Here is a 57,671-nt window from a genome sequence, read left to right as displayed (position 1 = left end):
GCTGGTGGGCGTTGCTGGTGCTGGTGCCGCTGGCCATCTGGGGCCTGTGGCGTACGCGCCATTACTGGCTGAGCCGCCGAGCGACGACCGACGGCGAACAACCGCTGGACCCGGTGCGTGTCGCCGCGCTGGAAGAGTTGGCGCAACTGCCCAAACCTTATGACGGCGCACCCGCCGGTGCCTGGCTGCAACAGATCAATGCGTTGCTCAAACGCCTGTGCCGCAACCACTATCCCAACAGCCACAGCCATACCCTGAATGGACGCAAATGGCTGGCGTTTCTCGACAACCGCTGCCCCGCTGCCGGCCTGACGCGCTGGATGGTGTTGGTCGAAGGCGTGTACAAACCGGAATGCAAACTCGATGACAAAGCCATCGCCGGCTTGAACCAGGCCGTCGCTACCTGGATTCGCAAGCATGTTTGAATTCGCCTGGCCGTGGCTCTTCGCGCTGTTGCCGCTGCCTTGGCTGCTGCGCATTGTCCTGCCTGTGGCCGACAGCGGCGAAGCGGCGCTGAAGGTCAGTTTTCTCAGCGAGCTAGAAGGTCTTGCCGGACGCAGGGCCCGGGCCAACCTGCCCGCCTGGCGACAGATGGCGCCGTTCCTTCTGCTGTGGCTGTTGTTGCTGACCGCAGCGGCACGCCCGCAATGGCTGGGCAATCCGCTGCCGATCGCCGCCAGTGGCCGCGACCTGTTGCTGGCGGTGGATGTCTCCGGTTCCATGGACTATCCCGACATGCAATGGGAGGACGACGATGTCAGCCGCCTGACGCTGGTCAAGCACCTGCTGGGCGACTTTATCGTCAGCCGCGAGGGTGATCGTGTCGGCCTGATCCTGTTCGGCAGCCGCGCCTATGTGCAAGCACCGCTGACCTTCGACCGCCACACCGTGCGTGTCTGGCTGGACGAGGCGAGGATCGGCATCGCAGGCAAGAACACCGCCATCGGCGACGCCATCGGCCTGGCGCTGAAACGCCTGCGCCAGCGTCCCGCGCAAAGCCGGGTACTGATCCTGGTCACCGACGGCGCTAACAACGCAGGGGAAATCGATCCGCGAACGGCGGCACGTCTGGCGGCCGGCGAAGGGGTGAAGATCTACACCATCGGCCTCGGTGCCGACCCCAATGCCAACGGTGCGCTGGGCATGCTGGGCCTGAGCCCGAGCCTCGATCTGGACGAGCCCGGCCTCAAGGAAATCGCCGACCTCACCGGCGGCAAATACTTCCGTGCCCGGGACGGCCAGCAATTGCAGAAGATCAAACAGACGTTGGACAAACTGGAACCGGTGGCGCAACAGCCGACCCAGGCGCGTCCGGCGCAACCGTTGTACCCATGGCCGCTGGCCGGCTCGGTGCTGCTGAGTCTGTTGCTGGTGGTGCGCGAGCGCTGGCCGAACACGCTGGTGCAGCGTTTCTTCAAGCAGAAGACCTTTTTGCCGTCGAATCAGCAATGGCGCCAGCGCCTGAAACGCCTGCGGAGGCGCCGATGATCGCGCTCTGGCCACACTGGCAGCGCCCCGGGTGGGTGTTATTGGTACCGCTGCTGGGCTGGTTGCTGTGGCAACTCTGGCATCGGCAAAAACGCGTCGGGCGCTGGCAGATGATCCTGCCGCAAGCCTTCCATGCCGTGCTGCTGGGCGGCAGCACCGGGCGTGACAGCAAATTGCCGTGGGTTGCGCTGGGTCTGGCCTGGGCCCTGACCGTGCTGGCGTTGATGGGGCCAAGCTGGCAACGGGTCGAGCAAAGCAGCCAAAAACCTGCCGATCCGCTGGTGGTGTTGCTGGAGCTGACCCCGGAAATGCTCGCCACCGATACCCCGCCGACGCGCCTGGAACAAGCCCGGCGCAAGCTGCTGGACCTGTTGCAGAAGCGCGTCGATTCGCAAACCGCAATCATCGTCTACGCCGGCAGCGCCCACACCCTGGTGCCGCTGTCTGATGACCTGGGCACCAGCCGCAACCTGCTGGACGCGCTGAAGCCGTCGATCATGCCCGAGGCCGGTCATCGCGCCGACCTCGCGGTGATCAAAGCCCTCGCCCTGCTCCATCAAGGCGCTCAGGGTCAGGGACGTTTGCTGCTGATCGGCTCGTCACTGAGCGAACAAGAACGCCAAGGCATTCGCCAGGCCCTGGGTCGCGACGCGCCACCGCTGTTGATCCTCGGCATCGGCACCACCGACGGCGTACCGGTGGCTCAAGAGAGCGGCGGCTTCCTCAAGGACGAACAAGGCGCGATTCTGCTGCCGCGCCTGGACAATGCCAGCCTGAAAGATTTCGCCAGCGAACTCGATGGGCTCTATCGTCAGGCGCGCCTGGATGATTCCGATCTGCGTGGCCTGGGCTTGATGGACAGCCCGCAAAAACTGCGCGGTAACGGCCAGACGGTGAAGCTCGACAGCTGGGACGATCAAGGCCCGTGGCTGCTGCTGCCATTGTTGCTACTGGCGGCCTGTGCCGGGCGTCGTGGCTGGTTGTTCTGCCTGCCGCTGCTGTTCATCGTGCCGCAGACCAGCTACGCCTTCGAGTTCAACGACCTGTGGCTGCGCCCCGATCAACAGGGCCAGCGTCTGCTCGAGGAAAGCCGCCCCGCCGAGGCCGCACGGCACTTCGCCGACAACCAGTGGCAAGGCATCGCGCTGTACGAAGCCGGTGATTACGCCAGCGCCGCTCAGCGATTTGCTGAAGGCGACAGCGCCGCCGAGCACTACAATCGAGGCAACGCCCTGGCCAAGATCGGCGACCTGGACGCGGCGCTGGACGCCTATGAACAGGCACTGGAACGCCAGCCCGACCTGCAAGCGGCGCTGACCAACAAAGCCTTGGTTGAACAGATCATCCAGCAGCGAAAACAGCAGCAACAACCGCAAGCCGAGGCCAGCAAGCCCGCCGAGAGCAAAAGCGAAGAGCCGGGCCAGACTCAACAGCCCGGCGGCTTGACCGCTCCGCAAGGCCAGGAGCAGACCACGCCGCCCTCGGCTCACGACAGCACGGCCCAGGACAGTAACACCAGCAACCCGACGGCAGCGGCGGGCGGCAACGAGGTTCCGGGTTCGCAATTGGGCGATGAAAGCACCACCCGCCCCCCGATCAAGCCAGCCGACAGCACTGCCCTCAACGGCGAGCGGCGACAGGCTTTGGAGCAATGGTTGCGGCAGATCCCGGACGATCCCGGCGAGTTGCTGCGACGTAAATTCTGGTATGAACAGCAACAACATCAGGAACAGATTCGATGAGTCGCGCCCACACCTTATTCATCAGCCTCATGCTCTGTTGCGTGGCCTTGTCCGCGCAGGCAGCGCAACTGGTGGCCAGTGTCGATCGCGCGCGGGTGAACGCTGGCGAAACCGTTGAACTGACCCTGGAATCCGACGACCCGACGCTGTTCGGCAAGCCCGATCTGAGCAGCCTGAACACCGATTTCACCGTGCAGGACACCCGCCAGGTCAACCAACTGACGACCCTCAACGGTAACGCGCAGGCCACCACGCGCTGGATCATCACCCTGCTGCCGAAGCAAAACGGCACCGTGGTGATTCCGTCGTTGCAACTGGGCGAGCTGAAAAGCCAGCCAATGACCGTGCAGATCGTGCAGGGTGACACCCAGGACGTGGCGGCCAAACTGGCCCCGGTTTTCATTGACGCCAGCCTCGATCAGGACAGCGTCTACGTCCAGGCCCAGGCGGTGCTGACCTTGCGCGTTTACCATTCGGTGTCGCTGTTTGACGACAGCAACCTGACGCCGCTGTTGATCCCGGATGCGCGCATCGAAAAGCTCGGCGACGCGCGCACCTATGAAAAGCTGATCAACGGCGTGCGCCACGGCGTGATCGAAATCCGCTACGCAATTTATCCACAACACAGCGGCGTGATTCAGGTTCCTTCGCTGGTGTTCAGCGCGACCATGGTCCAGGACGTCCACTCGTCAGCGGCTGCCGAAGTGCCAGGCGCCGAGGCCCAAGCACAGACTAGCGCGTCGTCGACGCCAAAGCCCGGCAAGCTGGTGCACGTCAGTTCGGCCGAGCTGCCGCTGAACGTCAAAGCCAAACCCGCCGAATACCCGATCGACGTACCGTGGCTGCCCGCGCGTAGCCTGAGCCTGAGCGAAAGCTGGAACCCGGAGCCGGACCACAGCCTGGTCGGCGACTCGTTGACCCGTAGCCTGACGGTCAAGGCCGAAGGCCTGTCCAGCGCACAATTACCGCCCTTGCCGGCCACCGAGGTCGCCGGTCTGCGGCGCTATCCCGATCAACCGAAACTGGCCAACAGCAACAGCGAGCGCGGCTTGATCGGCAGCCGTGAAGAGCGCGAAGCGCTGGTGCCGACCCGACCCGGCGCCATCGATTTGCCGACGGTGGACGTGGTCTGGTGGAACACCCATGAAAACCACCTGGAACACACCAGCCTGCCTGCGCGGACCTTGCAGGTGGCAAGCAATCCGAGCCTGGCGGTGGACACACCCGTCAGCACCAACAGCCTGAACGGCAGCGGCCCTTTGTTGTGGCCGTGGCAACTGAGCACGCTGATCCTCGCACTGACCACCCTGACCGGTTTCGGCTTGTGGTGGCGGGCGCGCTGGCAACCGGCGGTAGCGCGGGTGGCGCAGGTCGGACCGAGCCCGCGCACCGTGCTCGACGACTTGAAAAAGGCCAGCCTGGCCAACGACCCGCAAGCGACCCGTCAGGCGCTGGATGCCTGGGCGCGTCAGCAGCCGGAGACCCTGGCCGACATGGCAGCGCGTTTCGTGCCGCTGTCTGACGCCCTCGACGGTCTCAACGGCGCGTTGTACAGCGAAGCGGGGCACTCGTGGCAAGGCGCGGAACTGTGGAAAGCCGTGGGGTCGCTACCGACCGGCGAGCACAGACAAGACCCTACGGCCGATGCCAGCTTGCCGCCGCTCTATCCCAAATAACTTGCGTCTGACTGCAACAACCCTGTAGGAGCGAACTTGTTCGCGAGGCAGTTCCCCTGGCACACCGCGTCAGGCCTCTCGCCAACAAGTTGGCTCCTACAAACGATTGTGGTCAGGCGATACTTATTCATGACAAGGAAACCCGATGCGCCTGTTCCACACCTCTGACTGGCACCTTGGCCAGAACCTGCACGGTCAGGAGCGCGACTTCGAACACGGCTGCTTCCTGAGCTGGCTATTGGGTCGGCTGAACGCGCGCCAACCCGACGTGCTGCTGATCGCCGGCGACATCTTCGACACGGTCAATCCGCCGGTCAAAGCCCAGGAGCGCCTGTACGACTTCATCGTCAATGCCCACGAACAGCAGCCCTCGCTGACCATCGTGATGATCGCCGGCAACCATGACTCTGGCTCGCGCATCGAATTGCCCGCGCCATTGATGCGGCGCCTGCGCACCCACGCCCTCGGCCGCGTACTGTGGCTCGACGACGGGCAACTGGATGCCGAACGCTTGCTGTTGCCGTTGCCGGATAAACACGGCGACATCCGCGCCTGGTGCCTGGCCCTGCCCTTCCTGCGCCCGGCGGAGGTCACCGGTCCGATCCTCGGCGACAACTACCTGCGCGGCATTGGTCAGGTGCACGAGCAACTGATCGCCGCCGCCAACCGCAAACGTCAGCCCGGGCAAGCGCTGATCGCCATCAGCCACGCACACATGGCCGGTGGTTCGGTGTCGGAAGATTCCGAGCGCAGCCTGATCATCGGCAATGCCGAAGCCCTGCCCGCCAGCCTGTTCGATGCCAGCGTCACTTACGTCGCCCTTGGCCATCTGCACAAGCCGCAAAAGGTCAACAGCGAAGAGCGGATTCGCTACAGCGGTTCGCCGATTCCGCTGTCGTTCTCGGAAATCGCCTACCAGCACCAGATTCTCGAAATCAATTGCGCGGGCGAGGAGCTGATCAGTATCGAGCCGGCCTTGATTCCCCGCGCCGTCAATTTGCAACGTGTCGGCCCGGCGCCCTTGGCCGAACTGCTGCTGCAACTGAACGACTTGCCGAACATCGATCTGCTGGCCGACGTCGACCGCCAACCCTGGCTGGAAGTGCGCGTGCGCCTCGACGAACCGCAGCCGGACCTGCGTCAGCAAATCGAAACCGCACTGCAAGGTAAAGCCGTGCGCCTGGTACGAATCGGCACCGAATACGCCGGCAAAGGCGATGGCGAAGGTGGCGAGAACGACGACGGCCTGATCGACCTCGATCAACTCAGCCCGCAAGAATTGTTCAGCCGCGCCTGGCTGGACAACTATGGCAGCGAGGTCGACGAACAAACCCTCAAGGACTTCGCCACCCTGTTGCAAGACGTGCAACTGGAGGGCGAACAGCCATGAAAATCCTCGCCATCCGCCTGAAAAACCTCGCTTCGCTGGCCGGCCCGTTCGAGCTGGATTTCACCGCCGAACCCTTGGCCAGCGCAGGTCTGTTCGCGATCACCGGGCCGACCGGCGCCGGCAAAAGCACCTTGCTCGATGCCCTGTGTCTGGCGCTGTTTGGTGCTATTCCGCGGCTGAGCAATGTCGGTCAATCAAAAGTCCCGGAGATCGATGGCGACATCAGCACCAACGACCCACGCACCCTGTTGCGACGCGGCACCGGCAGCGGCTTTGCCGAGGTGGATTTTGTCGGCATCGACAAACGTCGTTATCGCGCCCGCTGGGAAACCAACCGCGCCCGCGATAACGCCAGCAAAAAGCTCCAGGCCAGCCGCCAGACCCTGACCGACCTGGACAGCGAACAGATCCTCAGCAGCCAGAACAAAACCGAATACAAGACGATGCTCGAAGCGCGTCTGGGCTTGAACTTCGAACAGTTCACCCGCGCCGTGATGCTCGCGCAAAGCGAGTTCAGCGCCTTCCTGCGTGCCGATGACAAAGAACGCAGCGAGCTGCTGGAAAAACTCACCGACACCGCAATCTACAGCCAGCTGGGCCGTCGCGCCTACAGCAAAAGCAAAGAAGCCGAGAAGGCCCACGACGACCTCAAGGCACAGGCCACGGGCGTCACGCCGCTGCAGCCAGAAGCGCGCGCCGAGCTGGATCAGCGCTTCAACGACGCCCAGCAATCGCTCAAGACCCAGCAAGCGCAACTCAAGCAACTTGAGTTTCAGCAGCAATGGCTAAAAATTCTGTTGCAGTTGCAGGACGAGCAACGCAGCGCCGCCGAGCAATTGCAGGCGGCACAGACTCATTGGCAAGGTCAGGCTGGCGAAAGGCGCAACCTGACGCTGCTGGAACAGCTGGCGCCGCAGCGTCATCAATTCGCGCGGCAGTTGGAGTTGAATGCGCAACTCAACCCACTGACGGCGCAGATCCAGCAACGCCTGCAACAACACACCGAGCTTGAAGCACAACAACAGCAACTGGAAAAAGCCCGTGTCGACGCGCATGCCGCGCTGAGCACGGCGCAACAGCAGCAGACCGACGCCGCGCCCCTGTTACAGCAGGCGTTCAAGGCACAGAACACCCAGTCGCACCTGCTTCAGGAGTTGAACCAGGCCAGCGAACGCCAACAGCAGGCCGAGCAACACTGCGCCGAAGGCCAACGGGCGTCGCAGGGGATGCTTGAGCAACAGCAACGGGTGGCCGAACGTCTGCAACAGATCGCCGCGCAACTTGAAAACAGTGCGGCACTGGCGCCACTCAGCGAAGCCTGGAGCGCCTGGCGCGATCGCCTCAAGCAACTGATGCTCACCGGCAATCGCCTGAAACAGGGCGAGAACGAACTGCCGCAGTTGGAGCAACGCGCCGCCAGCGCCAGCCAACAATTCAGCGAACAACGCAGTGCGCTGGAATTGCTGTACCGCGAAGCCGGGGCTGAAGCGGAAGCCGTCGCCGAACAGATCCAGATTCTCGGCAGCCTGCTGCAAGACAATCGCAAGCAGCAACGCGCCTTCGAAGACCTGACACGCCTGTGGGCCAGCCAGCAAGAGCTCGACAAACGCTCGCTGGAACTGACGCAAAAACTACAGGACGCGCAACAACAGCGGGATCTGCTCACCAGCGATGGCCTGCAAGCCAAGAACGCGCTGACCGTTGCTGAACAAACCCTCAGCGTCACCCAGCAACTGCTCGAACGCCAGCGTCTTGCGCGCAGTGCCAGTGTCGAAGAACTGCGCGCGCAATTGCAGGACGATCAGCCGTGCCCGGTCTGTGGCAGCAACGAACATCCTTATCATCAGCCCGAAGCACTGTTGAGCAGCCTCGGTCGCCACGATGAAAGCGAAGAAGCCAACGCGCGCAAGGCGGTGGACACGCTCAAGGAAAAACTGGTGGAGCTGCGGGCCAACGTCAGCGGCCTGATTGCCCAGCAAAAAGAATTCCTGCAACAACAGGAGCAGTTGGCGACTCAGCAACAGGCCTTGGCCCCGAGCCTCGACGCCCACCCGCTCAGCGCCCGCCTGCTGGAACAGGAGGCCGACAAGCGCAGCGCGTGGTTGAGCCAACAACTGAATCAGCTGACCCACAGCATTGGCCAGGACGAACAGCGGCAAACCGCGCTGCTGACTCTGCAAAAAGATGCCGGCCGCCTACAGCAACAACTGCACGCTGCCCAGGAAGCCAGCCAGCGTGCCGCGCAACACGTCGTCGATCAACAGCGACAACTGGCGGTCGACCGCGAACGTCTGGAAGAAGAACTGGCCGCATTCGCCCCGCTGCTGCCTGCCGAGCGGCTCGATGGCCTGCGCCACGAAGCCGCGACCACCGTCATACAGCTGGAGCAGCAGGTCAGCCAGCGCCTCGACCAGCTTGAGCAACAACGTGACGAGCAATCGGAACAGCGCGAGCGTCAGCAGAAAATCGAGTTGGAACAGGCGCAGCAACAGTCACGCCTCAAGGCGTTGGCAGACCTGCAACAACGCTGCGCCAGCCTGGCCGAGCAACAGCTCGCCAGCCAGCAGAGCCTCAGCCAATTACTCGGCGAACAACCCGGCGCCGAGGCCTGGCAACAGCACCTTGAACAGGCCGTGGAACAGGCGCGTCAGGCCGAAAACACGGCCGATCAGACGCTGCAAAACGCCCAACGGCAGTTGATTCAGCTCAGCGCCGAGCACACCGCCCTGCAGGAACGCTTGTCTGATCTGGAACGCGAACACAGCGAGCTAAGCACCAGGATCAGCGAATGGCGTCAGCGCCATCCCGAACTGGATGACACCGGTCTGGCCGAACTGCTGACAATCGATGATGAGCAAGTCAACCAACTGCGCCAGCAACTGCAGGCCAGCGAAAAAGCCGTCGAGCAGGCCAAGGTCTTGCTGCAAGAGCGCGAACAGCGCCTGGTCAGCCACCAAGCGCAACACAACGGCAACCTCGACGCCGAGCAATTGGACAGCGCCCTCATCGAGCTGCAAAACCAGTGCGCTACCAGCGAACAGCTCAGCGCCGACCTGCGCGCCCAACAAGCCGACGACCAGCGCCGACAAGATGCCAACCAGGCACTGGCGCAACAAATCGCCGGGGCTTATGCCGAGTATCAGCGCTGGGCACGCCTCGCGGCGTTGATCGGTTCGGCCGAAGGCGACAAGTTCCGCAAGATCGCCCAGGCGTACAATCTCGACCTGCTGGTGCATCACGCCAACGCCCAACTGAAGCAACTGGTGCGCCGTTACCGTCTGAAACGCGGCGGCAGCATGCTCGGATTACTGGTGATGGACACCGAAATGGGCGACGAACTGCGCTCGGTTCACTCGCTGTCCGGTGGCGAAACCTTCCTGGTGTCGCTAGCCTTGGCGCTGGGCTTGGCTTCCATGGCGTCCAGCACGCTGAAAATCGAGTCGCTGTTCATCGACGAAGGCTTCGGCAGCCTCGACCCGGAATCGCTGCAACTGGCGATGGATGCCCTCGACGGCCTGCAAGCCCAAGGGCGCAAGGTCGGGGTGATCTCCCACGTTCAGGAAATGCACGAACGGATTCCGGTGCAGATTCAGGTTCGGCGTCAAGGCAACGGTTTGAGCACCATTGAGGTCAGCAACTGACGAGATTTTTTGTCTCGCACACAAACTGTGCGACCCTACACACCCACGGTGCGCCCCGGTGCGCGCCACGTTCAATGAGAAGGTAACCCCCATGTCCAATCCAAAAGTATTTTTCGACATCACCGCCAACGACGAGCCAATGGGCCGTATCGTCATGGAACTGTTTGAAGACCAGGTGCCGAAAACCGCTGAAAACTTCCGTGCCCTGTGCACCGGCGAAAAAGGTGAAGGCCTGCACTACAAAGGTTCGTCCTTCCACCGCGTGATCACCGAATTCATGCTGCAAGGCGGCGACTTCACCAACCACAACGGCACTGGCGGCAAGTCGATCTACGGCGAGAAGTTCAAGGACGAAAACTTCACCCTGAAGCACACCAAGCCAGGTCTGCTGTCCATGGCCAACGCTGGCCCGAACACCAACGGCAGCCAATTCTTCATCACCACCATCGTCACCAGCTGGCTGGACGGCAAGCACGTGGTATTCGGTGAAGTCACTGAAGGCATGGACGTGGTCAAGGCAATCGAAGCCCTGGGCTCGCAGTCTGGCCGCACCAGCAAGAAAGTCGTGATCGCTGATTGCGGTCAGCTGGAAGCCTAAGGGGATTGTCGGTGAACGCGTTTACTCAGGCTTCGCCGACGCTCTACTCTTTCCGCCGCTGCCCCTACGCGATGCGTGCGCGCATGGCCGTGCTCTACGCGGGGTGTGCGGTGGAAATCATTGAAGTCAGCCTGAAAGCAAAACCCGCCGACATGCTCGCCCGTTCGCCAAAAGGCACGGTGCCCGTGTTGATGTGTGGCGATCAAGTGATCGACGAAAGCCTGGACGTCATGCGCTGGGCCTTGGCTCAAAACGACCCGGACGACTGGCTGCTGACGAACACTCCGTCAGCGCAACTGGATATGAAAGCGTTGATCGGGAAAAACGATCAGGGCTTCAAGCAGCACCTGGATCGCTACAAATATGCGGTCCGCCATCCCGAATACTCGCAGGAACACTACCGACAGTCAGGTGAGGTGTTTTTGCAAACGCTGGAAGATCGCTTGTCACAGCAGGACTTCCTGCTCGCTGGGCATCTGAGTCTGGCCGACATCGCCCTCGCGCCGTTCGTGCGCCAATTCTGCTATGTCGATCCCGAGTGGTTCTGGCAAAGCCCATACCCGCACTTGCAAGTATGGTTGCGGCGGTTTTTGGCGTCGGAGTTGTTTGTGGCAGTGATGGCTAAACGCTGACTCAGCAAACAACAGTAAACACTTCCGATTCAAACCACGGCGATCTGTTCGGTGGGTTTCCAGCCATCAAACCCTGGGTTCTGGCCATCTCGATGTTATGAGCAATTTCATGTTTGGCTTCAATACCCCGCGCCAAACCACCGGAAGAAGCTTGTCCCAAACCCACCAATGAAAAGCCATTGGTGATGATCGTCAAAAACGCAACGATCCATAATTGCGGGCCTTTCATCATGCACCTCCAGCCACACTGACCGCTGCGCCTTCAACGACGACAATCGGTGCGTGCTTGGAAGTTTGGGCATTGATCGATGCTGCATTCATGCTGGTAACAGTGATCACTGCGACGAAGGCAACATAGAGCGCAATGGCGGTGTATGCGCCGTTTTTGATGGAATGGATAATCGCAGTGTTCATGTCAGTCGCTCCGTGGCGTGTTTCAAGGCGCCCAGAATCGTTTAAAACCGAACTATCTCAAAGAGGCGGGTTTCCATAGTGCACATCGACTTGGTTAATGATTAAGCGAGGTAATCGACGTCATAGCGGGAACACATGAAGCAGGGGGAATATAAGGTTAAATGCAAAAACGCCCTCGCGAACAAGTTCGCTCCTACAGGAGAAAACTTATTCGCGAGGGCGTTGCAAGATTCTGGCGAAGGGACTAAACACGCTGACGAATCCATTCCCCGTTATCGATCCGTTCGTTAACGGGGAATGGATTCAGATCACGGCTGGATTCATGGTTGAATCTTGTGATCAAGGGCAGCGTAGAAGTTGGCGCTTTGTTGCAGGTATTTAGGGGTGTAGCTCTGGGTGATACTGGTTTTCTTCTGACTCACTTCAACGCTGGCACTGGCAGGCAAAGCTACGGTGGCAGAGATGGCGGATGCTGCGATTACTGAGAAGAGATTGAAGTTCATGTCGGTTGCCTCGAATGTTCTGTTTGATATCTGCCGTTGAAGGCCTTGGATCAAACTTACGCCCGGGACCCCGATCTCAGAAATGCTTTGTACCACTAGCCCTTATCATTTCAATTAATACAGGCCTAAATCCTTGTTTTAACGGGGTTTAAGCCTGCATTTCGAGCCTCAACGGGTGAGGAAACGGAAGTCGGAAGGTGAATCGAAGTCGATTTTTTGCACGGTATCGCCCAGCTTTCCGCTCTTGGGATCACGGCGAACGATGACGATCTGGTTGCTTTTCTGGTTGGCGATCAGCAGGAAATGGCCGCTGGGATCGATGCTGAATTCACGCGGTTCGGTGCCTTCCACCGAGCGCCGCTGCACTTCCTTGAGCTGGCCGTTGGCGGCATCGATGCTGAACACCACCAGTTGATTGGCCTCGCCACGGTTGGCAACGTAGAGGAATTTGCCATCTGCCGAGCTGTGCAGACCACCGCCGCCGTTTTTCTGTTGCACGCCTTTATTGGTCAGGTCGAGCAGTTGAGTCTGTTTGAACACGCCGTCGTGGTAGTCGAACACCGCGACCTTGGCGGCCATTTCCAGGGTCAGGTAGGCGTGTTTGCCGTTGTTGCTGAACAGCAGATGCCGGGGGCCGCTGCCGGCGGGAAGCTCAACTGCCGGGGTTTTCGCCGGTTGCAGCGGTTGTGGCTTTTTGCCGTCGTAGGCGAAAACGAATAGCTTGTCGGCCCCCAGGTCGCTGGCGATCAAGTAGTTGCCATCAGGTGAAGGCACGGCGGAGTGCACGTGGGAGGACGCCTGACGTTCAGGATCGACATGGCTGGCCGGATGCGTGGCGGTTTGCACCACCTCGGACAGTTTGCCCGACTTGTCCACCGGCACTACCGCCAGCACGCCACCCGGGTCAGGCTGCACCGCATAGTTGGCGACAAACAGGAAATGCCCGTCGGCGCTGAGGCTGGAATGGGTGGGCTCGTCGCCGTGGCTGACCACCTGATTGATCGGGGTCACTGCATGGGTTTTGCCGTCGATGGCAAAGCTGCTGACCTTACCCACGGTATCGCTCTGCCCCGGCCCATTCTCGTTGACCGCGAACAGCAAGCGCTGGTCTTTGGACAGGGTCAGCCAGGACGGGTTTTCGCTTTTGATCACCTGGCGCGGTTGCAGGTCGAGCTTGCCGCTTTGGGTATCGAAGCGGTAGCGATAGATGCCTTCGCTTTTGCCTTGGGTGTAGGAACCCACCAACAGGTCGTAATCCGTCATGTTTTGCGCCAGTACAGGGAAAGCAGTGAGGCCGCTGGCCATTAGTAGCCACGGCAGAACTTTACGTTTCATGGGCATCTCTCTGGTTATCGGAATTGTCGGGCGCCGCACGCGATGGGAGCGAAAACTCCCATCGCAGTGTATGACAGCGTCCCGATTGAAGTAGTTTTATGGCGACTTGGGTAAAGCGAAGGCCATCACGAAATCGCTTTGGCGCGTGCCAAGGGAACCGTGACCACCCGCCACTATCAGCACATATTGGCGACCGTCCTTGCCGGTGTAGGTCATGGGCGTGGCTTGACCACCCGCAGGCAAGCGCCCGGCCCACAGTTGTTTGCCATTGCTGATGTCGTAGGCCCGTAGGTATTGATCCAGCGTGCCGGCGAGGAACGCCACACCGCCGGCAGTGCTGATCGGGCCGCCCATGCTGGGTACGCCCATGTTGAACGGCAGCGGTATCGAGGTGTTGTCGCGGATCGAGCCGTTCTTGTGTTTCCAGATCACTTTATTGGTGGTCAGATCGACACCGGCGACATAACCCCAGGGCGGTGCCTGACACGGCAAGCCCAACTGCGACAGCAGCGGCTTGAGGATCACGCCATACGGCGCGCCTTTGTTCGGTTGTACCCCGTTGGTCTCACTGACGCGAATCGGGCCTGCCCCCACCGCAGTGGCAGGAACCAGGGTTGAAACGAAGGCCATGTAATTGGGCGACAGAAAGGCGATCTGCCGCATCGGGTCGACGGAGATCCCGCCCCAGTTGAACACTCCCATATTGCCCGGATACACCAGCGTGCCCTTGGTCGACGGTGGCGTGTAGATGCCGTCGTAACGCAACGAGCGATAGGTGATACGGCACAACATCTGATCAATCGGCGTCACCCCCCACATGTCCGACTCCTTGAGCTTGGCCGGAGTCATGTTCAGCGCCGACAGCGGCTGGGTTGGCGCAGTGAACTCGCCTTCCATTGCACCTTGCGGCGCCGGGTTCTCCTTGATCGGCACGATAGGCGTGCCGTTGCTGCGGTCGAGCACATAAATGCTGCCCTGTTTGGTCGATGCCAACAGCGCCGGCTTGATGCCAGTAGCGGTGTTGAGGTCCATCAAGGTCGGTTGGCCACCGACGTCCATGTCCCACAAATCGTGGTGAGTGAACTGATAGGTCCAGCGGACTTTTCCGGTAGCGATGTCCAGTGCGGTGACCCCGGCGCTGTACAGCTCGGGCTGTTTGCGCGCCGCGCCCCATTGATCCGGCGTCTGATTGCCCATGGGCAGGTAAAGCATGCCGAGCTTTTCGTCGACACTCATCACCGACCACATGTTGGGCGAATTGCGGGTGTACTCCAGTCCCGGCAGGATCGGCTCGGTGTTGGTCGGGTCGCCGCTGTCCCAGTTCCACACCAGCTTGCCGGTGCGCACGTCAAAAGCGCGGACTACGCCTGAAGGCTCGTCGGTGGATTCGTTGTCGGTAACGTGCGCACCGATGATCACCAGGTTGCGCGTGACGCCCGGCGGCGAGGTCGAGAAGTAACCGCCGGCGGTAAAGTCACCGATGTTGGCACCGAGAAAAATCGATCCTTCGTCACCGAAATTTTCGCAAGGCTTGCCGGTGTCGGCGTTCAAGGCGATCAGACGGGTGTCGGCAGTCGGTACGAAAATGCGTTTCGGGCATTCGTTGACCACGCCTTTCAGGGCCTTGTCGATGGGGTACGCGCCGACGTTGTGATAGGCCACGCCGCGACAGGTCATGTGCGCCCAGCCTTTGAAGTCGAGCGCGTTCTGGGTGCTGAGCTCCGGGTCGAAACGCCAGATTTCGGTGCCGGTGTCCGGGTCCAGGGCAATGACCTTGCTGTGGGGCGTGCACAGGTAAAGCATGCCGTTGGCTTTCAGCGGCGTGTTTTCGGCGGTGATTTCTTTTGGATCTTTAGGGCCGGGCAAGTCGCCGGTGCGGAACCTCCAGGCCGGCTTGAGCAGGTGTGCGTTTTGCGGGGTGATTTGCGCCAGTGGCGAATAGCGATCGCCGAACGGGGTGCGGCCGTAGGATTGCCAGTCACCTTCCGGTTGGCGCGCCGGTACCCGTGGCACACCTGCTTCGGTGCGGGTCTGTTCGCCTTGAATCTCGTCGTACTGAAAATATTGACTGCCCACCGCTGTCGCGCCTGCCAGCAGCACCGCAAAGAACAGTCCGACGGTGTGCAGCGGTTTTTTCAGTGGCAGCAATGGGCGACGCGCCGCTGGCAGCAACAACACGACGCCGATGACAAACCACAGCGCCAGGCGCGGCACCAGTTGCCACCAGTCGAGCCTGATCTCCCAAAACGCCCACACCGTGGTGGCGAACAGGAACAAGGCGTACACCCCGACCCCGGCACGCCGCCCGAAAATCAGCAAGATACCGCTCAGGGCAAAACCCGCCCCGGCGATCACGTAATAAAGCGACCCGCCCATCCTCATCAAGCTAATGCCGCCGGCCAGCAAGGCGAGGCCCAATATCAGTAGCACCACCCCGATCAGAGTAGGAAACAGGCGCGGACGACTCTTTCTTACGACCTCACTGCCCATGGTGGAGCCCCCCAACTAAAGGGCTCATATCCTTTGAACCCGTCTGAATCGCAGTATAGCTGCCGTAGGAAACTCGCCAGCCTACTGTGAGTCAGTCGTGCTCGGGCGCTTCTTCGACGTCGTCTTCGTCGTCGCTTGGGCTGAAGGCGTCGAGGCAAACCAGGCGGTGATCGCCCTTGTCATCGGACAGCACCCAGCTTTGCAACTGTGGGTCGAAGGTCGCGGCATCGACTTGCGCGGGGGTGAATTTCCACATTTTGCGATCGCGACCGTCGACCGCTTCGATCACCAGTCCGGCGTCGCCCACGGAAAATTCCCAGGCATGCAGCCCGTCGATTTCCAGCATGGTGGTGGTTTGCAGAGAGGCCAGCAGGGTTGGAGTGGTCATGGGGATCAGTCGCCTAGGGTAAAAGCGCGAATGATAGGCGAAATGTCCGGTACAGGCATAAATCTCTGTAGGAGCTGCCAACGGCTGCGATAAGGTCCGCAGGACCTTCAGGCGATTGAACACGGCGATCGGTTCCCGATCGATCGCAGCCTTCGGCAACTCCTACAGGAGATTTACAATACGCCTACTGCCCCCGGTTCAAACACTGACTCCGCCGACGCAATGCCATTCACCAGCGGCGCGCCAAACTCGGCCTGGCTGATTTCGAACTGGTCCCCAGGTTGCGCCTTCACGCCATCGGCAAACGACAGGGTCGCGGTGCCGAAGAAGTGGATGTGTACGTCACCCGGACGCAGGAACTGGCTGTATTTAAAGTGGTGGTACTCAAGGTTTTCGAAGCTGTGGCACATGTTGGCTTCGCCGCTGAGGAATTCTTTTTCCCACAGCACTTCACCATCACGGCGAATCCGACTGACGCCCGCCAAATGCGCAGGCAGATCGCCGACCCGCAGCTCGGGGCCGAACGAGCAGGCGCGCAGTTTCGAGTGCGCCAGGTACAGGTAGTTCTTGCGTTCCATCACGTGGTCGGAAAATTCGTTGCCGAGGGCGTAACCCAGGCGGTACGGCTTGCGGTCGTGACCAATCACGTACAGGCCGCTGAGTTCCGGTTCTTCGCCTGCATCTTCGGCAAACGGCGGCACCGGGAACGCACGACCCGGACGAACGATGATGCTGCCGTCCCCTTTATAGAACCACTCTGGCTGCACACCCGCTTCACCGGCAGCCGGTTTGCCGCCGGCCAGGCCCCACTGGAAGATACGCATGCTGTCGGTCAACGACCCATCGTCAGTCGTGTGCTGGTGCATTTTGTCCCGCGTCGCGGCGCTGCCCAGGTGAGTCAGGCCGGTGCCGCTGACCAGCACATGGGCCGGGTCCGGATGGTCCAGCGGCGGCAGAATGCGCAGGTCCTGGAGCAATTGCGCGTAATCGTGGTTGGCGCCCAGGCCGAGGCCGTCGACGTAATGCACCAGGCTGACCCCGCCCTCGATGGCGGCGAGTGCCAATTCACGGACGCTGCTGGCGCCCAGCACTTCGTGCACCCAATCACCGTCGACCACGCCAACCCGACGTTGGCCGTTGCTCAATTCGAACTGTACTAAACGCATGTTCATGCTCCTTTGTTGGCAGGCTTCAAGGATGACGGCCGATCAAGCCCGCTGATTGCGGGCGCTGGCGGAAAATTGTTCGGGGGCCAGAGCGTGCTTGCGCTCCAGCAGACGGTAGACCACGCCGGTCAGGATCAACCCAAAGACCATGACCGCCGAGAGGAAATACAGACCCGACGCGAGGCTGCCGGTGTACTCCTTCAACGCGCCGATCACGAACGGGCCGATGTAACCGCCGAGGTTGCCCACCGAGTTGATCAAGGCAATACCGGCCGCCGCGCTGGCGCCCGCGAAGAAACGGCCGGGCAAGGTCCAGAACACTGCCGTACAGGAAAACAGCGAAAACGCGACCAGACACAGCGCGGCCAGTTGTAGTACAGGAACGCTCAGCCAGGCGCTGAGAAACAGGCCGATGGCACCCAGCACGTACAAGCCCGCCAGATGCCCGTAGCGGTCGTTGAGACGATCGGAACTGCGCGGAATGATCAGCAAACCGACGATGCCGAAGACGTAAGGCACCGCCGAGACAAAACCGGTGACCACATCGCTGCCGCCGAATTGCTTGATCAGCGTCGGCAGCCACAAACCCAGACCGTAAATACTCAGGGTCACTGGCAAGTAGAACAGCGCCAGCAGCAACACGCGTTTGTCTTTCAGCGCATGCAGCGGGTTGCCGTGACGGGTCTGACCATAGGCTTCCAAGTCTTTTTTCAGCTCATCGGCCAGCCAGTCCTTCTCGACCTGGTCCATCCATTTCACCTGTTTCGGACCGTCCGGCAACCAGCGCAGCACCGGCCAGGTCAGCAGAATCGCCGGGGTGCCGATGACGATGAACAGCCACTGCCAGCCATGCAGACCCAGCACGCCGTCCATGCCCAACAGGCCGCCAGACACTGGGCCGGTGATCATCATGGCGATGGGTTGCGAGAGGATGAACAGGCCGAGGATCTTGCCGCGATGGCGCACCGGGAACCACTGGGTGATGTAGTACAACACGCCAGGAAAGAACCCCGCCTCCGCCGCGCCAAGCAACAGACGCATCACGTAGAAGCTGTGTGGTCCCTGGACGAAGGCCATGCCGATGGTGATCGCGCCCCAGGTGATCATGATCCGCGCGAACCAACGCCGCGCACCGAAGCGCTCGAGCATCAGGTTGCTGGGGATTTCCAGCAGGAAGTATCCGATGAAGAACAGGCCAGCACCCAGCCCGTAGGCCGCATCGCCGATGCCGAGGTCGGCGCCCATGTGCAGCTTGGCGAAACCGACGGCGGACCGGTCCACGTAGGCGATCAGGTACAGCAGGATCAGAAACGGGATCAGTTTCAGGGTGATGCGACGTATAAGCCTGAGTTCCTGGCTCATGAATGCGGTCTCCACTTTATTGTTGTTATGGAACCTCTGGGGCTCGCCTCTGCGTGTAAATGCCGGATGTGAAGCGGCATTGGCGGCAGGGTCGTCCCTCATTGAAAATCGACTATATAGTATTACTATTTGATCAACAACACTTCCAAACGCAGGCGATTAAGCTTACTTTATCCGCTGGAAACGCCATTAAGTCTTACAATAAGAGTGCTGATCATGTCTGATAAGAAACCTGTCCTGCGTTCTGCCCAATGGTTCGGTACGGCCGACAAAAACGGCTTTATGTACCGCAGTTGGATGAAGAACCAAGGCATCGCCGACCATCAATTCCATGGCAAGCCGATTATTGGCATCTGCAACACCTGGTCCGAGCTGACCCCGTGCAACGCGCATTTCCGGCAGATTGCCGAGCACGTCAAACGCGGCGTGATCGAGGCTGGCGGCTTTCCGGTGGAGTTTCCGGTGTTCTCCAACGGCGAATCCAACCTGCGCCCCACCGCCATGTTCACCCGCAACCTGACCAGCATGGATGTCGAAGAAGCGATTCGTGGCAATCCGATCGACGGCGTGGTGCTGCTGACCGGCTGCGATAAAACCACCCCTGCCCTGTTGATGGGCGCCGCCAGCTGCGACGTGCCGGCCATCGTCGTTACCGGCGGGCCGATGCTCAACGGCAAGCACAAAGGCAAGGACATCGGTTCCGGGACGGTGGTCTGGCAAATGCACGAAGCCTATAAAGGCGGGCAGATCAGCCTCGACGACTTCTTGTCCGCCGAGGGCGACATGTCGCGTTCGGCCGGCACCTGCAACACCATGGGCACGGCCTCGACCATGGCCTGCATGGCTGAAGCATTGGGTACTTCCCTGCCGCACAACGCGGCGATTCCGGCAGTCGATTCGCGACGCTATGTATTGGCGCACATGTCTGGCATGCGTGCCGTAGAGATGGTGCGTGAAGACTTGCGCCTGTCGAAGATCCTGACCAAAGCCGCGTTCGAAAACGCGATTCGGGTCAACGCTGCCATCGGTGGCTCGACCAACGCGGTGATTCACTTGAAGGCCATCGCCGGCCGCATCGGCGTCGAGCTGGACCTGGACGACTGGACCCGCATGGGTCGCGGCATGCCGACCATCGTCGACTTGCAGCCGTCCGGGCGTTTCCTGATGGAAGAGTTTTACTACGCGGGCGGCCTGCCTGCGGTGCTGCGTCGCCTCGGTGAAGCCAACTTGTTGCCGAACCCGGACGCGCTGACCGTCAATGGCAAAAGCCTGTGGGAAAACACCAAGAATTCGCCGATCTATGGCGAAGACGAAGTGATCCGCACCCTCGACAACCCGATCCGCGCCGACGGCGGAATCTGTGTGTTGCGCGGCAACCTGGCGCCGCTGGGTGCGGTGCTCAAGCCGTCCGCCGCCACCCCGGAACTGATGCAGCATCGCGGTCGTGCCGTGGTGTTCGAAAACTTCGACCACTACAAGGCACGCATCAACGACCCGGAACTGGACATCGACGCCACCTGCGTGATGGTCATGAAAAACTGCGGGCCGAAGGGTTATCCGGGCATGGCCGAAGTCGGCAATATGGGCTTGCCGGCCAAGCTGTTGGCGCAAGGCGTGACCGACATGGTGCGTATCTCTGATGCGCGCATGAGTGGCACCGCTTACGGCACCGTGGTGTTGCACGTGGCGCCGGAAGCGGCTGCGGGCGGGCCGTTGGCGGTGGTGCAGGAAGGTGATTTCATCGAGCTGGACTGCGCAACGGGGCGTCTGCACCTGGACATTTCCGACGCCGAACTCGCCGCACGTCTGGCCGACTGGCAAGCACCGCAGAAGCTATTGGTGGGCGGTTATCGTCAGCTGTACATCGATCACGTGATGCAGGCGGATCAGGGGTGTGACTTCGACTTCCTGGTCGGCTGCCGTGGCGCCGAGGTGCCGCGTCATTCGCATTGATCAGGCATAACAAAACCCTGTAGGAGCGGGCTTGCCCGCGATCCCTCTTGACCCGGTGTGTCATATACGCCGCCATCGCGGGCAGCCCGCTCCTACAGTTTTCCATGCGTCATGTTCACGTCCACCGATGTTATGATTCGCCGCACATATCGTTATGGATCGACCCCCGCGCCCATGGATTACCGTAAGCCTTCCGACCGTAAAAGCATGCATTCCCGTATTGTCCAGGAAATCGGCATGCAGATTGTCTCCGGCCGTTTCAAGCCCGATGACAAACTGCCCGCCGAAGCGACCCTGTGCGAAGAGTACGCCGTCAGCCGGCCGGTGCTGCGTGAAGCCACCCGAGTGTTGGTCGCCAAGGGTCTGGTGTATTCCCGGCCGCGGGTCGGCACTGTGGTCAAAGCGCGGCGCGAGTGGCATTTGCTGGATCCGGATGTGCTGCATTGGGTGATGCAGAGCACCCCGCAGAATGAATTTTTCAACCTGCTGACCAGTGTGCGCAGCATCATCGAGCCGGCTGCCGCGGCCCTCGCCGCCCAGTATGCGACCGATGAAGACATCGCCTCGATCGCCGAAGCCTACCAACGCATGGAGTCTGCGCCGACCCCGGAAGCCTTGTTGCAGCCCGACCTGGATTTCCACAGCCGCATCGCCGAAGCCACGCACAACGACTTGCTCGCGCACCTGTGCAACATGCTCGCGCTGGCCTTGCGCGAAGCGTTGAAGCACTCCAACCAACGCCCGAACCTGCACGAGTTGGCGATGCCTCGGCACAAGGCGATCCTCACCGCCATCGAAAACCGCGACGCCCTCAGCGCGCGTCATGCGACGCTGGTGCAACTGGACGACGCGCGTACCGCGTTGAGCGTGGTGTTGGGCCAGGAATTGCCGCTCTGATCCTGAGTGACTGATCTACCTGATTCGTAGGCTTGCGCCCATGAACCCGTGGGACTAAACCTGATCAGACAGAGGACGCCAGCCATTTCCCGGGAAGGAATGATCATGAGCTCGCTTTTTCGCAAAACCACACAGGGTCTATGCCTGCTGCTGATCGCCAGCCTTGCCAGCGCCGGCGACGAGACCGCCGCGCAAATCGACTACAGCGCCAACAAAGTGCTGCTGATCGGCGTCGACGGCATGCAGTACGAAAAACTGCTGGAGGCGATCAAGGACGGGGACGCGCCGACACTGGCGCGGTTTTTCACGGCCAAGAGCTATACCGGCGGCATAGTGGGCACCTCGACTCAACAAACCACCTTCAGCGGTCCCGGCTGGGCGACCATCCTGACGGGTGCCTGGATCGACCGCCATCAAGTCCACGGCAACGACAGCCTGCTGCGCAACAAGGCCGACAGCCTGTTCAAGCTGATCAAGAGCAGCGCCCCCACCCGCCAGACGGCCAGCATCGTCAGTTGGGACACGATCAACGACAACCTCGCCGACGACATCCACAACGGCTACATCAACCGCGCGCTGCAATGTCATGACGATGACCGTTGCGTCGCCAACGCGGTCGGCCAGTTGCTGAAAACCAGTGGCTCGGATTTTATCTTTGCCCACTTCGACGAGCCGGACATGACCGGTCACGCAAAAGGGTTTTCACCGGAGTATCAGGCAGCGATCCAACAGGTTGATGGCTATATCTCCGGCATCATGAGCGCCCTGGCCACCCGTCCGGTGGAAGAAGACTGGCTGGTGATCGTGGCGCCGGATCATGGCCGGCTGTTGCCGTCGGGCCAGACCCATGGCGGCCAGACCTTGAGTGAAAAAACCACCTTCATCGCCCTCAACAAACCCGCCAACCCACAACTCAGCCAGCCGATTGTCGACCCGATGAATCCGGGGTTTGACGGCTTGTACGGTGACGCCTCGCAAGCCGACATCGCGCCTACCGCGCTGCATCACCTGGGTATCACCCATGCCCCGGCGGCGTATCGAATCGACGGCCAGCCGTTGCTCGGGCCGACGGGCGTGCGCCAACTGACCGTTTACGCCAACAATCAGGAACGTCGGGTGACCTTGCAATGGCGCAATGAAGCACCTTCGGGCAAACCCATCACGATCTACCGCGACGGCCAGAAACTGGTGGAGCTGACTGACCGCCAGGCTGAATATGTCGACACCGAATTGCAATCATTTGGGACAGGGCCGAAGGACATCAATTATGTGGTGGAGATGGACGATGTGCCGATCGCCAGGTTAGTCCGGATAGACCTACCCCCCTTGTAGGAGGTGCCGAAGGCTGCGATCCAGTGCGAAGCGCTGGCAAAAGTGGTGGGTTGTAAATACCCGGTTCGCAGCCTTCGGCAGCTCCTACAGAGGATTTCGCCAGACATAAAAAAACCGCAGCCCTCACAGGCTGCGGTTTTTTATTGCGCCACCGATCAGTGCGAGAACAACGAATGCCCCACTTGTCCGGCCATTTTCTCCGGTTTGATCAGGAACCGCGCCAGTGCTGGCAATAGCCACAGCGCACCGAACATGTTCCACAGCAGCATGAAGGTCAGCATCAGGCCCATGTCGGCCTGGAACTTGATCGCCGAGAAGATCCAGGTGCACACGCCGATGGCCAGGCACAGACCGGTGAACAGCACCGCTTTACCGGTGGACTTCAGGGTTTCGTAGTACGCCTCTTGCAACGGCAGGCCAGCACGCAGGAAGCTTTCCAGACGGCTGTAAATGTAGATGCCGTAGTCGACACCGATGCCCACGCCCAGCGCCACCACTGGCAAGGTCGCGACCTTGACGCCGATGCCCATGAACGCCATCAGCGCGTTACCCAGCACCGAGGTCAGCACCAGCGGCAAGACGATGCACAGGGTCGCCGCCCATGAGCGGAAGGTGATCATGCACATGGTCGCCACGCAGACGTAGACCAGGATCAGAATCGTCAGCTCCGACTCCTTGATCACTTCGTTGGTGGCGGCTTCGATCCCGGCGTTACCCGCAGCCAGCAGGAATTCCAGGCCATCGTGGTTGTTGGCCTTGGCGAAGTCCTTGACCGCATTCACCGCACGGTCGAGGGTTTCGGCCTTGTGGTCATTGAGGAACACCAACAGCGGTGCCAGCGAGCAATCGTTGTTGTACAGGCCATCGGCGCGGGAAATGGAGTTGTTCAGCACGTCCTTGTTACGCGACAGCGATTCCCATTTCAGGTTGCCCTCGTTCATGCCCTTGATCATCTGCTTGGACACAGTGACCAGCGACACCGCCGATTGCACGCCTGGGGTGTTCTCCATTTTCCAGGTCAATTCGTTGATCGCCGACATCGTCGGGTAGGCCGAGCAGCCTTCCGGCGGGGTCTTGACCATCACCACCAACACGTCGGAACTGGTGGAGTAGTTCTTGATAATGAAGCTGTTGTCTTTGTTGTAACGCGAGTCCGGACGCAGTTCCGGCGCGCCCTGATCGAGGTCACCGATTTTCAGGTTTTCGCTGTACCAAAGACCGCCACCGAAGGCGAGCAACGCGAGGACGATCGATACCGGCGCGACCTTGGCGCTGGCAAAGTTGGACAGGAAACGCCAGAACGGGTGTTCACGTACCGAGTCTTTCTTGCTGCGGGTGACTGCACGCTTGCTGATACCAACGTAGGAAATCGCGACCGGCAACAGGATCAGGTTGGTGAACACGATGACCGCCACACCAATCGACGCGCCAATCGCCAGTTCACGAATCACCCCGATGTTGATGATCAACAAGGTGATGAAACCCACGGCGTCGGCGAGGATCGCGATCATCCCCGGCAAGAACAGTTGGCGGAAGGTGCGGCGAGCGGCGGTCAGGGCGTTCTCGGCGTCGCTGGATTGCAGGGCGATACCGTTGATCTTCTGAACGCCGTGGGAGATACCGATGGCGAAAATCAGGAACGGCACCAACATTGAATACGGGTCAAGACCGAAGCCCACCACATGCATCAAGCCCAGTTGCCAAACCACCGCGATCAGCGTGGTGCTGAGTACCGCAATGGTGCTACGCAAACACCGGGTGAACCACAGCAACAGCACCAGCGTGATCACGAAGGCGACGCCGAAGAACATCACCACCATGATCAGGCCATCGATCAGGTCGCCGACTTTCTTGGCGAAACCGACGATGTGGATCTTCACGTTAGGGTTCTGTGCTTCGAACTTGTCGCGGATTTTCTCTTCCAGTTGGTGCGAGAACTGGCGGTAGTCGAGGGCGAGCAATTTGCCCTGGTCTTTCGGGTCCGGGTACGACTCCAGCAGCGGGATGTCGACGATGCTCGATTTGAAATCGTTGGCCACCAGACGGCCGACCTGACCGGATTTCAGTACGTTGTTGCGCAGCAGTTCGAGGCTGTCTTCCGAACCGTTGTAGCTTTGCGGGATGACTTCACCACCGGCAAACCCTTCTTCGGTCACTTCGGTCCAGCGCACGCTCGGGCTCCACAACGACTTCAAACCGGAACGGTCGACGCCGGAGATGTAGAACACTTCATCGTTGATCTGGCGCAGGGTCTCCATGTAGTCCTTGGAGAAGATGTCGCCATTCTTCGCTTCCACCGAGATCCGCACGGTGTTGCCGAGGTTGGCCAGATCGTTACGGTGCTCGAGCATCTTTTGAATGAAGGGATGCTCAAGCGGAATCATTTTTTCAAAGCTGGTGGACGGACGCACCAGGGTCGCCTGCCAGAACAGGAACACGCTGACCATCAGGCAGATGAAAATCACCACCGGACGGTTGTTGAAGATCAGGCGTTCGAGGAGCGTCGCCTTGTCCTGGTGATGAAGCGGTTGAAGATTGCTCATGCGAAAACTTCCTCGCCTTAATAGGTCTTATTGTTGGACCAGCTCAGCGCCAGTGGGCGAGGTCACGTGCACGCCGCCTTGTCCTACCAGAATCAGGTCGCCTTTCTCGTCGGACGTTACTCCGGCAAGCGCAATGCGATCTGGACGGTTGGAGACCGTGAAGGTTTCGCCATCGTCAGTGCTGCGCATCACGCTACCGCCGTTTCCGACCAGCACCAGCGAACCGTCCGGCAACAGACGGGCGCTCGACAGGCCGAACTCCAGCGGACCGCGTGCGCCTTTCAGCTCGATCTGGGTCCAGGTGTCGCCGAAATCGGTGGAGCGAAACAGGTTACCGCGCAGCCCAAAGGCCAGCAGCGTGTTGGACTTCGCAGTGCCCACCACGCCGAACAGCGAGCCTTGATACGGGCCTTTCACCGCTTCCCAGGTTTGCCCTTCATCATGGGAGCGGAACATGCTGCCCTGCTCGCCGACGATGAACAGACCCGCATCCTTGATCTGGGCGATGCCGTTGTAGTGGGTCTGATCCTGGTTATCGATGCGGTCACTGACGTCTTGCCAGTGCGCGCCACCATCCGTGGTGGTCAGCAGCGCGCCGTAGGCACCCACGGCAAACCCGGTGCTAGCGTCCTTGAACCACAGATCGAGCAACGGTGCTTCACGTTTAAGGTCTTCGAACTGCTTGGTCCAGGTCACGCCGCCGTCAGTGCTGGCGAGGATCTGCGCGTCGTGGCCGACCGCCCAACCGTGCTGGTCGTCAGCGAAGTACACGGCGGTCAGCAACTGGCGGCTCGGCACTTTGGCCTGGGTCCAGGTTTTGCCTTGATCATCGGAATAGAGGATGTGGCCACGGTCGCCCACGGTCACCAGACGCGCGCCGGCGTGGGTTACGCCAAGCAGCAGAGCATGGGAGGATCTGGGCGATTCGATGGAGTAAAGGCTGTCGTCGGCGGGGCTCTGTGCTGCCTGTGCAGGCGCGATGCAGGCCATGGCCGAAAGCAGACTGAACAACGACAGTGCCGTCGCCAGGGACGCGCCTTTACGTAATGCCAGTGGGCGACTGTGCGTCAGGTTCCCACCGAACTGGGTGCGCCGGTTTACAGGCTCACTCATAGACCTCTCCCGCTTTATTGTTATTAGATCGACCTTCGGAGGTGTCCAGCGCAAACAAGCGCTCTAGACACACCCTTTTAGACGTTGATCTATCCTAGTCAGCTTTAGAAACGTATGACAATCGACATGACGTTATCTTTTGTTAAGCCGCAGGGTTATTCGCTTGAGTGATGAACAGGCATAAAAAAAGCACTACCCGGTTTGGGGGGTAGTGCTTGTTTTTTGTCTGAAAAACCGTGTGAAACGGATCGCGGGCAAGCCCGCTCCTACAGTTGAACGCATGTAGGAGCGGGCTTGCCCGCGATAGCAAAAGGTCAGGCATCACGCCAAACTTTTGCTCACCACCTCAAACACATCGCTCGACAACTCACCCGACGCACGAATGCGTTCCAGCTCGCCCTTCATCAACGCCTGGCGGGCGCTGTCGTATTTGCGCCAGCGAGTCAGCGGCGCCAGTTGGCGCGAAGCGATCTGTGGGTTGAAGCCGTTCAACTGGATCACCAGATCCGCCAGGAAGCGGTAACCCGAACCATCGGCGGCGTGGAAGTTGATCAGGTTCTGGCCGGCAAACGCACCGACCAACGCACGCACCTTGTTCGGGTTCTTCAGGTTGAAAGCGGGGTGCTCCATCAACGCTTTGGTCCGCTGCAAGCCACCTGGCAAGGTGCTGCCCGCCTGCACGCTGAACCACTGATCCATGACCAGTGGGTTGTCCTTGAAGTTCTCGGCAAACACTGCCAGCGCCTTGGCCTTCTCGTCGCTGAACGGCGAGTTGACCAGCACCGCCAGCGCGGTCATGCGTTCGGTCATGTTGTCGGCCGCGTCGAACTGCTCGATTGCAGCTGCCAATACTTGCGGCTTGCCACTGAGCATCAGGTACGACAGCGCAATGTTCTGCAGGCTACGACGGGCGAAGTGTTGGTCTTCGGCCACGTACGCGGTGGTTTTAGACAGCGCACGGTTGCCTTCATAACGCGCCCACAGGCCGTCGAACAGTTGATCCGCCAGTTGCTTGCGCGCAAAGTCGCGCGCGGCGTGGATGGCGTCGACGTCAGCCACTTCGCTGATTTCGGTCAGGTAGGCTTCGCCCGGCAACGAGAGCATTTCGGCGACCATCGCCTGATCCAGCGTCTCGTCAGCCAGCACGCTGCCCAGCGCTGTCACCAGACGCTGATCCATGACCAAGGCTTCGCCCCGCTGATGCTGGCCGATCATTTCCTGCAACACCTGCACCGACAGTTGCTGACCCGCTTCCCAGCGATTGAAGCCATCGCTGTCGTGCTGCATCAGGAACATCAGTTGATCGCGGTTGTACGGGAAGCTCAGTTTCACCGGCGCCGAGAAACCACGCAGCAACGAAGGCAGTGGCTGTTCAGCGATGTCGACGAAAGTGAAAGTCTGCTCGGCTTCGGTCACCGAAATCACCCGGGTGGTGCCCGCAGCAGCCGCTTCGCCCGCCAGACGCAGGGCAATTTCCCCGCCCTGGGCATTCAACAGGCCCAATTCGACCGGGATCACGAACGGTTGTTTTTCCTGCTTGTCCGGGGTCGCCGGGTAGCTTTGGCGGAAGGTCAGGCTGTAGGTTTTCGCAGCGGCATCGTAAGCCTCGCTGACTGCCAAACGCGGCGTGCCGGCCTGGCTGTACCAGCGTTTGAACTGAGTCAGCTCGACACCGTTGGCGTCTTCCATGGCCTTGATGAAGTCATCGCAGGTCACGGCCTGGCCGTCGTGGCGTTCAAAGTACAGGTCGCTGCCTTTGCGGAAACCATCGGCTCCGAGCAAGGTACGAATCATCCGCACCACTTCCGAGCCCTTTTCGTACACGGTCAGGGTGTAGAAGTTGGAGATCTCGATGAAGCTGTCCGGGCGCACGGCGTGGGCCATCGGGCCGGCGTCTTCGGCGAATTGATGCGTGCGCAGGTAGGCAACGTCCTCAATGCGCTTGACCGTGCGCGAGTTCATGTCGGCCGAGAACTCGGCGTCGCGGAACACGGTGAAGCCTTCCTTGAGCGACAGCTGGAACCAGTCGCGGCAGGTCACGCGGTTGCCGGACCAGTTGTGGAAGTACTCGTGGGCGACCACAGCTTCGACACGCTGGTGCGCAGCGTCGGTCGCGGTTTCGGCACGGGCCAGCACGCAGCTGGAGTTGAAGATGTTGAGGCCCTTGTTCTCCATCGCGCCCATGTTGAAATCGTTGACCGCGACGATCATGAAGATGTCCAGGTCGTACTCACGGCCGTAGACTTCTTCGTCCCAGCGCATGGATTTCTTCAGGCTGTTCATCGCATGCTGGCACTTGTCGATGTTTTCCGGCTCGACGTAAATGCGCAAGGTCACTTCACGCTGGCTCATGGTGGTGAATTTGTCTTCGACACACCACAGATCACCGGCTACCAGCGCAAACAGGTAGGCCGGTTTCATGAACGGGTCTTCCCAGGTCGCCCAGTGCCGATCACCCTCTTCCGGCCCGCTGGCAATCGGGTTGCCGTTGGACAGCAAGATCGGGAACTTCTGTTTGTCAGCGCTCAGGGTGGTGGTGAACTTGCTCATCACGTCCGGGCGGTCGAGGTAGTACGTGATCTTGCGGAAACCCTCCGCCTCGCACTGGGTGCAAAACATACCGCTGGATTTGTACAGGCCTTCGAGTGCGGTGTTGGTTTCCGGGTGGATACGCACGGTGCTGTCGAGGGTGAAGGATGGCGCCAGCGGCTGCACGGTCAGTTGATCCGGCGTCAGCAGGTAATCGGTCGGCGTCAGGGTCACGTCGCCCAGTGCCACCGACAGCAGCTCCAACTGCTGTCCGTCGAGCACCAGCGGCGGCAAGCCTGCACCGCGCGCCGGGTTGCGACGCATCACCAGTTGCGCATGGACCAAGGTGTGGTCCTCGAACAACTCAAAGGTCAGGTGCGTTTCGTCGATGAGGTACTCGGGCGCCTGATAGTCCTTCAGATAAATCATTTTGGGTTGTTCTGTGCGCATGCTGGAGTCCTTTTACTGATGCACGGCGAGTTGATAAGCCGTGTATTTACGAATATTGATCACGCCGGTATCGAAGATCAGGTATTGACCCTTGATCCCCAGCAGCGTGCCTTCGGCAATCGGGTTTTTGTCCAGATTAAAGCTGACGATCTTGGTCGGATAGGCCTCGACCGGGTAACGAATTTCCAGCGGCTCAAGGTCACGCACCAGCTGAATCGCTTGCAGGCCGAAGCGCTCTTGCAAGCCTAGCAAGCCTTCGCCACAGGATTCGAACAGTTGATCGCGAATGGCAGCCAGGTCCAGCGGTGGTGCATCGCCTTTGAGCAGCGCGCGCCAGTTGGTGCGGTCGGCGACCTGGCTGCGAAACAGGTCTTCGACGAAGCCGGACTGCTGGCGGGTCGCCACACGCACGATCGGCAACGCCTGAATGGCACCCTGATCGAGCCAGCGGGTCGGCAACTGAGTGGCGCGGGTGATGCCGACTTTGACCCCCGAAGAGTTGGCCAGGTAGACCACGTGATCGGTCATGCAGAATTGTTCGCCCCACGCTGGCTCACGGCAGGTGCCCTGATCGTGGTGACACTTTTCCGGGGCCATGATGCACACGTCGCACTGGGCGAGTTTGGTCATGCACGGGTAGCAATATCCTTGGCTGAAGCTGGTCTTGGTCTTGCGCCCGCAGTGGCTGCAATGAATCGCACCGAGGTATTCCAGACGCACTGTCTTGCCAATCATGGGGTTGACCGGAATCTCCGCGTCGCCCAGACGAAAACCGTACTGCACCTTCGACGCATCGAGACGCGCCGACATTTTACTGATTGCACCGCGACCAATTTCAATCAATGGAGGGCGTCCGACTTGAACAGGATGTTTGGCACCGGCGCCGACTTCGAGGCGCATTCTTGCGGGCCCATGTAGCCGGTACGCTGGTCTTCCGGCAGGTTCTGGGTTTCCCAGGCGATCAACGCCTGCAACGACAGTTCACGCTGGTCCTGGGACAGTTTGCGACCATCGGACCATTTGCCGATTTCCACCGCCAACTTCAGGCTTTCGTAGATATCCGGGGTGATGTTTTCGATCATTGCAACAAAAGAGGACATAGCGCTCTCCGAAAATTAGTGGGCAATTTTAGCGGTTTCGACGGGCCAATACACCGCCCAATAGTCCAGTAGCGCAACCGATGATCAGGCCGCCTACGTGAGCGCCGTTGGCGATCTGGCCGAAGCCCAGCGCGCCGACCACACCGGAAATACAGATCACCAGCCAGACCAGCATCATCACCAACACGCCACGGGGCAGGCGATAGATCGGGTTGGGCGCGATCATCTGGTAGAACCAGCAATGGCCGAGCAAGGCGTAAAGCACACCGGACAGGCCGCCAAACAGGCTCGGGCCGCTGTACCAGTACTGGGCGTAATTGGAAAAAGCACTGAACACCAACGTCAGGCCCAACAGGTGCCAACTGCCTTGCCGTGCCTCGATCCGTCGGCCCAACTCCCAGAACCACATGGCGTTCATGGCCAGGTGCAGCACACCAAAGTGCACCAGCATCGGCGTGATAATCCGCCACCATTGACCGGCCGCCAGGCTGTTTTCCAACGGCACGAACTGGACATAGTCGCCATGCACGCTGAAGTCGACGAAGGTCAGCCAGCTCATGGGCTCGAGGTTGTCACCCAGCAGGGTGACGGCGGCAACGATCAGGCTCAGCAACAGCACCAGCGCCGTGACCGGGCTTTCGCGCACTTGCTGGACGAAACCGGGGCGAACGTGGGTGACGCCCGGGTCGACAGCGGCAATCTGGAACGTGGGATCGCCGTCGGGAAAACGCTGATACAGCGTGCGGATGTCTTCCGCCAACTTGGCGTTGGGCACCCACAACACTTGTTCGCTGCCGTCTTCACTGACGCGATGGGGCACGTGCAAGCGCTGTAGCAGGCCGACGAAACCACTCAAATCAGTGGTCAGTGGAAGACGAAATACCGCAACAGCACTCATTGCACAGCCTCGGGACGTTCAACGTCGACCCAGACGAACTTATGCGGGTCGATTTGGGTTTCCTGATCCAGCCGGTAGGCGACCAGTTTGCCGTAGAGCACGGCGCTGTAATCCAGACAGGCCAGGTTCGGCCGAATCGGCGCGGGTTTGCCGTTGCGCCAGTAATGCCCGACGAACAACAGCGGTTCGTCGATGCCATAGCGCAGCAAGGCGTTCTTCTCGATGGAGGTCAACGGCGTCTTGGCCACCAGTTCGGGCAAGGCATCGGGCTGGAACACCACGTCGCCGTAGGTCTGCGGGTCGTCTTCCCAGAACTTGGTGCGGAAGAACGCCCGGGTCAGGCCATCGCCGCCGGTCAGGGTCAGACCGTGGGGCAAGCGCATGTCGGTGCCACGCAGCAGACGATCAAACACGTTGCTGGCGAAACTGCCGGGAACGGCTGAGGCCTGGACGAAATGCTGGTCGATGCAGCCATCGGGGTGCTGCGCACGCAACGGTGCGATCAAACCGGCATCCCAACAGGCGTGAACCATGCGGAAGCGTTCGGCATCGATAAACAACGGCAGGGTGTAGAACCAGCCGAGGAAGTCCTTCCAGTCCTGCGGATGCTGCTCGAACTGGGTCAGGGTTTCGCCCAACAACCGGCCATGACGCGGCGTGTGCTCACGGACGAACTGCTTGCCGCTTTCAGGCAAGGCTGGCGTGCTCCAGCCCAGCGCATTGAATTCGTGATTGCCCATGATGCAGCGGGCCTGACCGGCCTCGACCATGTCATGCACGATATGCAGCGCCTCGCGAATACGCGGGCCGCGGTCGATGATGTCACCGAGGAACAGCGCCATGCGCTCGGGGTGACGCCAGACGCCGCCCTGAAAACGGTAACCGAGGGTGTCGAGCAAGTGCTCAAGGGTATGGGCACATCCATGCACGTCACCGATCAGATCATAGCTACGCGCGGGATCGAGCATTAGTCGCCTCCACCACCGAGCCGGCTGCCCCAGCCAAGCTTGGTGCGGCAGACTTCGTAATAATTGTGATCGAGTGGGTGAATCAGGCGCAGTTTCTGCGGTTTCTTGCTGACGGTGATGGTGTCACCGGGGGCGCAGGTGAAATGGTTCTGCCCGTCGCACGAGACCTGTGGATAAATCTGCATGTTTTTCGACACGACGATTTTCAGCTCGCTGTTGCCGTCGACCACGATCGGCCGCCCGGACAAGGTGTGCGGGTACATCGGCACGATGACGATGGCGTCTAGCTTGGGGTGCATGATCGGCCCGCCCGCGGACAGCGCATAGGCCGTCGAACCCGTAGGCGTGGCGACGATCAGGCCGTCGGCCTTCTGGCTGCAGACGAACTGGCCGTCGATGTAAAGCTCGAACTCGATCATCCGCGTCGACTTGCCGGGGTGCAGCACCACGTCGTTCAGCGCGTCGCCCTGGCCGATGGCCTCACCGTGACGGCGGACTTCAGCCTGCAACAGAAAGCGGCTTTCGACCATGTAATGACCGTCGAGCACTTCGGCGACCTTTACTTCCAGCTCGTCCGGGCGGATGTCGGTAAGGAACCCCAGGCTGCCCCGGTTGATCCCCAATACCGGCACGTTGTGCCTGGCCAGGGCACGAGCAGCGCCGAGCAGACTGCCGTCGCCACCGACTACGATCACCATGTCACAGACTTCGCCCAGCATTTTGCGGGTCGAGGTTTGCAGACCGTGACCCGGCAACACTTCGGCGATGGTGTCTTCGAGGATCACATGCATGTGCCGCTCAAGCAGAAACGCCTTGAGCCGACGCACGGTGTCCAGCACCTGCGAACTGCCGAGGCGACCAATGATGCCAATATTGCGAAATTGCTCCATGGTGCTCCCGCGAGGTTCGATACGGCTTAAAGAAACAGATTATGGGTGAAAGGCCGGGGTAGCGGCAAACCGACAAGTGATTTCCCTGAATACAACCCGCTCCTACATCTGGCCAACACCAGCTATTCTCGCACCATGACATTGTTTCCGAGTTTACTCAGCCTCCCCCGTCAGTTGCGCCATCCCGAAGTGCGCGACCTGGCCTGGGTCATCCTCGCGCCACCGATGCTCAGCCAGACGCCCTGGCCGCAACGCCACCCGTTGACCGGCAGTGACTGGGTGCAACAGCCGCAGGCGCTGGCTGACTGGTTGTTTGCACTGGATCACGATTGCACCGCGCTGCTGCAATGGATCGCCTTGGGCGCAACCCGCCGTCTTGGCCTCTACTACGAACGACTCTGGCAATTTGCCGTGCATCAGGCACCCGGCGTCGAGATGATTGCCGCCAATCTACCGATCCGTAACGCCGGCCATACCCTCGGTGAACTGGACATGCTGTTGCGTGATCGCGACGGCGTGCATCACGTCGAGTTGGCGATCAAGCTCTATCTGGGGCCGCAACAGGGCAATGGCAAGGACCCGGCGCAATGGCTCGGCCCCGGCTGTCATGATCGGTTGGACCGCAAACTCACGCATTTGAGCGAACATCAACTGCCCATCTCCGCGCGCCCGGAAAGCCGCGGGGCACTGGCGGCGTTGGGTATCGAGCGGTTTAGTGCGGAATTATGGCTGGGGGGTTATCTGCTGTATCCGTGGCCCGGCCCCGCACAATCGCCCAAAGGCGCGCACCGGTTGCACCTCAACGGGCGCTGGCTGCATCAGCGCGATTGGACGCAGTTTGTCGCGCAAAGCCCGGCAGGTCGTTGGCAACCGCTGCCCCGCCACGCCTGGCTGGCGCCCGCGCATTACAGCGAAGCGCAAACCTGGCGCGAGGAACAACTGGAAGACTGGCTGGCGCAACTCGACCCGCTGGCCCCCGCGCAATTGCTGGTTCGCTTGAGCGAAAACGACGCGGGGGACTGGGAAGAGGCGGAAAGGTTATTTCTAGTGTCGGATCAGTGGCCCAACCTCGCGGGGACCACTAATTCCGTTAGCTCAGTGGCAATGCCAATGCCGCCGGCTTGATCAGACCTTCTTGGTATTGGGCAACAACACGGTGAAGATCCCCAGCAACGGCAGGAACGAACACAGCGTGTACACGTAGACGATACCGTGGACGTCCGCCAGATGGCCCAGCAACGCCGCGCCAATCCCGCCGAAACCGAACATCAGGCCGAAGAACACACCGGCGATCATGCCGACATTGCCCGGTACCAGTTCCTGGGCGAATACCACGATGGCCGAGAACGCCGAGGCCAGCACAAAACCGATGATCACGCTGAGCACGCTGGTCCAGAACAGGTCCGCATATGGCAGCATCAAGGTGAAGGGCGCGACGCCAAGGATCGAAAACCAAATGACTGTCTTACGCCCAATCTTGTCGCCAATCGGCCCACCGAAGAAGGTCCCCGCCGCCACGGCGCCAAGGAACAGGAACAGGTGCAACTGGGAGCTGGCAACCGACAGGTCGAACTTCTGGATCAGGTAGAAGGTGAAATAGCTGGTGAAGCTGGCCATGTAGAAGTACTTGGAAAACACCAGGAAGCCCAGGACCACCAAGGCGCTGATCACCCGGTTTTTTGACAGGCCGTGAGTCGCTTTCTGCCCGGCCTTGAGCTTGAACAGGTTCAAGTGCGCGCGGTACCAGCGGCTGATGGCGTAGAGCAAGGCAATGGCCAGGAACGCAATCAAGCCGAACCAGGCGATATGGCCCTGGCCGAACGGAATGATGATCGCGGCGGCCAACAACGGACCAAACGCCGAACCGGTGTTGCCGCCGACCTGGAAGGTCGATTGCGCCAGCCCGAAGCGTCCGCCCGAGGCCAGGCGTGCGATACGCGAGGCTTCCGGGTGAAAGGTCGACGAACCGATGCCGATCAAGCCCGACGCCAGCAGAATCAGCGGATACGTGCCGACCATCGACAGCATCAGAATCCCGATCAGGGTACAGATCGAGCCCAAGGGCAATAACCACGGATTCGGATGACGGTCTGTGTAATAACCGACCCACGGCTGCAGCAGCGACGCGGTGACCTGGAAGGTCAGGGTAATCATCCCGACCTGGGAGAAGGTCAGGCCGTAATTGGCCTTGAGCATCGGGTAGATCGACGGCAGTACCGACTGAATCAAGTCGTTGATCAAGTGCGCCAGCGCCACTGCACCAATAATGCGCATGACCAATGGACTGCTCTGGGGCGTGGCCACCGGAGGTAGTGTGCTCGACTGAGCGTTTGTGAGAGCCATGAAGTTCATCCGTAACAATGGACATGCGCTTCACAAAAAGGAGCGCAAATATGTCGCCGACAGTTGGGGCGACAATGTGCCACTTTTTGGCGCAGCAGTGCCATGTTTTGTTACCGACTTTAGGCGTAGATCACAGCACAAAATTCTGTAGGAACTGCCGAAGGCTGCGATAAGGCCGACAGGCCTTCACGATGAGATCGCAGCCTTCAGCAGCGCCTACAAAGGTTATGCGGTAGCGCGTACAACGGTGTCCGAATCCGCAGAACTGTCTGTGCCATGCAACGAAATTTTCGACGTCTCCGGCAACGCCATCCCGCCCACCAGCGCGATCACCGCGATCACCATCAAGTAAAACGCTGGCGACAGGTTGCTGCCGGTACTGGTGATCAGCCAGGTTGCCATCAGCGGCGCGGTACCGCCGAAGATGGTGTAGGCCAGGTTGTAGGTAATCGCCGAGGCGGTATAGCGGGTGCGAGTCGGAAAAGTCTCAGACAGCAATACCGCCGTGACCACGTTGCACAGTACTGCGCCAATCGCCAGCATCAGCACCCCCAGAATCGAGGCGAGGAACGACCCGGAACTGGCCAGCAGGAACGCCGGGTACACCGCCACCAGCAGCAGGATGCAGGCACTGGCGATGGTTTTGCGTCGCCCTACCCGATCGGAATACGCCCCGGCCAGCGGGCAAATCGCTGCGGCAAACACCAGGGCGATCACCGACACCAGCAACGCCGTGGCCCGGCTGAGGCCACCCGCGACTTGCAGGTAAGTCGCGAAGTAGGTGGTGAACATGTAGAACGACAACGCCGTCAGCGAGATAAACGCGCCGAGGTAGCAGATCGCCGCACCATGGCTTTTCAGGGTTTCACGCAACGGCGAATGGGCCACCGCATGTTCTTTGGCCACCGCCTGGAATGCCGGGGTTTCGTCCAGGCGCCAGCGCAGATACAAGCCCACCAGGCCCAGCGGCGCCGCGACCAGGAACGGCAAGCGCCAGCCCCAACTGCCCATGGCTTCCGGCGACAGTGAAGCCTCCAGCGCATAGGCCACCACCGCTGCGCAGGCAAACGCGGAAAAGGTCGAGACCGGGACAAAGCTGCCGTACCAGGCGCGCTCGGTGCGGGGTGCGTGTTCCATCAGATAGGCGCAGGCCCCGGCATATTCACCGCCGGCGGAGAAGCCTTGCGCGCAGCGAATCAACGTCAACAACGCCGGTGCCAGCACGCCGATCGCCGCGTAGTTGGGCAATACACCGATCAAGGTCGTGGCGCCGGCCATCAGCAAAATGGTCAGGGCCAGGGTCTTTTTGCGGCCGATGCGGTCGCCGAGCATGCCGAAGAAAATCCCGCCCAGCGGGCGAAAAGCAAAGGCCACGGCGAACACCGCAAAGGTTTTCAGCAGGGCCGCGCTGGCATCACCGCTGGGGAAGAATTGCTGGGCGATGGTGGTCGCCAGAAAGCCGTAGACGGCAAAGTCGAACCATTCGACAAAATTGCCAATCGACGCCGCGCAGATCACGCGTCTCAAGGTGGCAGGGTCTACCCGCTTCATTGCTTGGGTTGTCATGCTGACCTCGGCACACTTATCAGGAAAGTATCGATTATCGGGACAGCGCCGACGCGGACTTGATCCAGAAGTGTCATCCACGTACTCAGGGCCGACCTTTTCCACAGAGTGTGCGCAGGATTCATGCCATTGAGAGTGGATTGAGCCGTGCACGCCGACCTTGCAAGCCGCCGGTGTGGACAAAAATCAAGCGTGTGCCTTGAGCAAAAACGCCAGCGGCGACCTGATCGTGCAGCGCCAGCAATGCCTTGCCGGTGTACAACGGCTCCAGCGGCACACCGGATTCGGCTTCGTTGCGGGCAATAAAATCCAGCAAGTGCTGATCGGTTTTGGCAAAGCCGCCGCGACTGGCGTTGATCAGGCGATAGCCACTGTCAGGGGCGTGGGCTTGCTGGAGGATCGCCGCGATGTTCTGCTCCACACCGTGATCATCGGGCACCGCCATGGCGCCGTACACCGGATACCTACCCGCCTCCGCCAACACCAACCCGGCCAGCGTGGTGCCGGTACCGGCGGCCAGCCACCAGCCGTGGTAATCGCCTGATTGGCCGACACTGCCCAGCATCTGCGCACAACCTAAAGCGCCCGCCAGCCCACCGCCGCCTTCAGGTATGGGGTGGAAAGTCGGATACCGCGCCTGCCACGGCAGCCAGAAATCTGCGTCGTGTCGTGCTCGATAGCCGGCGTATCCCAGCCAATGCAGTTGCATGCCGAATGCCTGCAAATCAAGGACAGTCGGGGTCTCTTGCGCATGCCCGCGCAACAGGCCTGCCGTGGGAAAGCCGAAGCGTTTGCCCGCCGCCGCGAGGGCATGTAGATGATTAGAGTGAGCGCCACCCAGACTGATGATCCCCTCGGCCCCGGCTTCGCGGGCATCTTGCAGATGGTGGATCAGCTTGAACCATTTGTTGCCGGAGATCAGGGGATCAATCAGGTCCAGACGCAGGATCGCGACCTCGATACCCGCGTGTTTTAGCCACGGCAGATTCAAGGGTTCGAGGGGCGTATTGGTGGGGAGGGAAACAGGGGGAAACATTGCCATTCTCAGGATAACCACGATCTGTAGGAGCTGCCGAAGGCTGCGATCCGACGGCCGGAAGGCCATACCTATCGCAGCCTTCGGCAGCTCCTACAGAGTATTGCGTATCCTCTTACAATTCAGCCGCCAATCGCGAACCTTGGTTAATCGCCCGCTTGGCATCCAGCTCGGCCGCCACATCCGCGCCACCGATCAAATGCACATTCTGCCCCGCCGCCACCAAGCCGTCGTACAGCTCGCGCAACGGATCCTGCCCCGCGCAGATCACCACGTTATCCACCGGCAATACCTGCGCTTCGCCTTCACCAATACGGAAGTGCAGGCCGGCGTCGTCGATGTTCAGGTATTCAACGTTGTTGAGCATTTGCACCTGTTTGTTCTTCAACCCGGCGCGGTGAATCCAGCCGGTGGTTTTGCCCAGGCCATCGCCGACCTTGGTTTTCTTGCGCTGCATCAGGAACACCTGACGTGCCGGCGCATGCGGCTCGGACTTGATCCCGGCAATCCCGCCACGGGCTTCCAGTGCCGTATCGATGCCCCACTCTTTCCAGAACGCGTCACGATCAAGGCTGGTGGCGACGCCTTGGTGCACGAGGAATTCCGAAACGTCGAAACCGATACCGCCAGCACCAATCACCGCGACGCTATTGCCGACCGGCTTACGCTCAAGGATCACGTCCAGGTAGTTCATCACCTTGGCGTGCTCGACACCCGGAATCGCCGGGGTACGCGGCGAAATACCGGTGGCGAGGATCACCTCGTCGTAACCGGCGCCCAGCAGATCACTGACCGCGACTCGGGTGTTCAGGCACAACTCGACGCCTGTGGTTTGCAGCTTGCGCGAGAAGTAACGCAGGGTTTCGAAGAATTCTTCCTTGCCCGGCACGCGCTTGGCGACGTTGAACTGGCCACCGATCTCGCTGGCGGAATCGAACAGGGTCACCGAGTGCCCACGCTCGGCCGCAACGGTGGCCGCCGCCAAACCGGCAGGGCCGGCGCCAATCACCGCGATTTTCTTCAGCTGTTGGACCGGCAGGTAATTCAGCTCAGTCTCGTAGCAGGCACGCGGGTTGACCAGGCAGGTGGTCAGCTTGCCGGCAAAGGTGTGGTCCAGGCAGGCCTGGTTGCAGCCGATGCAGGTGTTGATTTCATCGCCACGACCGGCCGCCGCCTTGTTGACGAACTCCGGATCGGCGAGGAACGGACGCGCCATCGACACCATGTCGGCGTCACCTTCGGCGAGAATCTGCTCGGCGACTTCCGGAGTATTGATGCGGTTGGTGGTGATCAACGGGATCGTCACCGAACCACGCAATTTGGCGGTGACCTTGGCGAAGGCTGCACGCGGAACTTTGGTGGCAATCGTCGGAATCCGCGCTTCGTGCCAGCCGATACCGGTGTTGATCAGGGTCGCACCGGCCTTTTCGATAGCCTGGGCCAGTTGTACGACTTCTTCCCAGACGCTGCCGCCCTCTACCAGGTCGAGCATCGACAGGCGGAAGATAATGATGAAGTTCGGACCAACCGCTTCGCGCACGCGACGGACAATTTCCACCGCCAGGCGCATGCGGTTTTCGTAGCTGCCACCCCAGCGATCAGTGCGCTGGTTGGTGTGTTTGGCCAGGAATTGGTTAATGAAATAACCTTCCGAGCCCATGATTTCCACACCGTCGTACTCGGCAATCTGCGCCAGGGTCGAGCAGGTGACGAAATCCTGAATCTGTTTTTCGATGCCTTCTTCGTCCAGCTCTTTAGGCTTGAACGGGTTGATTGGCGCCTGAATCGCACTTGGCGCGACCTGCTTCGGGCTGTAGGCATAACGCCCGGCGTGGAGGATCTGCATGCAGATCTTGCCACCCGCTTCGTGCACCGCCTTGGTCACGATGCGATGTTTCTCGGCTTCCTCGACGGTGGTCAGCTTGGCTGCGCCGGAGTACACCCCGCCTTCATCGTTCGGGCCAATGCCGCCGGTGACCATCAAGCCAACCCCGCCACGCGCACGTTCGGCGAAATACGCCGCCATGCGTTCGAATCCGCCGGGCTTTTCTTCCAGGCCAGTGTGCATCGAGCCCATCAGGGTGCGGTTGCGCAGCGTGGTAAAACCCAGGTCCAGCGGCGCCAGCAAGTGAGGGTAGTGAGCGGTGGCCATAGAGACTCCATCGAGCGTGATCACGGAATGCGGGAGCCTCGATGGGCCCCCGTCAATTATTCAAGCTGCGGGCAATTCGCCGCCAACCTGTTCATGATGCAAACGTTAAAGAAGCATCAAGTCACACTCAATGACCGAAAGTAACAACTTATTGATCCAAACGTACAGCAAGGGTTGGCAAGCAGGGCGCTGCTGCCCTACCCTAGTCATCGAATCCCGCACATGGCTGCGCTTGTGTCCCCCCTGCGTAAAATTTTCAATACCTTTGTCGTGCTGCTGTTGATCGGTACGGTCATCAGTTACGCCATCTGGACCGGGCAACGTCCGGTGAGTCTGTATCTCTCGGATTTACGCATTCAACTGGCGGTCAACGAAGGCCAGCCCGGTGTCGGCGGCAATCTGTTGGGGATTCAGACCGAGTTGGTGCCCGGCGACTACCAGAGCCGCGAACACCTGCACCGCAAGCTGGCGTCCTATCTGCAACAAGCCCGCGACTTGGGGCTGCTCAACGCAAAAACCATTGTCGTGCTGCCGGAGCACATCGGCACCTGGCTGTTTGCCAGCGGCGAGAAGGACCAGTTGTATCAATCCGCGTCGCTGAAGGAAGCCATGATCTGGCTGTCGGTGAGCAATCCGCTGAAGTTTCTTCGTGCGCTCTATGATGCCGACGGTAAACACCGGCTCAACGACGCCCACCTGCGGATGAAAGCGCCGGAGATGGCTGAGGATTATCAGGCACTGTTCGGCGGTCTGGCCAAGGAGTTCGGTGTGACGTTGGTGGCCGGCTCCATCGTGCTGCCGGAACCTTACCTGGAAAACGGTCAACTGCGACTCGGTTCGGGGCCGCTGTACAACATCAGCATCGTTTTCGATCACGACGGCCAGCCCATTGGTCAGCCGCAACGTCAGTTGTACCCGAGCTTTACCGAGCGCAATTACATCCAGCCAGCGCCGGAAACCGCACTCAATGTGCTCGACACCCCCGCCGGACGCCTCGGCGTATTGATCGGCAGCGACAGCTGGTACCCACGTAATTACGCGCAGCTCAATAACCACGATGCCGAATTGATCGCGGTGCCGGCGTTCGTGGTCGGCAACGGGCGCTGGAACAAACCGTGGCGCGGCTATAAAAGCCGATCAGCGCCTGCCGACGTCGGCCTCAAACCGGGCGAAATCAGCGAGGGCGAAGCCTGGCGGCGGCTGACTCTGACCGGTCACGCCCCGGCCAGCACCGCGCGCGCCGGCGTCAGCGTGTTCATGCGTGGTCAGTTCTGGGATCAGGGCAGTTCGGGGCGCAGTTTTATCAGCCGTCAGGAGCCATCCGATAACGATCAGGTCGGCACTGATCGCCCCGGGCGCGGCGCACGCCTGATCAACCTGTGGTTATGACGCGATGAATCCACCTCGGGTACGTCTGGGCGATCTGTCCGTCGGCTTCGTCCATAGCCTGGCCGACGCCGTGCGCAGCCTGGGGCAAAATCCCGATCCATTGTTCGAACAGTACGGGCTGGACCCGGCGCGCCTCGCAGAGCCCGGCGCGCGATTGTCGATTCCGCGCTACATGCGCCTGGGCCACGCGGCGATTCAACTGACCGGCGAACCGGGGCTAGGCCTGCGCATGGGCCGCCTGAGTCGCATCAGCCAGGCCGGGCTGGCCGGGGTCACTGCCGCCCAGGCCCCCACCGTGCGCGAGGCCGCGCGCTGCCTGATTCGTTTTGAAGCGCTGTATGGCTCCAACTATCGCGGTCAGTCGAGCTTTAACGAAGACGCCCTGGGCGCGTGGCTGCGCTTTTACTCCATCAGCCCGTACAACGCCTACAACCGCTTTGTGGTGGACTCGATCCTGGCCAGTTGGCTGCAGCAATTGTCGAAGCTGGCGGGGTGCGAGCTGCGCGCGGAAAGAATCGACATTGAGTTCCCGGAACCCGGCTACGCCGCCGATTACAGCGTGCTCAGCCACAGTCCGGTGAATTTCGGCACCGAACTCAATCAACTGCGCCTGAGTCAGGCAGACCTTGGTTTGCGCAACCCGGACCATTGCCCCAGCACGTGGCGCCATTTATTGGGCCTGTGCGAAAAAGAGCTGGAACACCTGACGCGCACCCGCAGCCTGCGTGAACGCATCACTCAGTTGCTCGGGCCGTTGTTGAATGGGGGGCGTGAGCCGGATCTGGAGGAAGTCGCCGCACGCTTGAAGCTGCCGACCTGGACGTTGCGTCGCAAGCTGGCCGAGGAAGGCACGCAATTTCGCGCCGTGCTCAATGACACCCGCCGCGATCTGGCGATGACCTATATCCGCGATACCGAACTGGCGTTTGGCGAAATCGCCTACCTGCTCGGGTTTGCCTCTGCCGAGGCCTTTCAGCGGGCCTTCAAGCGCTGGAACGGTCAGACCCCAGGAGAGTTCCGCCGCAGCCAACGCCAGGCCGGGTGACGCTTACAGCTCGGTAGCGTCGTCGGCCGGTTCCAGTGGATCGAGTTCCGAAGCCCGGTATTCCAGCAGTTCTTCTTGATAATCGTCCATCGCGCATGCCCTCTTGGCTGATGCTCACTGTAGGTTTTGTCGCAGCGAAATAATTGACCGCGACCTTCACCATAAAGTGCCGAGGTGACGGATAAATGAATGTGCCTGAGATAAAAGGTGGCAACAGGGGATTGCGTTCTCCCTTGACTTGCCCCAACCATCCGGAATACCTTTCGAGCCATGAACCTGACCCCGCGCTTCGTCCGCCCGATTATTATTACCGCCATTCCTATCCTGGCGGGTTAGCTGACGTTCGCACCCAACCCGCCCTCGAGGCGGGTTTTTTCTTCTTCCTCCAGGGCAAAACCTATTGAGGAAGCACAGATGACCGTTACCCCCGGCGACAGCGACCCGCTCAAGCAGTACGCCAAGAAAATCCTCACCTCGCGCGTTTACGATGTCGCCATCGAAACCCCGTTGCAGCCCGCGCGCCAGCTGTCTGAGCGCCTGCATAACAAGGTGTTGCTCAAGCGCGAAGACTTGCAGCCGGTGTTCTCGTTCAAGATTCGCGGCGCCTACAACAAGCTCGCGCAGTTGAGCGACACTGAACGCGCGCGAGGCGTGGTCACGGCGTCGGCGGGCAATCATGCGCAAGGGCTGGCGCTGGCGGCCAAGGTGATGGGGGTCAAGGCCACCATCGTCATGCCCAAGACCACGCCCGAGATCAAGATCGAAGGCGTGCGCTCGCGTGGCGGCATCGTGGTCCTGCACGGCGACACTTTCCCCGAGGCGCTGGCGTTTTCCCTGAAGCTGGTCGACGAAAAAGGCTACGTCTACATCCACCCCTACGACGATCCCGACACCATCGCCGGCCAAGGCACGGTGGCGATGGAAATCCTGCGTCAGCAGCCCGGCAACCTCGACGCGATCTTTGTTCCGGTGGGCGGCGGCGGGCTGATCGCCGGCATCGCGGCCTACGTCAAATACCTGCGCCCGGAAATCAAGGTAATCGGCGTCGAGCCGGACGACTCCAACTGCCTGCAAGCGGCAATGGCGGCCGGTGAACGCGTGGTGTTGAGCCAGGTCGGGTTGTTTGCCGATGGCGTGGCGGTGGCGCAGATCGGCCAGCACACCTTTGATATCTGCAAACACTACGTCGACGAAGTGATCACGGTCAGCACCGACGAAATCTGCGCGGCGATCAAGGACATCTACGACGACACCCGCTCGATCACCGAACCGGCCGGCGCGCTGGGCGTGGCCGGGATCAAGAAGTACGTCGAGCTGTATGGCGTCAGCGGCCAGACCCTGGTGGCCATCGATTCCGGGGCCAACGTCAACTTCGACCGTCTGCGGCATGTCGCCGAACGCGCTGAATTGGGCGAAGGCCGCGAGGCGATCATCGCCGTGACCATTCCCGAGCAGCCGGGCAGCTTCAAGGCCTTCTGCGAAGCCATCGGCAAGCGCCAGATCACCGAATTCAACTACCGCTACAACACCGACCGCGAAGCCCACATCTTCGTCGGCGTGCAAACCCACCCGGAAAACGACCCACGCGCCGCGCTGCTGGCCAGCCTGACCGAGCAAGGGTTCCCGGTGCTTGACCTGACCGACAACGAACTGGCCAAGCTACACATCCGCCACATGGTCGGCGGGCATTCGGCACGGGTCAGTGATGAAGTGGTGTTCCGTTTCGAATTTCCGGAGCGGCCAGGCGCGTTGTTCAACTTCCTCAACAAACTCGGTGGGCAGTGGAATATCTCGATGTTCCACTACCGCAACCACGGCGCGGCGGACGGTCGAGTGGTGGCGGGTTTGGTGGTCCCGGAAGACGAGCGACACCTGATTCCGGCGGCGCTGGCGGAAATCGGCTACCCGTATTGGGATGAAAGCGACAATCCGGCTTACAAACTGTTTTTGGGGTGACCCCCTAACGCCCAACCCCTGTAGGAGCCAACTTGTTGGCGAGCCATTCGACGCGGTGTGTCTGATGCACCGCCTCGCGAACAAGTTCGCTCCTACACACGCGATACAGATCTAGGGTGTGGTGGTCACTGCGGGTGCTGCCGGTGCTGGCTCGGCAGGCGCTGGAGCTGGAGCTGGCGTTACCGGCTCAGCCTTGACGGCTGGCGCCTCGGCAGGTGCTGGAGTGGCAACAGGGGCTGGCGTCGCGGCCGGGGCTGCTTCTTTTTCCTTGGCAGCAGCTGCGGCGGCGGCAGCCACCGCAACCTCAGGAGAAACCGGCGCCGGTTTGGCTTCAACAGCTGCTTCCGGCTTGGCCGCTTGCGGCGACGGCTCGGGCTCGCCCAGATCGGTTTTCGGCTTCTCGGGAATATTGGCTGCCTTTTTCACTTCAGGCGGCAAAAAGTTATCCACAAGGGCAAAGAAACGATCGTAGAACTTCGGCGACGAGACGGTTTCACTGGCCACCTTGACCAGCGAATCATCGGTCGAGCCGATCGGCATCGACAACGAACCCAACACACCCACCCCGACACTGGCCGAGTTGTTCAGCTTCTTCAGCGCGTAGCGGTCCTGCAGGGCATTGGCGAACATGGTCGCGCCTTTGGTACTGCCGCTGTCCGACGCACAGACCACACTGAAGCTGATCTCCATGTGGGTTTCGCCGGTTTGCTGGAAGCTCTTGTGCCCACTGACCGCTTTCGGGTCATTGCTAGTGATGATGTAGCCCTGGCTGAGCAAGGCGCGACGAGCGGCTTCGCACGAGCCGGCCGCATCGGTCACCGGGTAGTTTCTGGAAAACGTCCCGGAATCGTCGAAACTCTCATGCTCGTACATCGCCTGCTTCGGCGACGAGCAGCCTGCGACGGTCAGCAGGGTTGCAGCCCAGCACGCGGTACGAAAGCTCAGTAATTTAGACATTCAAAATCCTGGGAGAAGATAACTGTCAGCAGTTTTCCGACCTGGTAATACGGGGGGGATAGTCTGCAACAAGGCTGGCGCATGATCAACGCCGTTCGGAGGCGTGGTCACTTGGGCTGACGGTTGGGGATTCTACACTGACCATCGACGATGGACAGGAGTTCAAATCCCGAAAACTAAAAAACCCGCACTGGGCGGGTTTTTCAGCGCGCTGAACCTTCAAACGAAGCTTCAGCACATGTATGGCGCAGCGGACGGGACTCGAACCCGCGACCCCCGGCGTGACAGGCCGGTATTCTAACCGACTGAACTACCGCTGCGTGTCGCTCGGACTTTCATCCGATGAACTCATTTGAAACAGACTTTCGAGTGACTGTTTCGTTGTAACCCTAAAAGGACCGCTTCAAGAGCGTTCCAGTCTCAAGCCGCACAAGTCGACTTGAAGAATATGGCGCAGCGGACGGGACTCGAACCCGCGACCCCCGGCGTGACAGGCCGGTATTCTAACCGACTGAACTACCGCTGCGCATTGTTGGATTTTCATCCAGCTTTCTTTCGAAAGCCTCAAGAAGTGGTGGGTGATGACGGGATCGAACCGCCGACCCTCTGCTTGTAAGGCAGATGCTCTCCCAGCTGAGCTAATCACCCTTTGCTTCGTTGAGGCCGCGAAATTTACGCAGGTATCGAACCTAAGTCAATAGCCTGCTTGAAGTTTTTTTAAGATCAGCCTCAAGCGGCAAGCTTAAAGCTGCACGCCAAAAGCGGAACTGCGCCATCAGCGACTACATCGTCCTGCTCTAACTTGCAGCTTGAAGCTTGGAGCTTGCCGCTACCCCTGATAAATCATTTTCTTGGTCATGCCACCGTCGACCACAAATTCCTGGCCGGTGACGAATCCTGCGTTCTTCGACAGCAGCCAGGCCACCATCGCCGCCACGTCCTCCACCGTCCCTACCCTGCCGGCCGGATGCTGGGCATGGTCGGCTTCCGACAATGGCTCGGCACGCCGCGCAGAGGGGTCTCTGGCGTCGATCCAGCCAGGGCTGACGGCGTTGACACGGATTTCCGGCCCCAGGCTGATGGCCAAGGCGTGAGTCAGGGCCAACAAGCCACCCTTGCTCGCCGCATAAGCCTCGGTGTCGGGTTCCGATTGCCCGGCACGGGTCGAGGTCAGGTTGACGATGGCACCACAGTGAGCGCGCAGGTAGGGGGCACAATGCTTGGCCAACAGCATCGGCCCGCTGAGATTGACCGCCAACACGCGGTTCCAGTGCGCCAGGGTAAGACTTTCGAGAGTGGTGTTGCGGGGATCGGCCACGGCGGCATTACATACCAGCGCGTCGAGACGACCGAACTGGCCGAGGACATTGGCCACGCCGTGGGCCACTTGATCTTCGCTGGACACGTCCATGGCGACAAACAAGGCGTTTTCGCCCAGCACCGTCGCCACTTTCGCCCCGCGTTCGCGATCCAGATCAGTCAGTACGACTTGCCAGCCTTCGCTGATCAACCAGGCAGCGATGCCGAGGCCGATTCCGCGCGCCGCACCCGTGACCAAAGCGACCTTGCCATTGTGGACACTGGCCGCTTCTACCGCCCACTCGCTCACAATGCCGCCAGACCACGCGCCAGATCGGCCTGCAAGTCAGCGACATCTTCCAGGCCCACGGCAACCCTGATCAGGCTGTCGCGAATCCCGGCCGCTTCGCGTTCTTGCGGCGCCAGACGGCCGTGCGAGGTGGTGCTTGGGTGGGTGATGGTGGTTTTGGTGTCGCCCAGGTTGGCGGTGATCGAGATCAGCCGCGTGGCGTCGATAAAGCGCCAGGCGCCCTCTTTGCCACCTTTGACCTCGAAGCTCACCACCGCACCAAAGGCTTTTTGCTGACGCTTGGCCAATTCATGCTGTGGATGGCTCTTGAGCCCGGCGTAATGCACTTTTTCGATGCCGTCCTGCTGCTCCAGCCATTCGGCCAACTCCTGGGCGCTGGCGCAGTGAGCGCGCATACGCAACTTCAAGGTTTCCAGCCCCTTGAGGAAGATCCAGGCGTTGAACGGGCTCAGGGTCGGCCCGGCGGTGCGCAGGAAACCCACCACTTCTTTCATTTGCTCGCCGCGACCGGCGACCACGCCGCCCATGCAACGGCCCTGGCCGTCGATGAACTTGGTCGCCGAGTGCACGACCACGTCAGCGCCCAGCAGCAAAGGCTGCTGTAGCGCTGGCGTGCAGAAACAGTTGTCGACCACCAGCATCGCGTTTTTCGCATGGGCGATTTCCGCCAACGCTGCGATATCGACCAATTCGGCCAACGGGTTGGACGGGGATTCGACGAACAGCAATTTGGTGTTGGCCTTGATCGCTGCATCCCAGCCAGACAGGTTGTCCAGCGGCACGTAGTCGACTTCGATACCAAAGCGCTTGAAGTACTTCTCGAACAGGCTGATGGTCGAGCCGAACACGCTGCGCGACACCAGCACATGATCGCCGGCGCTGCACAGGCTCATGACCACAGCCATGATCGCCGCCATGCCCGTAGACGTGGCGACGGCCTGCTCGGCGCCTTCAAGGGCGGCAATGCGCTCTTCGAAAGCTCGCACGGTCGGGTTGGTATAGCGCGAGTAGACGTTACCCGGCACTTCACCCGAGAACCGCGCAGCCGCATCGGCGGCCGTGCGGAACACGTAGCTGGAGGTGAAGAACATCGGCTCGCCATGTTCGGCTTCCGGCGTACGGTGTTGACCCGCACGCACGGCGAGGGTGTCGAAACCCACGCCTTCAAGATCACTGTCCAGCCGACCGGCATCCCATTCTTGAGTCATGCCGCCTACTCCTTTAGTTGTTGTACAGATCGATAATGGCGCTGACCGCCTGGGTCTTGACCTTGGACGCGTCGTTACGCGCCTGTTCGATCTTGTGCAGATAGTGTTCGTCGATATCGCCGGTCACGTATTCGCCATTGAATACCGAGCAATCGAAATTGTCGATTTTCACCTTGCCGCCGCCCACTGCTTCGATCAGGTCCGGAAGGTCCTGATAGATCAGCCAGTCGGCACCAATCAGATCGGCCACGTCCTGGGTGGTGCGGTTGTGTGCGATCAGTTCGTGTGCGCTCGGCATGTCGATGCCGTACACGTTCGGGTAACGCACGGCAGGCGCTGCGGAACAGAAGTAGACGTTCTTGGCACCGGCTTCGCGAGCCATCTGGATGATCTGCTTGCAAGTAGTGCCGCGAACGATGGAGTCGTCCACCAGCATCACGTTCTTGCCGCGGAATTCCAGCTCGATGGCGTTGAGCTTCTGGCGTACGGATTTTTTCCGCGCAGCCTGGCCCGGCATGATGAAGGTCCGGCCGATATAACGGTTCTTGACGAAGCCTTCACGAAACTTGACGCCCAAGTGGTTCGCCAGCTCAAGGGCGGCGGTACGGCTGGTGTCAGGAATCGGGATGACCACGTCGATGTCATGGTCTGGACGCTCGCGCAGGATCTTGTCCGCCAGCTTCTCGCCCATGCGCAGACGCGCCTTGTACACCGAGATGCCGTCGATGATCGAATCCGGACGCGCCAGGTAGACGTGCTCGAAGATGCACGGGGCGTATTTCGGGTTGGTCGCGCACTGACGGGTGTGCAGCTTGCCGTCTTCAGTGATGTAGACCGCTTCGCCCGGCGCCAGATCGCGGATCAGGGTGAAACCAAGCACGTCGAGCGCCACGCTTTCCGAGGCGATCATGTATTCGACGCCTTCGTCGGTGTGACGTTGGCCGAACACGATCGGACGAATGGCGTCCGGGTCACGGAAACCGACGATGCCATAACCGGTGATCATCGCAACCACGGCGTAACCGCCACGAACGCGGTGATGCACGTCGCTGACAGCGGCGAACACGTCTTCTTCGGTCGGCTGCAGCTTGCCGCGCTGGGCCAGTTCGTGAGCGAAGATGTTGAGCAACACTTCCGAATCGGAGTTCGTGTTGACGTGGCGCAGGTCAGATTCGTAAATCTCCTTGGCCAGTTGCTCGACGTTGGTCAGATTGCCGTTGTGCGCCAGCGTGATGCCGTAGGGCGAGTTGACGTAAAACGGTTGAGCTTCGGCCGAAGTCGAGCTGCCCGCAGTGGGATAACGCACATGACCGATACCCATGTGACCGACCAGGCGCTGCATATGGCGCTGGTGGAACACATCACGGACCAACCCGTTGTCCTTGCGCAGGAATAACCGGCCGTCGTGGCTGGTTACGATACCGGCAGCGTCCTGGCCGCGGTGCTGGAGGACGGTGAGCGCGTCATACAGCGCCTGATTGACGTTCGACTTACCGACGATACCGACGATGCCACACATGCGACACAACCCCTACTTAGTGGAACTGGATTTACCGAACACGTCCTGCGGCAGTTTTTGCGACAGAAGGTGATCCTTGACATCCTGCGGCAGGTTTTGCGGCAGGAGGTGATCCTTGAACGGCAGATCAGCGGGTACGCTGATGCCGCTGGCTAGCCACTTACTGGAGAACCCGAGAATCAGGTTTTTCGACCAGTCAGCAACCATTAGAAATTGTGGCATCAGTTTAGACTGCTGCCACCATTGATCTTGCTGTACCGGCCCCAGGCTCAACAGCCCGACCGCTACAACGACCAGCAAGCCTCCGCGCGCGGCGCCGAAGACCATACCCAGAAAACGATCGGTCCCGCCGAGGCCGGTGACGCGAATCAGTTCGCCGATGAGAAAATTGACCATGGCGCCGACCAGCAAGGTGGCGACAAAAAGAATGGTACAGCCTGCAATCACGCGGGCCGAGGGTGTATCGATATACGCGACAAGGTACTGCGCCAGCGACCCGCCGAACATCCAGGCGACAGCGCCTGCAACGATCCAGATGAGCAGCGACAACGCCTCTTTGACGAAACCACGCTTCAAACTGATCAGAGCGGAGATGGCGATAATTGCGATGATCGTCCAATCAACCGGAGTAAATGGCACGTTGCAGCCTACTGACGGATAAGGCGGCGCATTTTAGCAGAGCGCTTGCCCGTCGGTAAGCAGCGATTGACGACGGGCTACGAATAGATCAGTTGCGTTCCGGCTGGAAACGCACCACGAAACCCTTGAGCTTCTGTTGCTTGCCCAGTTGGTCGCGCAAACGATCCGCTTCGGCACGCTCGATCAACGGCCCGACGAACACCCGGTTCACCCCGTCCGCAGAGCGGATATAGGCGTTGTAGCCCTGGGAACGCAGGGTTTTCTGCAAGGCGTCGGCGCTGTCGCGATTGGACAGGCTGGCCAGTTGCACCGACCAACTGACCGACAAGCCGTTGGTGTCAACATGACGCGGTTCAGCGGCAGGTTTGGCGGCTGCGACTGGCGCGGCAGGCGCGACCTTCGCTGCTGGAGCCGGCGGCGGGCTGGCCTTGGCGACCTGGGCAGGAGTTGGGGTCGGCAACGGCTGCATGGCCGGCGCCTTCTCTTTTTGTACCGGAGCCGGCGCCTGAGCGACAGGTTCCTCGTCTGGCACAGGCTCTTGGGGCAAGGCTTGCTGCTCGGGCACCGCAACCGGATCGACCTTTAACGCGGTCATTGCCGGGGCTTGCGGGGCGGCAGGCACTTCGACCTGCACCCGACGGGTTTCATCCTGGCGCGAAAACAGCATCGGCAAGAAAATCACGGCCAGTGCGATCAACACCAGAGCCCCTACCATCCGCTGCTTGTACACGTTATCCAGCAAAGCCATTTGCAACGTCCTCCTGGGCGTGCCGAGCCAGCCATTCCAGGCCCTCGGCAACGCTAAAAAAAGATCCGAACAGCAGAATTTCATCATCGGCGGTGGCGTGAGCGCACTGCCCTTCCAGCGCCTGCGCAATAGTGTCGTACACGCTGACCTGCGCGCCATGCTTGAGCAGCGCAGCCTGCAGCTCTTGCGCCGGGCGACTGCGCGGGGTCGGCAAGGGGGCCACGGCCCAGTCTTGCACGCCAGTCGTCAACTCACTGACTACACCATCGATGTCCTTGTCCGACAGCAACCCGAACACCGCCAGACGCTTGCCCACCACCGGGCGCTGCGCCAGGCGCTGGGCGAGGAAGTGCGCGGCATGGGGATTGTGACCGACATCGAGCAACAGCTTCAGCGGCTTGCCATGCCAGTTGATCTCGCGCCGATCCAGACGACCGGTGATTCGCGTGGCGCTCAAGGCTTCACGGATAATCTCCGGCTGCCATGGTAGATCCAGCAGCAAATAAGCCTGCAACGCCAGCGCGGCGTTTTCCATCGGCAAATCGAGCAACGGCAAATCGTGCAGCTCGACCAACTGCCCCTGGGCATCACGACCGCGCCAGTGCCAGGCATTGTCAGTCAGCGCCAGGTCGAATTCACGACCGCGCAACGAGAAGGGACACTGCAGTTCTTTGACCCGCTCAAGCAAAGGCGCAGGCGGGTCCAGATCGCCGCACAAGGCCGGACGCCCTTCGCGGAAAATCCCGGCCTTTTCGAAGGCCACTGATTCGCGGGTATCACCCAGCCAATCGGAGTGGTCAACGCCAATGCTGGTGACCAGCGAGATGTCGGCATCGATAAGATTGACCGCATCCAGACGCCCGCCCAGGCCGATTTCCAGCACCACCGCATCCAGCTTCGCCTGCTCGAACAGCCAGAATGCAGCCAGGGTGCCCATTTCGAAGTACGTCAGGGAGATATCACCCCGCGCGGCTTCCACCACGGCGAAGGCTTCACATAACTGGCTGTCGCTGGCTTCGACGCCTTGCACCTGCACCCGCTCGTTGTAGCGAATCAGGTGCGGCGAGCTGTAGACCCCGACTTTCAAACCCTGCGCTTGCAGCAACGAGGCGACGAACGCACAGGTAGAACCTTTACCGTTAGTGCCTGTAACCGTGATCACCCGGGGCGCGGGCCGGGCGATGCCCAGCCTGTGCAGCACCTGTTGCGAACGCTCCAGCCCCATGTCGATGGCTGAAGGGTGCAGCTGTTCGAGGTAGGCAAGCCAGTCGCCCAGGGTGCGCTCGGTCATACGGTGGCCGGTACCGGCGGGATCACCATCGGCTCAATCGGCGAAGCTACAAACTTCGGCGTCGGCAGATTCATCAGTTGCGCCAGCAGGTTGCCCAGGCGTGGACGCAGTTCCTGGCGGTCGATGATCAGGTCGATGGCGCCGTGAGCCAGCAGAAACTCGCTGCGCTGGAAACCTTCTGGCAGTTTTTCACGCACGGTCTGCTCAATCACGCGCGGGCCGGCAAAGCCGATCAGCGCCTTCGGTTCAGCAACGATCACGTCGCCCAACATCGCCAGGCTGGCGGAAACACCACCGTAGACCGGGTCGGTCAGCACCGAAATAAACGGCAGCCCTTCTTCACGCAGACGTGCCAGTACCGCTGAGGTCTTGGCCATTTGCATCAGGGAGATCAGCGCTTCCTGCATCCGTGCGCCACCAGAAGCAGCGAAACAGACCATCGGGCAGCGATTTTCCAGCGCGTAGTTGGCGGCACGCACGAAGCGCTCACCAACGATGGCGCCCATCGACCCGCCCATGAAGGAGAACTCGAAGGCACAGGCCACTACCGGCATCCCCAGCAGCTTGCCGCTCATGGAGATCAGTGCGTCTTTCTCACCGGTCTGCTTCTGCGCAGCGGTCAGGCGGTCCTTGTACTTCTTGCCGTCGCGAAACTTCAGACGGTCCACTGGCTCCAGGTCGGCGCCCAGTTCGGCACGGCCTTCGGCGTCGAGGAAGATGTCCAGGCGAGCACGCGCGTCGATGCGCATGTGGTGGTTGCACTTGGGGCACACGTCCAGGGTCTTTTCCAGCTCCGGACGATACAGCACCGCTTCACACGATGGGCACTTGTGCCAGAGCCCTTCAGGTACCGAGCTTTTTTTCACCTCGGAACGCATGATCGAAGGGATCAGTTTGTCTACCAACCAGTTGCTCATGCTTTCTTTCTCCAGTACCGGTGGCTCGAACGCGAGGACGATTGACAGTCCCGCGCAGGCCTTTAAGCAAAATTCATGGGTTCGGCGAGGATCTGGGGCCACAGGGATCGGCTACCGCCTGACCTGCCTGCACTGCTCCACATCACCCGCCATGGTGACGACGCGTCATCGCCTCGTCGCTTATATTCACCGCCGCCTATTAAACATTGTCGGCCCGCGCGCTTATTGCTGCGCCAGGCTTATGGACGGTGGCTCAACGCCAACCGTCACATCAAGGCGGCAACCTGGCCCGCCATTTGAATCAAGCCCCCTGCACTGCATCCATGAACGCCTGGATCTTGTCGTGATCCTTGATCCCCTTGCCCGACTCCACGCCACCGCTGACATCCACGGCATAGGGGCGAACCTGGGCAATGGCCCGGGCCACGTTGGCCGGCGTCAAACCGCCCGCCAGAATGATCGGTTTGCTCAAGTGTTGCGGAATCAACGACCAGTCGAACGCTTCCCCGGTACCGCCTGGCACGCCCGGCACATAGGTGTCGAGCAAAATGCCGCTGGCCTTCGGGAACGCTCGGCATGCGGCGGCGATATCGTCACCGGGCTTGACCCGGATCGCCTTGATGTAAGGCCGATGGTAGCCGTCGCAGTCCGCAGCCGTCTCATCACCATGGAACTGCAACAAGTCCAAGGGTACGACTTCCAGAATTTCACTGAGTTCGCAGCGTGTGCAGTCGACGAACAGGCCGACGGTGGTCACGAACGGCGGTAACGCGGCAATGATTTCCCGTGCCTGCACCACGGTGACCGCACGCGGGCTTTTAGCGTAGAACACAAAACCTATGGCGTCGGCCCCGGCATCAATGGCGGCCAGCGCGTCTTCTATGCGGGTAATCCCGCAGATCTTGCTGCGAACGGCTGACATGTCGTGAAAAACCCCAAGCCTTGTTCGGGAAAGTCCCGGATGTTAACAAATGCTTTTCCGGTCGTCAGCCGGCAAGTTCAGAGAAGCCGGTGAGAAAGTGTGGACCGATGTAACGTTCCGGCAATTCGAACTCGTCGTGGTACTCGACCTGGACCAGATAAAGCCCAAACGGATGCGCCGTGACGCCACCCGTGCGCCGAACCCGGCTTTCCAGAACCTCACTGGCCCACTCGATGGGCCGTTCGCCAGCACCGATGGTCATCAGCACCCCGGCGATATTGCGCACCATGTGATGCAGGAAGGCATTGGCGCGCACGTCGATGACAATCATCTGGCCATGACGGGTAACCCGCAGGTGGTGCAGCTTCTTGACCGGCGACTTGGCCTGGCACTGCCCGGCCCGGAACGCGCTGAAGTCGTGGGTACCGACCAGGTATTCGGCCGCCAGCGCCATGCGCTCGACGTCCAGCGGGCGGTGGTTCCAGGTGATTTCGTCATTCAGGTGCGCCGGGCGGATCGGATCGTTGTAGATCACGTAGCGGTAGCGCCGGGCAATCGCCTTGAACCGCGCATGAAAATGCGCCGGCATGACCTTGGCCCAACTGACGCTGATATCGTGCGGCAGGTTGATATTGGCGCCCATGACCCAGGCTTTCAGCGAGCGCTCGGCCTGGGTATCGAAATGCACCACCTGGCCACAGGCGTGCACGCCCGCGTCAGTGCGACCCGCGCACAACAGCGAGACCGGCGACGCCGCGACTTTGGACAGGGCCTTCTCAAGGGTTTCCTGAACCGTCAGCACGCCGGAAGCCTGACGCTGCCAGCCGCAATAACGCGAACCCTTATATTCGACACCCAATGCGATTCTGGAAAAGCCAGCGGCAGCCATTTCGGCTGCCGCGGTATCTTCGAAACTATTTGTTGAAGCCAAGACGTACAGCCTGTTGGTTTGCGCTAAGGCGGCCATTATAAGGGATGCACACGCCATAAACGCAAACGACCGCAAAAGCGGTCGTTATACGTTACAGCCTCAAGCGTTGACTCAGGCCAGACGCGAGAGCATCTCCCGCGCTTCGGTTTTCTGGTGCTCATCTCCCTCGCCGACCACTTCATCAAGGATGTCGCGCGCGCCGTCGGCGTCGCCCATCTCGATGTAAGCACGCGCCAGATCCAGCTTGGTCGCTGCTTCGTCGGTGCCCGCCAGGAAATCGAACTCCGGCTCGTCCTCCGCATGCAGCAATGCATCTTCTGCGGTGAAGCTCGGAACCTCGAACGGCTTGGCCATTGGCGGCTGTTCAAGGCTGGCCGACAGACGATCCAGCTCGGCATTGACGTCGTTCAGCTCGTCAGTGAAGGCGTTCGGCCCGGTATCCAGCTCGTCGGCCAACGACAGGTCGAAGTCTTCAGGCATCGACAAGTCATCCACCGGCGCCTTGCCAGCCACCGGCGTTTGCGCCAGATCGGGTGCATCGTCGAACGCCGGCAGGTCGCGCAGGTCATCCTGGAGGCTGAGCAGGAAATCATCTTCCGCGTTCAGCTTTGGCTGCTCTTCCGAGAGGTCCAGATCGAAATCGGCCAGATCTTCAGGCGTCGACTGCCGAACTTCGCTCTGCTGCTGCATGATCGACTCGAAGCTCAGGTCATCGTCATCCGCTGCGGCGGCCAACGGCGCGTCGAGGCTGATTTCATGATCGAGGTCCAGGTCATCCAGCGCAGGCTTGGTTTTATCGACAATCACTGCGGGCGAGGCTTCTTCCAGATCGTCGAGACTCAGGTCGAAGTCGTGATCGAAATCGTCAGGCTCGGCGGCTTTGGCCACAGGCGTGGGTTCGACCGGCGCAGGCGCAGGCGTCACTACCGGAGCAGGCGCAGGAGCAGGCTCGTTGTCCTGCAACAAGCTCTTGACGTAGTTGGCATCCAGTTGCGAAGCCACTACTGCTGCCGCACCGACCGCCGCAGTCGCGGCAACCGTCGCCATGAGCGGGAAGCGACTTTTCAGTTGCTCGACTTCAGCATGGTTTGCACCATTGGCCACCAGCTTGCGCTCCTGGCCGGTGAAACCACTGCGATCGCCCTGCTGTGCGTAGACTTCCATCAGTTGCAAGCGCAAATCGCTGCGCTCCGGCTGTTCCTTGGTGGCATCTTCCAGCAGCTCGGCAGCCGAATTCAGGCGACCGTTGGCAATGTGGGTCTTGGCCTGTTCAAGCACATCAGCCGACCGTTCACGAACCGGCTCGACTGGCGCCGCGGCGACCGGTGTCAGCTTTACGCTCGGCGGCGGCACCTCAAGGCCTGCGAAACTGGCGTCCGGCAAGTCCATATCCGACGCGAACTCCGACTCTTCAGCCAGCGCGCGGGCCATGCGCTTGTGCTTCTCGGCCTCCTGCTGCGCGTTACGACGGCGAGCCAGAAGCAGCAGCAACAACAGCAGGACAACCAACGCGCCACCACCGATCAGCCCCATCAATAAAGGACTGGCGAGCAGCTTGTTGAAGGTGCTGTTGGCGTTATCGGTTTCGTCCGGGGTCGTGGCGGTAATCGGCTGCGCTTCCGGTGCCGGGGTCACATCGGCAGGCGGTGGCAATGCATCTTCGGGTGCGATTTCGCCCGGCGGCTTGACCGAAATATCAGCAACGGGCGGCGCTGTGACCAGCGCTGCCGGAACCGACGGCGACACGACGGCGGTATCGGTAGGCGCTGGTGCAGGTGTCGGCTTGGCGGTGCCGCCGTCAGCCTGCATCTTGGCCAATTGATCGTTCTTCAACTGGATCAGACGTTGCAGCTTGTCCAACTGGCTTTGCAGATCGGTCATGCGGCTTTTCAGCTCGCTATTGTCCCGACGCGTGGTGTCCAGGTTTTCCTTGGCCACCGCCAGT

At 60.6% G+C, this 57,671-nt stretch carries 47 protein-coding genes and 3 tRNA genes (2 of these 50 only partly in view); 16 read left to right on the top strand and 34 right to left on the bottom strand.

Annotated features, from left to right (window positions below; genetic code table 11):
- The 8 genes from ACF0H7_RS07705 to ACF0H7_RS07670 all read left to right on the top strand — a co-directional run.
- On the top strand, positions 1-425 hold the 3' portion of the coding sequence (locus ACF0H7_RS07705; protein ID WP_397452178.1) for a DUF4381 domain-containing protein. Its footprint begins 70 nt before the window's first position; the window shows 425 of its 495 coding nt (coding positions 71-495); the start codon falls outside the window, past its left edge; the stop codon is at positions 423-425.
- A complete protein-coding gene (locus tag ACF0H7_RS07700; RefSeq protein WP_397452177.1) occupies positions 418-1,488 on the top strand; it encodes a vWA domain-containing protein in 1,071 nt (356 codons plus the stop codon). Before ACF0H7_RS07705 ends, ACF0H7_RS07700 begins: the two co-directional genes overlap by 8 nt.
- Positions 1,485-3,230 (top strand): VWA domain-containing protein, encoded by a 1,746-nt coding sequence (locus ACF0H7_RS07695; protein WP_397452176.1) that lies wholly within the window; start codon positions 1,485-1,487, stop codon positions 3,228-3,230. Before ACF0H7_RS07700 ends, ACF0H7_RS07695 begins: the two co-directional genes overlap by 4 nt.
- Positions 3,227-4,906 carry a BatD family protein gene (locus ACF0H7_RS07690; protein WP_397452175.1) on the top strand — a complete coding sequence of 560 codons (1,680 nt, stop codon included), beginning with the start codon at positions 3,227-3,229 and terminating at the stop codon, positions 4,904-4,906. Before ACF0H7_RS07695 ends, ACF0H7_RS07690 begins: the two co-directional genes overlap by 4 nt.
- Before the next feature lie 145 nt (positions 4,907-5,051).
- Positions 5,052-6,296 carry an exonuclease SbcCD subunit D C-terminal domain-containing protein gene (locus ACF0H7_RS07685; RefSeq protein WP_397452174.1) on the top strand — a complete coding sequence of 415 codons (1,245 nt, stop codon included), beginning with the start codon at positions 5,052-5,054 and terminating at the stop codon, positions 6,294-6,296.
- Positions 6,293-9,937: an AAA family ATPase gene (locus ACF0H7_RS07680; protein WP_397452173.1), complete on the top strand. Its 3,645-nt coding sequence runs from the start codon at positions 6,293-6,295 to the stop codon at positions 9,935-9,937. The genes ACF0H7_RS07685 and ACF0H7_RS07680 overlap by 4 nt, the downstream gene beginning before the upstream one ends.
- A 91-nt stretch (positions 9,938-10,028) precedes the next feature.
- A complete protein-coding gene (locus ACF0H7_RS07675) occupies positions 10,029-10,535 on the top strand; it encodes a peptidylprolyl isomerase (protein WP_397452172.1) in 507 nt (168 codons plus the stop codon).
- An 11-nt stretch (positions 10,536-10,546) separates the two neighbouring features.
- A complete protein-coding gene (locus ACF0H7_RS07670) occupies positions 10,547-11,167 on the top strand; it encodes a glutathione S-transferase (RefSeq protein ID WP_397452171.1) in 621 nt (206 codons plus the stop codon).
- Between the two features lies 1 nt (position 11,168).
- Here the strand turns inward: ACF0H7_RS07670 and ACF0H7_RS07665 are convergent, their stop codons facing one another.
- The 8 genes from ACF0H7_RS07665 to ACF0H7_RS07630 all read right to left on the bottom strand — a co-directional run bounded on the left by ACF0H7_RS07665 (position 11,169) and on the right by ACF0H7_RS07630 (position 18,825).
- Positions 11,169-11,399, bottom strand: a complete 231-nt coding sequence (locus ACF0H7_RS07665) for a hypothetical protein (RefSeq protein WP_397452170.1) — start codon at positions 11,397-11,399, stop codon at positions 11,169-11,171.
- On the bottom strand, positions 11,396-11,581 hold the full coding sequence (locus ACF0H7_RS07660) for a hypothetical protein (RefSeq protein ID WP_397452169.1): 186 nt from the start codon (positions 11,579-11,581) through the stop codon (positions 11,396-11,398). Before ACF0H7_RS07660 ends, ACF0H7_RS07665 begins: the two co-directional genes overlap by 4 nt.
- A 320-nt stretch (positions 11,582-11,901) precedes the next feature.
- A complete protein-coding gene (locus ACF0H7_RS07655) occupies positions 11,902-12,084 on the bottom strand; it encodes a hypothetical protein (protein WP_397452168.1) in 183 nt (60 codons plus the stop codon).
- 168 nt (positions 12,085-12,252) lie between these two features.
- Entirely contained in the window at positions 12,253-13,419 is a 1,167-nt protein-coding gene (locus ACF0H7_RS07650; protein ID WP_397452167.1) for a lactonase family protein, read from the bottom strand.
- A 96-nt stretch (positions 13,420-13,515) separates the two neighbouring features.
- The gene (locus tag ACF0H7_RS07645) at positions 13,516-15,909 is read right to left on the bottom strand and encodes a glucose/quinate/shikimate family membrane-bound PQQ-dependent dehydrogenase (RefSeq protein WP_397452166.1); all 2,394 of its coding nucleotides are present in this window, start codon (positions 15,907-15,909) and stop codon (positions 13,516-13,518) included.
- A 91-nt stretch (positions 15,910-16,000) separates the two neighbouring features.
- A complete protein-coding gene (locus ACF0H7_RS07640) occupies positions 16,001-16,297 on the bottom strand; it encodes a DUF5629 family protein (protein ID WP_397452165.1) in 297 nt (98 codons plus the stop codon).
- 173 nt (positions 16,298-16,470) lie between these two features.
- On the bottom strand, positions 16,471-17,463 hold the full coding sequence (gene araD1 / locus ACF0H7_RS07635) for an AraD1 family protein (RefSeq protein WP_397452164.1): 993 nt from the start codon (positions 17,461-17,463) through the stop codon (positions 16,471-16,473).
- Between the two features lie 42 nt (positions 17,464-17,505).
- On the bottom strand, positions 17,506-18,825 hold the full coding sequence (locus tag ACF0H7_RS07630) for an MFS transporter (protein ID WP_397452163.1): 1,320 nt from the start codon (positions 18,823-18,825) through the stop codon (positions 17,506-17,508).
- 216 nt (positions 18,826-19,041) lie between these two features.
- Here ACF0H7_RS07630 and ACF0H7_RS07625 point away from each other — a divergent pair, with 216 nt between their 5' ends.
- The 3 genes from ACF0H7_RS07625 to ACF0H7_RS07615 all read left to right on the top strand — a co-directional run bounded on the left by ACF0H7_RS07625 (position 19,042) and on the right by ACF0H7_RS07615 (position 23,007).
- A complete protein-coding gene (locus tag ACF0H7_RS07625; RefSeq protein WP_397452162.1) occupies positions 19,042-20,778 on the top strand; it encodes an IlvD/Edd family dehydratase in 1,737 nt (578 codons plus the stop codon).
- A gap of 174 nt (positions 20,779-20,952) precedes the next feature.
- Positions 20,953-21,675, top strand: coding sequence for a FadR/GntR family transcriptional regulator (locus tag ACF0H7_RS07620; RefSeq protein ID WP_397452161.1), 723 nt, complete (start codon positions 20,953-20,955; stop codon positions 21,673-21,675).
- A gap of 105 nt (positions 21,676-21,780) precedes the next feature.
- Complete coding sequence (locus ACF0H7_RS07615; protein ID WP_397452160.1) at positions 21,781-23,007, top strand: alkaline phosphatase family protein; 1,227 nt, start codon at positions 21,781-21,783, stop codon at positions 23,005-23,007.
- A 155-nt stretch (positions 23,008-23,162) separates the two neighbouring features.
- Here ACF0H7_RS07615 and ACF0H7_RS07610 read toward each other — a convergent pair whose 3' ends face one another.
- The 8 genes from ACF0H7_RS07610 to ACF0H7_RS07575 all read right to left on the bottom strand — a co-directional run bounded on the left by ACF0H7_RS07610 (position 23,163) and on the right by ACF0H7_RS07575 (position 33,498).
- Positions 23,163-25,550 (bottom strand): RND family transporter, encoded by a 2,388-nt coding sequence (locus ACF0H7_RS07610; RefSeq protein ID WP_397452159.1) that lies wholly within the window; start codon positions 25,548-25,550, stop codon positions 23,163-23,165.
- Positions 25,551-25,577: 27 nt separating this feature from the next.
- The gene (locus ACF0H7_RS07605; protein WP_397452158.1) at positions 25,578-26,663 is read right to left on the bottom strand and encodes a WD40/YVTN/BNR-like repeat-containing protein; all 1,086 of its coding nucleotides are present in this window, start codon (positions 26,661-26,663) and stop codon (positions 25,578-25,580) included.
- Positions 26,664-26,984: 321 nt separating this feature from the next.
- Positions 26,985-29,642 (bottom strand): aminopeptidase N, encoded by a 2,658-nt coding sequence (gene pepN, locus ACF0H7_RS07600; RefSeq protein ID WP_397452157.1) that lies wholly within the window; start codon positions 29,640-29,642, stop codon positions 26,985-26,987.
- Between the two features lie 12 nt (positions 29,643-29,654).
- The gene (locus ACF0H7_RS07595; RefSeq protein WP_397452156.1) at positions 29,655-30,485 is read right to left on the bottom strand and encodes a DUF2797 domain-containing protein; all 831 of its coding nucleotides are present in this window, start codon (positions 30,483-30,485) and stop codon (positions 29,655-29,657) included.
- Complete coding sequence (locus ACF0H7_RS07590) at positions 30,482-30,742, bottom strand: YeaC family protein (RefSeq protein WP_397452155.1); 261 nt, start codon at positions 30,740-30,742, stop codon at positions 30,482-30,484. The genes ACF0H7_RS07595 and ACF0H7_RS07590 overlap by 4 nt, the downstream gene beginning before the upstream one ends.
- Positions 30,743-30,770: 28 nt before the next feature.
- Positions 30,771-31,640: a rhomboid family intramembrane serine protease gene (locus tag ACF0H7_RS07585; RefSeq protein WP_397452154.1), complete on the bottom strand. Its 870-nt coding sequence runs from the start codon at positions 31,638-31,640 to the stop codon at positions 30,771-30,773.
- Entirely contained in the window at positions 31,637-32,608 is a 972-nt protein-coding gene (locus tag ACF0H7_RS07580) for a metallophosphoesterase (RefSeq protein WP_397452153.1), read from the bottom strand. The genes ACF0H7_RS07585 and ACF0H7_RS07580 overlap by 4 nt, the downstream gene beginning before the upstream one ends.
- Positions 32,608-33,498: an NAD(+) kinase gene (locus ACF0H7_RS07575; RefSeq protein WP_397452152.1), complete on the bottom strand. Its 891-nt coding sequence runs from the start codon at positions 33,496-33,498 to the stop codon at positions 32,608-32,610. Before ACF0H7_RS07575 ends, ACF0H7_RS07580 begins: the two co-directional genes overlap by 1 nt.
- 135 nt (positions 33,499-33,633) lie before the next feature.
- Between ACF0H7_RS07575 and ACF0H7_RS07570 the strand changes: the two genes are divergently transcribed.
- Positions 33,634-34,623 carry a DUF1853 family protein gene (locus ACF0H7_RS07570; RefSeq protein ID WP_397452151.1) on the top strand — a complete coding sequence of 330 codons (990 nt, stop codon included), beginning with the start codon at positions 33,634-33,636 and terminating at the stop codon, positions 34,621-34,623.
- Here the strand turns inward: ACF0H7_RS07570 and ACF0H7_RS07565 are convergent, their stop codons facing one another.
- The 4 genes from ACF0H7_RS07565 to ACF0H7_RS07550 form a co-directional block, all read right to left on the bottom strand.
- Positions 34,624-35,841, bottom strand: coding sequence for an MFS transporter (locus ACF0H7_RS07565; RefSeq protein WP_397452150.1), 1,218 nt, complete (start codon positions 35,839-35,841; stop codon positions 34,624-34,626).
- 225 nt (positions 35,842-36,066) lie between these two features.
- Positions 36,067-37,407, bottom strand: a complete 1,341-nt coding sequence (locus ACF0H7_RS07560; RefSeq protein ID WP_397452149.1) for an MFS transporter — start codon at positions 37,405-37,407, stop codon at positions 36,067-36,069.
- A gap of 121 nt (positions 37,408-37,528) precedes the next feature.
- A complete protein-coding gene (locus ACF0H7_RS07555) occupies positions 37,529-38,449 on the bottom strand; it encodes a 1-aminocyclopropane-1-carboxylate deaminase/D-cysteine desulfhydrase (protein WP_397452148.1) in 921 nt (306 codons plus the stop codon).
- Between the two features lie 109 nt (positions 38,450-38,558).
- Positions 38,559-40,595, bottom strand: a complete 2,037-nt coding sequence (locus tag ACF0H7_RS07550; RefSeq protein WP_397452147.1) for an FAD-dependent oxidoreductase — start codon at positions 40,593-40,595, stop codon at positions 38,559-38,561.
- A gap of 243 nt (positions 40,596-40,838) precedes the next feature.
- Here ACF0H7_RS07550 and ACF0H7_RS07545 point away from each other — a divergent pair, with 243 nt between their 5' ends.
- The 4 genes from ACF0H7_RS07545 to ilvA all read left to right on the top strand — a co-directional run bounded on the left by ACF0H7_RS07545 (position 40,839) and on the right by ilvA (position 44,985).
- Positions 40,839-41,984: a carbon-nitrogen hydrolase family protein gene (locus tag ACF0H7_RS07545; RefSeq protein WP_397453852.1), complete on the top strand. Its 1,146-nt coding sequence runs from the start codon at positions 40,839-40,841 to the stop codon at positions 41,982-41,984.
- Between the two features lie 4 nt (positions 41,985-41,988).
- A complete protein-coding gene (locus tag ACF0H7_RS07540; RefSeq protein ID WP_397452146.1) occupies positions 41,989-43,029 on the top strand; it encodes an AraC family transcriptional regulator in 1,041 nt (346 codons plus the stop codon).
- Between the two features lie 185 nt (positions 43,030-43,214).
- The gene (locus ACF0H7_RS07535) at positions 43,215-43,433 is read left to right on the top strand and encodes a hypothetical protein (RefSeq protein WP_397452145.1); all 219 of its coding nucleotides are present in this window, start codon (positions 43,215-43,217) and stop codon (positions 43,431-43,433) included.
- Positions 43,434-43,443: 10 nt separating this feature from the next.
- A complete protein-coding gene (ilvA, locus tag ACF0H7_RS07530; RefSeq protein WP_397452144.1) occupies positions 43,444-44,985 on the top strand; it encodes a threonine ammonia-lyase, biosynthetic in 1,542 nt (513 codons plus the stop codon).
- 111 nt (positions 44,986-45,096) lie between these two features.
- Here the strand turns inward: ilvA and ACF0H7_RS07525 are convergent, their stop codons facing one another.
- The 14 genes from ACF0H7_RS07525 to ACF0H7_RS07460 all read right to left on the bottom strand — a co-directional run.
- Positions 45,097-45,942 (bottom strand): DUF2242 domain-containing protein, encoded by an 846-nt coding sequence (locus ACF0H7_RS07525; RefSeq protein ID WP_397452143.1) that lies wholly within the window; start codon positions 45,940-45,942, stop codon positions 45,097-45,099.
- 243 nt (positions 45,943-46,185) lie between these two features.
- Positions 46,186-46,262: transfer RNA gene (locus ACF0H7_RS07520), tRNA-Asp, on the bottom strand.
- A 129-nt stretch (positions 46,263-46,391) separates the two neighbouring features.
- Positions 46,392-46,468: transfer RNA gene (locus tag ACF0H7_RS07515), tRNA-Asp, on the bottom strand.
- A 46-nt stretch (positions 46,469-46,514) separates the two neighbouring features.
- Positions 46,515-46,590 (bottom strand) — tRNA-Val (locus ACF0H7_RS07510).
- A gap of 181 nt (positions 46,591-46,771) precedes the next feature.
- Entirely contained in the window at positions 46,772-47,551 is a 780-nt protein-coding gene (locus tag ACF0H7_RS07505; protein ID WP_397452142.1) for an SDR family oxidoreductase, read from the bottom strand.
- Positions 47,548-48,759, bottom strand: coding sequence for an O-succinylhomoserine sulfhydrylase (locus ACF0H7_RS07500; RefSeq protein WP_397452141.1), 1,212 nt, complete (start codon positions 48,757-48,759; stop codon positions 47,548-47,550). The genes ACF0H7_RS07505 and ACF0H7_RS07500 overlap by 4 nt, the downstream gene beginning before the upstream one ends.
- 13 nt (positions 48,760-48,772) lie before the next feature.
- Positions 48,773-50,278: an amidophosphoribosyltransferase gene (purF, locus tag ACF0H7_RS07495; protein ID WP_397452140.1), complete on the bottom strand. Its 1,506-nt coding sequence runs from the start codon at positions 50,276-50,278 to the stop codon at positions 48,773-48,775.
- 12 nt (positions 50,279-50,290) lie between these two features.
- Positions 50,291-50,917, bottom strand: a complete 627-nt coding sequence (locus ACF0H7_RS07490; RefSeq protein WP_397452139.1) for a CvpA family protein — start codon at positions 50,915-50,917, stop codon at positions 50,291-50,293.
- 88 nt (positions 50,918-51,005) lie between these two features.
- Positions 51,006-51,665: an SPOR domain-containing protein gene (locus tag ACF0H7_RS07485; protein ID WP_397452138.1), complete on the bottom strand. Its 660-nt coding sequence runs from the start codon at positions 51,663-51,665 to the stop codon at positions 51,006-51,008.
- Positions 51,649-52,956, bottom strand: coding sequence for a bifunctional tetrahydrofolate synthase/dihydrofolate synthase (gene folC / locus ACF0H7_RS07480; protein ID WP_397452137.1), 1,308 nt, complete (start codon positions 52,954-52,956; stop codon positions 51,649-51,651). Before folC ends, ACF0H7_RS07485 begins: the two co-directional genes overlap by 17 nt.
- Positions 52,953-53,873, bottom strand: coding sequence for an acetyl-CoA carboxylase, carboxyltransferase subunit beta (accD, locus tag ACF0H7_RS07475; protein ID WP_397452136.1), 921 nt, complete (start codon positions 53,871-53,873; stop codon positions 52,953-52,955). Before accD ends, folC begins: the two co-directional genes overlap by 4 nt.
- Positions 53,874-54,174: 301 nt before the next feature.
- Positions 54,175-54,795: a phosphoribosylanthranilate isomerase gene (locus tag ACF0H7_RS07470; RefSeq protein WP_397452135.1), complete on the bottom strand. Its 621-nt coding sequence runs from the start codon at positions 54,793-54,795 to the stop codon at positions 54,175-54,177.
- 64 nt (positions 54,796-54,859) lie between these two features.
- Complete coding sequence (gene truA, locus ACF0H7_RS07465; protein ID WP_397453851.1) at positions 54,860-55,684, bottom strand: tRNA pseudouridine(38-40) synthase TruA; 825 nt, start codon at positions 55,682-55,684, stop codon at positions 54,860-54,862.
- Between the two features lie 153 nt (positions 55,685-55,837).
- Positions 55,838-57,671: the 3' portion of a FimV/HubP family polar landmark protein gene (locus ACF0H7_RS07460; protein ID WP_397452134.1), read on the bottom strand. The gene runs 935 nt beyond the window's last position; only the last 1,834 of its 2,769 coding nucleotides appear in the window; its start codon lies beyond the right edge, outside the window; it ends in the stop codon at positions 55,838-55,840.

Source organism: Pseudomonas sp. NA-150 (assembly GCF_044336365.1).
Lineage (GTDB): Bacteria > Pseudomonadota > Gammaproteobacteria > Pseudomonadales > Pseudomonadaceae > Aquipseudomonas.
This window is presented reverse-complemented; position numbering and strand designations above follow the sequence as displayed.

What these genes read in the sequence shown, in the direction of transcription:
- ACF0H7_RS07700 (WP_397452177.1), top strand. Translation starts at nt 418, where the DNA reads ATGTTTGAATTCGCCTGGCCGTGGCTCTTCGCGCTGTTGCCGCTGCCT.
- ACF0H7_RS07695 (WP_397452176.1), top strand. Translation starts at nt 1,485, where the DNA reads ATGATCGCGCTCTGGCCACACTGGCAGCGCCCCGGGTGGGTGTTATTG.
- ACF0H7_RS07690 (WP_397452175.1), top strand. Translation starts at nt 3,227, where the DNA reads ATGAGTCGCGCCCACACCTTATTCATCAGCCTCATGCTCTGTTGCGTG.
- ACF0H7_RS07685 (WP_397452174.1), top strand. Translation starts at nt 5,052, where the DNA reads ATGCGCCTGTTCCACACCTCTGACTGGCACCTTGGCCAGAACCTGCAC.
- ACF0H7_RS07680 (WP_397452173.1), top strand. Translation starts at nt 6,293, where the DNA reads ATGAAAATCCTCGCCATCCGCCTGAAAAACCTCGCTTCGCTGGCCGGC.
- ACF0H7_RS07675 (WP_397452172.1), top strand. Translation starts at nt 10,029, where the DNA reads ATGTCCAATCCAAAAGTATTTTTCGACATCACCGCCAACGACGAGCCA.
- ACF0H7_RS07665 (WP_397452170.1), bottom strand. Translation starts at nt 11,399, where the DNA reads ATGATGAAAGGCCCGCAATTATGGATCGTTGCGTTTTTGACGATCATC.
- ACF0H7_RS07660 (WP_397452169.1), bottom strand. Translation starts at nt 11,581, where the DNA reads ATGAACACTGCGATTATCCATTCCATCAAAAACGGCGCATACACCGCC.
- ACF0H7_RS07655 (WP_397452168.1), bottom strand. Translation starts at nt 12,084, where the DNA reads ATGAACTTCAATCTCTTCTCAGTAATCGCAGCATCCGCCATCTCTGCC.
- ACF0H7_RS07650 (WP_397452167.1), bottom strand. Translation starts at nt 13,419, where the DNA reads ATGAAACGTAAAGTTCTGCCGTGGCTACTAATGGCCAGCGGCCTCACT.
- ACF0H7_RS07645 (WP_397452166.1), bottom strand. Translation starts at nt 15,909, where the DNA reads ATGGGCAGTGAGGTCGTAAGAAAGAGTCGTCCGCGCCTGTTTCCTACT.
- ACF0H7_RS07640 (WP_397452165.1), bottom strand. Translation starts at nt 16,297, where the DNA reads ATGACCACTCCAACCCTGCTGGCCTCTCTGCAAACCACCACCATGCTG.
- araD1 (WP_397452164.1), bottom strand. Translation starts at nt 17,463, where the DNA reads ATGCGTTTAGTACAGTTCGAATTGAGCAACGGCCAACGTCGGGTTGGC.
- ACF0H7_RS07630 (WP_397452163.1), bottom strand. Translation starts at nt 18,825, where the DNA reads ATGAGCCAGGAACTCAGGCTTATACGTCGCATCACCCTGAAACTGATC.
- ACF0H7_RS07625 (WP_397452162.1), top strand. Translation starts at nt 19,042, where the DNA reads ATGTCTGATAAGAAACCTGTCCTGCGTTCTGCCCAATGGTTCGGTACG.
- ACF0H7_RS07620 (WP_397452161.1), top strand. Translation starts at nt 20,953, where the DNA reads ATGGATTACCGTAAGCCTTCCGACCGTAAAAGCATGCATTCCCGTATT.
- ACF0H7_RS07615 (WP_397452160.1), top strand. Translation starts at nt 21,781, where the DNA reads ATGAGCTCGCTTTTTCGCAAAACCACACAGGGTCTATGCCTGCTGCTG.
- ACF0H7_RS07610 (WP_397452159.1), bottom strand. Translation starts at nt 25,550, where the DNA reads ATGAGCAATCTTCAACCGCTTCATCACCAGGACAAGGCGACGCTCCTC.
- ACF0H7_RS07605 (WP_397452158.1), bottom strand. Translation starts at nt 26,663, where the DNA reads ATGAGTGAGCCTGTAAACCGGCGCACCCAGTTCGGTGGGAACCTGACG.
- pepN (WP_397452157.1), bottom strand. Translation starts at nt 29,642, where the DNA reads ATGCGCACAGAACAACCCAAAATGATTTATCTGAAGGACTATCAGGCG.
- ACF0H7_RS07590 (WP_397452155.1), bottom strand. Translation starts at nt 30,742, where the DNA reads ATGTCCTCTTTTGTTGCAATGATCGAAAACATCACCCCGGATATCTAC.
- ACF0H7_RS07585 (WP_397452154.1), bottom strand. Translation starts at nt 31,640, where the DNA reads ATGAGTGCTGTTGCGGTATTTCGTCTTCCACTGACCACTGATTTGAGT.
- ACF0H7_RS07580 (WP_397452153.1), bottom strand. Translation starts at nt 32,608, where the DNA reads ATGCTCGATCCCGCGCGTAGCTATGATCTGATCGGTGACGTGCATGGA.
- ACF0H7_RS07575 (WP_397452152.1), bottom strand. Translation starts at nt 33,498, where the DNA reads ATGGAGCAATTTCGCAATATTGGCATCATTGGTCGCCTCGGCAGTTCG.
- ACF0H7_RS07570 (WP_397452151.1), top strand. Translation starts at nt 33,634, where the DNA reads ATGACATTGTTTCCGAGTTTACTCAGCCTCCCCCGTCAGTTGCGCCAT.
- ACF0H7_RS07565 (WP_397452150.1), bottom strand. Translation starts at nt 35,841, where the DNA reads ATGGCTCTCACAAACGCTCAGTCGAGCACACTACCTCCGGTGGCCACG.
- ACF0H7_RS07560 (WP_397452149.1), bottom strand. Translation starts at nt 37,407, where the DNA reads ATGACAACCCAAGCAATGAAGCGGGTAGACCCTGCCACCTTGAGACGC.
- ACF0H7_RS07555 (WP_397452148.1), bottom strand. Translation starts at nt 38,449, where the DNA reads ATGGCAATGTTTCCCCCTGTTTCCCTCCCCACCAATACGCCCCTCGAA.
- ACF0H7_RS07550 (WP_397452147.1), bottom strand. Translation starts at nt 40,595, where the DNA reads ATGGCCACCGCTCACTACCCTCACTTGCTGGCGCCGCTGGACCTGGGT.
- ACF0H7_RS07540 (WP_397452146.1), top strand. Translation starts at nt 41,989, where the DNA reads ATGAATCCACCTCGGGTACGTCTGGGCGATCTGTCCGTCGGCTTCGTC.
- ACF0H7_RS07535 (WP_397452145.1), top strand. Translation starts at nt 43,215, where the DNA reads ATGAATGTGCCTGAGATAAAAGGTGGCAACAGGGGATTGCGTTCTCCC.
- ilvA (WP_397452144.1), top strand. Translation starts at nt 43,444, where the DNA reads ATGACCGTTACCCCCGGCGACAGCGACCCGCTCAAGCAGTACGCCAAG.
- ACF0H7_RS07525 (WP_397452143.1), bottom strand. Translation starts at nt 45,942, where the DNA reads ATGTCTAAATTACTGAGCTTTCGTACCGCGTGCTGGGCTGCAACCCTG.
- ACF0H7_RS07500 (WP_397452141.1), bottom strand. Translation starts at nt 48,759, where the DNA reads ATGACTCAAGAATGGGATGCCGGTCGGCTGGACAGTGATCTTGAAGGC.
- purF (WP_397452140.1), bottom strand. Translation starts at nt 50,278, where the DNA reads ATGTGTGGCATCGTCGGTATCGTCGGTAAGTCGAACGTCAATCAGGCG.
- ACF0H7_RS07485 (WP_397452138.1), bottom strand. Translation starts at nt 51,665, where the DNA reads ATGGCTTTGCTGGATAACGTGTACAAGCAGCGGATGGTAGGGGCTCTG.
- folC (WP_397452137.1), bottom strand. Translation starts at nt 52,956, where the DNA reads ATGACCGAGCGCACCCTGGGCGACTGGCTTGCCTACCTCGAACAGCTG.
- accD (WP_397452136.1), bottom strand. Translation starts at nt 53,873, where the DNA reads ATGAGCAACTGGTTGGTAGACAAACTGATCCCTTCGATCATGCGTTCC.
- ACF0H7_RS07470 (WP_397452135.1), bottom strand. Translation starts at nt 54,795, where the DNA reads ATGTCAGCCGTTCGCAGCAAGATCTGCGGGATTACCCGCATAGAAGAC.
- truA (WP_397453851.1), bottom strand. Translation starts at nt 55,684, where the DNA reads ATGGCTGCCGCTGGCTTTTCCAGAATCGCATTGGGTGTCGAATATAAG.